This window comes from Maricaulis sp. (assembly GCF_015665295.1).
In the GTDB taxonomy this organism is placed as follows: domain Bacteria; phylum Pseudomonadota; class Alphaproteobacteria; order Caulobacterales; family Maricaulaceae; genus Maricaulis.
The window spans coordinates 1-42220 of sequence record NZ_JADFAJ010000030.1 but is presented as its reverse complement, the minus strand read 5'-3'; the positions used below and the strand labels follow the sequence as shown (position 1 = coordinate 42220).

41 protein-coding genes and 1 tRNA gene are annotated in these 42220 nt (G+C 64.2%); 23 read left to right on the top strand and 19 right to left on the bottom strand.

Annotation, left to right across the window (positions count from 1 at the left end; genetic code table 11):
• From QZZ02_RS13105 to sfsA, 3 genes are all read right to left on the bottom strand, one after another.
• On the bottom strand, window positions 1–1068 hold a 1068-nt coding region (locus QZZ02_RS13105; protein ID WP_366511540.1), incomplete at its 3' end, for a PA domain-containing protein.
• 80 nt (window positions 1069–1148) lie between these two features.
• Window positions 1149–1625, bottom strand: a complete 477-nt coding sequence (locus QZZ02_RS13100) for an acyl-CoA thioesterase (RefSeq protein ID WP_291845062.1) — start codon at window positions 1623–1625, stop codon at window positions 1149–1151.
• Entirely contained in the window at window positions 1625–2329 is a 705-nt protein-coding gene (sfsA, locus tag QZZ02_RS13095; protein ID WP_291845061.1) for a DNA/RNA nuclease SfsA, read from the bottom strand. The genes QZZ02_RS13100 and sfsA overlap by 1 nt, the downstream gene beginning before the upstream one ends.
• Window positions 2330–2393: 64 nt before the next feature.
• Here sfsA and QZZ02_RS13090 point away from each other — a divergent pair, with 64 nt between their 5' ends.
• Together QZZ02_RS13090 and QZZ02_RS13085 are read left to right on the top strand one after the other, a co-directional pair.
• Window positions 2394–3176, top strand: coding sequence for a molybdopterin-binding protein (locus tag QZZ02_RS13090; protein WP_291845060.1), 783 nt, complete (start codon window positions 2394–2396; stop codon window positions 3174–3176).
• Between the two features lie 809 nt (window positions 3177–3985).
• The gene (locus QZZ02_RS13085) at window positions 3986–5656 is read left to right on the top strand and encodes a VWA domain-containing protein (RefSeq protein WP_291845059.1); all 1671 of its coding nucleotides are present in this window, start codon (window positions 3986–3988) and stop codon (window positions 5654–5656) included.
• A gap of 83 nt (window positions 5657–5739) precedes the next feature.
• Here the strand turns inward: QZZ02_RS13085 and QZZ02_RS13080 are convergent, their stop codons facing one another.
• Complete coding sequence (locus QZZ02_RS13080; protein ID WP_291845058.1) at window positions 5740–8235, bottom strand: TonB-dependent receptor; 2496 nt, start codon at window positions 8233–8235, stop codon at window positions 5740–5742.
• A 207-nt stretch (window positions 8236–8442) separates the two neighbouring features.
• On the opposite strand from QZZ02_RS13080, the gene QZZ02_RS13075 reads away from it, so the two are divergent.
• Window positions 8443–10053, top strand: a complete 1611-nt coding sequence (locus QZZ02_RS13075) for a tetratricopeptide repeat-containing sulfotransferase family protein (RefSeq protein WP_291845056.1) — start codon at window positions 8443–8445, stop codon at window positions 10051–10053.
• 55 nt (window positions 10054–10108) lie between these two features.
• Window positions 10109–10195, top strand: a tRNA-Leu gene (locus QZZ02_RS13070).
• Window positions 10196–10351: 156 nt separating this feature from the next.
• Here QZZ02_RS13070 and QZZ02_RS13065 read toward each other — a convergent pair.
• On the bottom strand, window positions 10352–11065 hold the full coding sequence (locus QZZ02_RS13065; protein ID WP_291845055.1) for a PepSY domain-containing protein: 714 nt from the start codon (window positions 11063–11065) through the stop codon (window positions 10352–10354).
• A 113-nt stretch (window positions 11066–11178) separates the two neighbouring features.
• Between QZZ02_RS13065 and QZZ02_RS13060 the strand changes: the two genes are divergently transcribed.
• The 4 genes from QZZ02_RS13060 to QZZ02_RS13045 all read left to right on the top strand — a co-directional run bounded on the left by QZZ02_RS13060 (window position 11179) and on the right by QZZ02_RS13045 (window position 14639).
• Window positions 11179–12645: a hypothetical protein gene (locus QZZ02_RS13060; RefSeq protein WP_291845054.1), complete on the top strand. Its 1467-nt coding sequence runs from the start codon at window positions 11179–11181 to the stop codon at window positions 12643–12645.
• Between the two features lie 37 nt (window positions 12646–12682).
• Window positions 12683–13303: a DNA-3-methyladenine glycosylase 2 family protein gene (locus QZZ02_RS13055; protein ID WP_291845053.1), complete on the top strand. Its 621-nt coding sequence runs from the start codon at window positions 12683–12685 to the stop codon at window positions 13301–13303.
• Between the two features lie 93 nt (window positions 13304–13396).
• Window positions 13397–13552: a hypothetical protein gene (locus tag QZZ02_RS13050; protein ID WP_291845052.1), complete on the top strand. Its 156-nt coding sequence runs from the start codon at window positions 13397–13399 to the stop codon at window positions 13550–13552.
• Between the two features lie 124 nt (window positions 13553–13676).
• Window positions 13677–14639 (top strand): nitronate monooxygenase family protein, encoded by a 963-nt coding sequence (locus tag QZZ02_RS13045; RefSeq protein ID WP_291845051.1) that lies wholly within the window; start codon window positions 13677–13679, stop codon window positions 14637–14639.
• Window positions 14640–14783: 144 nt separating this feature from the next.
• Here QZZ02_RS13045 and QZZ02_RS13040 read toward each other — a convergent pair whose 3' ends face one another.
• Together QZZ02_RS13040 and ald are read right to left on the bottom strand one after the other, a co-directional pair.
• Complete coding sequence (locus QZZ02_RS13040; RefSeq protein WP_291845048.1) at window positions 14784–15443, bottom strand: HAD hydrolase-like protein; 660 nt, start codon at window positions 15441–15443, stop codon at window positions 14784–14786.
• Window positions 15444–15615: 172 nt separating this feature from the next.
• Window positions 15616–16731: an alanine dehydrogenase gene (ald, locus tag QZZ02_RS13035; protein ID WP_291845047.1), complete on the bottom strand. Its 1116-nt coding sequence runs from the start codon at window positions 16729–16731 to the stop codon at window positions 15616–15618.
• A 205-nt stretch (window positions 16732–16936) separates the two neighbouring features.
• Here ald and QZZ02_RS13030 point away from each other — a divergent pair, with 205 nt between their 5' ends.
• Both QZZ02_RS13030 and queF read left to right on the top strand, forming a co-directional pair.
• Window positions 16937–17419 carry an Lrp/AsnC family transcriptional regulator gene (locus QZZ02_RS13030; RefSeq protein WP_291845046.1) on the top strand — a complete coding sequence of 161 codons (483 nt, stop codon included), beginning with the start codon at window positions 16937–16939 and terminating at the stop codon, window positions 17417–17419.
• Between the two features lie 37 nt (window positions 17420–17456).
• Window positions 17457–17918, top strand: coding sequence for a preQ(1) synthase (gene queF / locus QZZ02_RS13025; protein ID WP_291845045.1), 462 nt, complete (start codon window positions 17457–17459; stop codon window positions 17916–17918).
• Window positions 17919–17978: 60 nt separating this feature from the next.
• Here the strand turns inward: queF and QZZ02_RS13020 are convergent, their stop codons facing one another.
• Window positions 17979–18605 carry a nitroreductase gene (locus tag QZZ02_RS13020; protein WP_291845044.1) on the bottom strand — a complete coding sequence of 209 codons (627 nt, stop codon included), beginning with the start codon at window positions 18603–18605 and terminating at the stop codon, window positions 17979–17981.
• Between the two features lie 114 nt (window positions 18606–18719).
• Here QZZ02_RS13020 and QZZ02_RS13015 point away from each other — a divergent pair, with 114 nt between their 5' ends.
• The 9 genes from QZZ02_RS13015 (at window position 18720) to QZZ02_RS12975 (ending at window position 28382) form a co-directional block, all read left to right on the top strand.
• A complete protein-coding gene (locus QZZ02_RS13015; protein ID WP_291845043.1) occupies window positions 18720–19367 on the top strand; it encodes a TetR/AcrR family transcriptional regulator in 648 nt (215 codons plus the stop codon).
• Window positions 19368–19457: 90 nt separating this feature from the next.
• Window positions 19458–20597, top strand: a complete 1140-nt coding sequence (locus QZZ02_RS13010) for an efflux RND transporter periplasmic adaptor subunit (RefSeq protein ID WP_291845042.1) — start codon at window positions 19458–19460, stop codon at window positions 20595–20597.
• Window positions 20594–23737 (top strand): efflux RND transporter permease subunit, encoded by a 3144-nt coding sequence (locus QZZ02_RS13005; RefSeq protein ID WP_291845041.1) that lies wholly within the window; start codon window positions 20594–20596, stop codon window positions 23735–23737. Before QZZ02_RS13010 ends, QZZ02_RS13005 begins: the two co-directional genes overlap by 4 nt.
• A gap of 36 nt (window positions 23738–23773) precedes the next feature.
• Window positions 23774–24379, top strand: coding sequence for an NUDIX hydrolase (locus tag QZZ02_RS13000; RefSeq protein ID WP_291845039.1), 606 nt, complete (start codon window positions 23774–23776; stop codon window positions 24377–24379).
• Window positions 24379–25203 carry a serine O-acetyltransferase gene (gene cysE / locus QZZ02_RS12995; RefSeq protein ID WP_291845038.1) on the top strand — a complete coding sequence of 275 codons (825 nt, stop codon included), beginning with the start codon at window positions 24379–24381 and terminating at the stop codon, window positions 25201–25203. The genes QZZ02_RS13000 and cysE overlap by 1 nt, the downstream gene beginning before the upstream one ends.
• A 113-nt stretch (window positions 25204–25316) precedes the next feature.
• On the top strand, window positions 25317–25541 hold the full coding sequence (locus tag QZZ02_RS12990) for a DUF3126 family protein (RefSeq protein WP_291845037.1): 225 nt from the start codon (window positions 25317–25319) through the stop codon (window positions 25539–25541).
• Window positions 25538–26317: an ATP-binding cassette domain-containing protein gene (locus tag QZZ02_RS12985; protein WP_291845036.1), complete on the top strand. Its 780-nt coding sequence runs from the start codon at window positions 25538–25540 to the stop codon at window positions 26315–26317. Before QZZ02_RS12990 ends, QZZ02_RS12985 begins: the two co-directional genes overlap by 4 nt.
• Window positions 26314–27888 (top strand): glycine betaine ABC transporter substrate-binding protein, encoded by a 1575-nt coding sequence (locus QZZ02_RS12980; protein ID WP_291845035.1) that lies wholly within the window; start codon window positions 26314–26316, stop codon window positions 27886–27888. The genes QZZ02_RS12985 and QZZ02_RS12980 overlap by 4 nt, the downstream gene beginning before the upstream one ends.
• Window positions 27885–28382 carry a hypothetical protein gene (locus QZZ02_RS12975; protein ID WP_291845034.1) on the top strand — a complete coding sequence of 166 codons (498 nt, stop codon included), beginning with the start codon at window positions 27885–27887 and terminating at the stop codon, window positions 28380–28382. Before QZZ02_RS12980 ends, QZZ02_RS12975 begins: the two co-directional genes overlap by 4 nt.
• Window positions 28383–28503: 121 nt before the next feature.
• On the opposite strand, the gene QZZ02_RS12970 is transcribed toward QZZ02_RS12975, so the two are convergent.
• Window positions 28504–29265 carry a PhoH family protein gene (locus QZZ02_RS12970; protein ID WP_291845032.1) on the bottom strand — a complete coding sequence of 254 codons (762 nt, stop codon included), beginning with the start codon at window positions 29263–29265 and terminating at the stop codon, window positions 28504–28506.
• A gap of 301 nt (window positions 29266–29566) precedes the next feature.
• On the opposite strand from QZZ02_RS12970, the gene QZZ02_RS12965 reads away from it, so the two are divergent.
• On the top strand, window positions 29567–30097 hold the full coding sequence (locus QZZ02_RS12965) for a gamma carbonic anhydrase family protein (protein WP_291845030.1): 531 nt from the start codon (window positions 29567–29569) through the stop codon (window positions 30095–30097).
• Between the two features lie 23 nt (window positions 30098–30120).
• Here QZZ02_RS12965 and QZZ02_RS12960 read toward each other — a convergent pair whose 3' ends face one another.
• The 3 genes from QZZ02_RS12960 to QZZ02_RS12950 form a co-directional block, all read right to left on the bottom strand.
• Window positions 30121–30621: a DUF4339 domain-containing protein gene (locus QZZ02_RS12960; protein ID WP_291845027.1), complete on the bottom strand. Its 501-nt coding sequence runs from the start codon at window positions 30619–30621 to the stop codon at window positions 30121–30123.
• Window positions 30622–30760: 139 nt separating this feature from the next.
• On the bottom strand, window positions 30761–31384 hold the full coding sequence (locus QZZ02_RS12955; RefSeq protein WP_291845024.1) for a PilZ domain-containing protein: 624 nt from the start codon (window positions 31382–31384) through the stop codon (window positions 30761–30763).
• 59 nt (window positions 31385–31443) lie between these two features.
• Window positions 31444–32004, bottom strand: a complete 561-nt coding sequence (locus QZZ02_RS12950) for a PAS domain-containing protein (protein WP_291845023.1) — start codon at window positions 32002–32004, stop codon at window positions 31444–31446.
• 206 nt (window positions 32005–32210) lie between these two features.
• Between QZZ02_RS12950 and QZZ02_RS12945 the strand changes: the two genes are divergently transcribed.
• Window positions 32211–33101 carry a hypothetical protein gene (locus QZZ02_RS12945; protein ID WP_291845022.1) on the top strand — a complete coding sequence of 297 codons (891 nt, stop codon included), beginning with the start codon at window positions 32211–32213 and terminating at the stop codon, window positions 33099–33101.
• Between the two features lie 880 nt (window positions 33102–33981).
• On the opposite strand, the gene QZZ02_RS12940 is transcribed toward QZZ02_RS12945, so the two are convergent.
• From QZZ02_RS12940 to hfaA, 5 genes are all read right to left on the bottom strand, one after another.
• Complete coding sequence (locus tag QZZ02_RS12940) at window positions 33982–35076, bottom strand: alginate export family protein (RefSeq protein ID WP_291845021.1); 1095 nt, start codon at window positions 35074–35076, stop codon at window positions 33982–33984.
• A 205-nt stretch (window positions 35077–35281) separates the two neighbouring features.
• Window positions 35282–35548, bottom strand: coding sequence for a hypothetical protein (locus QZZ02_RS12935; RefSeq protein ID WP_291845019.1), 267 nt, complete (start codon window positions 35546–35548; stop codon window positions 35282–35284).
• A gap of 178 nt (window positions 35549–35726) precedes the next feature.
• On the bottom strand, window positions 35727–36965 hold the full coding sequence (hfaD, locus tag QZZ02_RS12930; protein ID WP_291845015.1) for a holdfast anchor protein HfaD: 1239 nt from the start codon (window positions 36963–36965) through the stop codon (window positions 35727–35729).
• Window positions 36880–37881 (bottom strand): holdfast anchoring protein HfaB, encoded by a 1002-nt coding sequence (hfaB, locus tag QZZ02_RS12925; RefSeq protein WP_291845013.1) that lies wholly within the window; start codon window positions 37879–37881, stop codon window positions 36880–36882. The genes hfaD and hfaB overlap by 86 nt, the downstream gene beginning before the upstream one ends.
• A complete protein-coding gene (gene hfaA / locus QZZ02_RS12920; protein WP_291845011.1) occupies window positions 37868–38299 on the bottom strand; it encodes a holdfast anchoring protein HfaA in 432 nt (143 codons plus the stop codon). Before hfaA ends, hfaB begins: the two co-directional genes overlap by 14 nt.
• A 156-nt stretch (window positions 38300–38455) precedes the next feature.
• On the opposite strand from hfaA, the gene QZZ02_RS12915 reads away from it, so the two are divergent.
• Window positions 38456–39133, top strand: a complete 678-nt coding sequence (locus tag QZZ02_RS12915; RefSeq protein ID WP_291845010.1) for a rhomboid family intramembrane serine protease — start codon at window positions 38456–38458, stop codon at window positions 39131–39133.
• A gap of 18 nt (window positions 39134–39151) precedes the next feature.
• Here QZZ02_RS12915 and QZZ02_RS12910 read toward each other — a convergent pair whose 3' ends face one another.
• Complete coding sequence (locus QZZ02_RS12910; RefSeq protein WP_291845008.1) at window positions 39152–39718, bottom strand: GDYXXLXY domain-containing protein; 567 nt, start codon at window positions 39716–39718, stop codon at window positions 39152–39154.
• A complete protein-coding gene (locus tag QZZ02_RS12905; protein ID WP_291845007.1) occupies window positions 39715–41025 on the bottom strand; it encodes a DUF2157 domain-containing protein in 1311 nt (436 codons plus the stop codon). The genes QZZ02_RS12910 and QZZ02_RS12905 overlap by 4 nt, the downstream gene beginning before the upstream one ends.
• Window positions 41026–41219: 194 nt before the next feature.
• Here QZZ02_RS12905 and QZZ02_RS12900 point away from each other — a divergent pair, with 194 nt between their 5' ends.
• Window positions 41220–41648, top strand: a complete 429-nt coding sequence (locus QZZ02_RS12900; RefSeq protein WP_291845006.1) for a CBS domain-containing protein — start codon at window positions 41220–41222, stop codon at window positions 41646–41648.
• Window positions 41649–42220: the final 572 nt, after the last annotated feature.

Here is a 42220-nt window from a genome sequence, read left to right as displayed (position 1 = left end):
ATTGTCGACCGCGCCATTGCAGATCTGGTCGCTGTCATCGGACGAGCGGCAGGAGCCTCCGGCGCGCATGTGATCGGTAATCGTGCCAAGGTGGTCGAGATGGGCCGTGAGTATCAGGAACTCATCGGCAAGGGCGGGGTCAGAACCGCGGATCATGCCGACCACATTCGGAGCGTCGAAGGGCTCGGACAGGGTGCGCTGACGCAGCGTCACGGTGTGCGGCAGGTCAAAGCGCGGATAGCTCGGCTCTTCGGCCGACATGGCGGCCTGGACGTCTTCCAGGCTCATCTCCGCACCTTCGAACAGGCGGGCCCCCAGCTCGGTCGTGACATTGGCCGAGGCGGCCACGCTGTCATAGCCCGACGGGCCGGTCGCAGTGGTGAGCCGGACCGCAGGGCGGGATCCGAAGCCTTCGGTGAAACCGGTCAATTGCTCCGGTGTCCAGCTGGTCAGCGAGATCATGCCGATCGCGCCGTGCTCGGCGGCGACATTCCGCTTGGTGGTGCCGGAATTGTGGTGAGCGCGTTCTTCGGACAGACCCTCGAAGACGTCTTCCGGGACGCCGCCCATGACGACGACGATCTTCCCTTCGACATCAAGGTCGGCATAGTCGTCATGGCCGCGGTTGGCCGCCGAGACGCCATAGCCGACAAAGACCAGCTCGCCGGTCACGTCCGCTTCCAGAACGCTGGGATTGGCGGAGATGTAGGCGCCGGTGCCATGTTCGAAGACTTCACCATCGAGCGTCATCTGGTTGTAGTCGGCATCGGGACGAACTTCGTGCAGCGGCACTTCGGCGAAATAACCACCATTGTCACCTGCGGCTTCAAGCCCGAGCAGACGCATCTGGGCCGCCACATAATTGGCGGCGATTTCATAGCCATCCGTGCCCGGATCGCGTCCGGCCAGATAGTCCGAGGCGAGAAAGCGGATATGCGCTTCGATATTCACCGCGCTCACATCCGGCGTGAAGGCCGCTTCAGCGGTTTCGCTGCCGGTGTCGGTATTGGTTGCGGCCGTACAGGCGGCAAGGGCCAGACCGGCAAGCGCCGGAATGAGATACTTCATGTAAAAGCCTCCCCCAAAGAGGTGTTGGTGTCTGGCTGGACTATAGGGGGGGCGGGGTGACGTACAACGTCGGTGGTTTGTTAATTTTCAGTCACAAGTGCCGCGGCGACAGAGGGCAGTACGGAATAGTGGTCTGAAAAGATTGGCGTCATGCGCGCCGGGCGGCCGGTCGAGAGCTGGAAGCAGACGACCTTGGTCAGGGCACGAAACACAGTTGCCCCGTCACTGACGCGGCGGAACTGATAGCGCCGCTCGGCCCGCAGCCGGCGATCGGACTGGCTGATCCAGACGGCGCAGTCGATCTCGTCGCCGACCCGGACATGGCCGAGATAGTCGGCCTCGGTGCGGATGATGGCGATGCCGCGATCATCCTTGGCGCAGGCCTCCATCGTGTAGGCCTCGCCCTTGGAAAACCAGTGCGTCCAGGCGGCCTCGTCGGCCCATTCCAGATAGCGGGCATTATTGGCGTGGCCGAAACTGTCGATATCCTTCGCCCCGACCGTGATGCGATGGATATAGGCGTCCGGCAGGTCCCAGCCATTCCAGTCGTCGGTCATCATCCCAGCTCCACGCGCATCGGTCGGGTGATTGTCACCGCCGCCGGTGAGACGTCGCAGGCATAGGCGAGGACTTCAACCCCGGCTGCCGCACTCTCGCGCAGGGTCCGGGCATAGACCGGGTCAATGTCGGCGGCGGGCCGCAACACATCGCAATCGCTTCGCTGGACAATGAAAAGCTGGACCGCCCGCTCGCCGGCCGCGACCTGGCCCGCCAGCTCCACAAGATGCTTGGCGCCGCGTGCGGTCACCCCGTCGGGAAATTCGGCGATGCCGGGACCGCGCTGCCAGTGGACATTCTTCACCTCGACCCAGCAGGGCGGCTTGCCGACCCCTTCCAGCAGCAGGTCGATGCGGGAATTCGTCCCATATTTTACCTCGCGTCGCAGGCTGTCATAGCCGGTCAGCTCGGCGAGCATGCCGGCCTCGACGGCCTCCTCGGCCAGCGCATTGGCGAGATTGGGCAGGGCGCCGATCAGCGTGCCTTCCGCCTCGACCAGCTCCCAGGTGAATTTCAGCTTGCGCTTGGGATTGTCGGATCGAGAAAGCCAGACCGGAAGGCCCGGTTCCTTGATGCCCGTCATGGCGCCGGTATTGGCACAATGCGCGGTGACCATCTCGCCACCCTCCAGCTCGACATCCGCAAAGAAGCGCTTGTAGCGTTTCACCAGCGTGCCGGAGATGAGCGGGTTTGCGAATTTCATGGCTTGGACTTCCCTGCGGCAGGCTCATATATCCTCATCCAGGCGACATTTAAGGACGATTCTCATGACGGCGAGCAAACGGGTGACGGCGGCGGTGCTCCTGATTGGCGATGAGGTCCTGTCCGGTCGCACCCAGGACAGAAATCTCAACCAGATCGCCCGCTTTCTCGCCCCGATCGGCATCAATGTCGTGGAATGCCGCATCGTGCCGGACGAGACCGACACCATCGTCGCCGCGCTCAACGCGCTGCGCCGCGCCTGTGACTATGTCTTCACCACCGGCGGCATCGGCCCGACCCATGACGACATCACCGCCGATGCGGTCGCCAGGGCATTTGGCGTCGGCATTGATGTCCGCGACGATGCGCTGGCCATCATCGAGGACTGGTATGCCAGGACCCAGACCCCGGTCACCGAGAGCCGCAAGCGCATGGCGCGCATCCCCGACGGGGCCAGCCTGATCGCCAACCCGGTGACCGGCGCGCCGGGCTTCCAGACCGGCAATGTCTTCACCCTGGCGGGCGTGCCCTCCATCGTCGCCGGCATGCTCAATGATATCGATCATCGGCTGGAAGGCGGGGCGGTGACCCAGTCGCGCTCGGTCAAGGGCGACAACCTCCGCGAAGGCGATGTCGCCGAGGCGCTCGGCGCATTGGCGACCGAATTCCCCGATGTCTCGATCGGTTCCTATCCCTATTTCCTTGAAGTGAAGGCGGGCGAGATCAAGCGCGGCACCCACCTCGTCGCCCGCGCCACCGATGCCGACCAGCTCGACCAGGTGATCGCGCGGATCGCGGCGATGGTCGAAGCGTTGGGGATCACCGCGCGGATTGATCCGGTGGATTGAGGATTTTCCTCCCCATTCCATGGGGAGGTGTCGCGCCCGAAGGGCGGGACGGAGGGGCCGCCGCAGGCGGTGGGGCTTTTCCGCGCTTGCGGCCACCTCGCTTCGCCTTCCTCGCTACGCTCGGTCCCATCGACCCTCCTTCGCCAAGGCTACGGAGGGCCACTTCCCCACATCGTGGGGAAGAAAAGTGCGCGCTTATCCGACACTGTGCACGCCTTCCTTCTCCCTTGGGAGAAGGTGGCCCGGAGGGCCGGATGAGGGGGATTTGTTCCGCGTTCACCGGGATTTACCCCTCACCCTGACCCTCTCCCGGGGGCGAGGGAGAGTGTGAGCCGACAACAAAAATCACAAAACTTATCCCTGCCCGTCCCGAGCGCCCCATAATCCCCCCGTCCCGCGTCACTCGAGGCCCGGATTGGTGATCCGGGGGCGTTGGGAGGACGGAGCTCGTCCGGTTGCCTGGAAACACCGCCAGACCAACCCGGCGTGGCCATCGGCAGGACGGCGGCACAAAGCTCGACCGTTTGTCCCTGTCGGTTTCGAGACGGGGCCGGTAACGGCCCTGACCAAATCTCCGTGTGCGGGGTGCCCGAGGTGCCCATCCACACAAGACAATAGCCAAACCGGCATCGGCCGGGACCCCGCACCCCTCATCCCGCCAGGTGGCAACACCGTGGCGAGATTGGTGCTGTCCCCATCTGGCGCTGAATGTGCCGCCTGCCTTTCAATTGCCCCGGTTTCGACTTGTCGCGGTCGCGGAACGCTTTCAGGCTGCCATTTGAGGGATTTCGGGACCGGAAGGGGATTCCATGAAACGCGTTCTTTTGATCAGTGCCGCAGGCCTGGCCTTGCTGGCGGCCTGCACAACCACGGTCGCGCCGCCGCCGCCATTATCGCCGCCTCCGCCCGCGCCGCCTCCGCCCCCTCCGCCGCCGGCCATGGCCGAGATGGTGACCGTGACCGGGTCTCGCGTCCGAAGTGCGGCATATGGCAGTGACGCGATTGCCGGTGTCTCGAATCTCACCATGCCCGATCAGCCCGTCATCGATCGCGAGCGCTATGAGGATGTCGATCCCAACCCGGTCGTCTCCACCGCCGATGAACCCGTTTCCACCTTCTCCATCGATGTCGATACGGCGAGCTATTCCCTGGTCCGCAATTCACTCGAAAACGGCCAACTGCCGCCGACCGATGCGGTACGGATCGAGGAGATGGTCAATTATTTCGACTATGACTATGCCCTGCCGCCGGGGCCGGAAGCGCCGTTTGCGACCCATGTGACCGTGACGCCGACGCCGTGGAATGCCGGAACCCAGCTCCTGCACATCGGCATCCAGGGTTATGAGATCATTGCCGAGGAAAGGCCGCGCGCCAATCTGGTCTTCCTGGTCGATGTCTCCGGCTCGATGAATGATCCGGACAAGCTGCCGCTGGCGATCCAGGCCATGCACATGCTGGTCGATGAGCTTCACCCCGAGGACACCGTTGCCCTGGTCGTCTATGCCGGGGCCGCCGGTGCGGTCTTGCCGCCGACCGAGGCGCGGGACGCCCGCACCATCCACCGGGCGCTGGATCGTCTGAGCGCCGGCGGGTCGACGGCGGGAGGTGCCGGCCTGGCGCTGGCCTATGATCTCGCCGAGCAGAATTTCGACGCCGATGCGGTCAATCGCGTCATGCTGCTCACCGATGGCGATTTCAATGTCGGCGTCACGCAGGATGAGCGGCTCGAGGATTTCGTTGCCCGCAAGCGTGACAGCGGCATCTACCTGTCGGTGATGGGCTTTGGTCGCGGCAATTACAACGACCAGATGATGCAGACGATCGCCCAGGCCGGCAACGGCACGGCGGCCTATATCGACAGCCGCCAGGAAGCGCGGCGCATGCTGGTCGAGGAGAGCTTTTCCGCGCTCTTCCCGATCGCCGAAGACGTCAAGATCCAGATCGAGTTCAATCCGGCGCGGGTCGCCGAGTATCGCCTGATCGGATACGAGACGCGGCTTCTGGACCGCGCTGACTTCAACAATGACGCGGTGGATGCCGGCGAGGTTGGCTCGGGTCATTCGGTGACCGCCATCTACGAGATCGCGGCACCCGGTTCGGAAGGCGTGCTGATGGAACCGCTGCGCTATGGTGGCGGCGCGGCGGTCGAGCCGGACCTCGATGGCGAGTTCGGCTTCCTGCGCCTGCGCTACAAGCGTCCGGGCGAGGATGACAGCCGGCTGATCGAGCGGCCTGTGACCGATGCCGACAGGGTCATGGATTTCGAGGATGCGCCGCAGGAGGCGCGCTTCTCGATCGCGGTTGCCGGTTTTGCCCAGCGTCTGCGCGGCGATGCCTATCTCGGCGATGAGTATGACTGGGCCGCGATCCGCGAGACCGCGGCAGGCGCAATGGGCGCGGATGCGTTCGGATACCGGGCGGAGTTTCTCGACCTGGTCAGCCAGGCCGAGGCGGCCGACGCGGCGCGTTTCAAGCCCTGATCAACAATTGTTGGAGCCGACATGAAAAGAGCCGCGCCCTGGGGCGCGGCTCTTCGTGTTTCAGGCTTGCCACCTGTCCGGGATCAATCGCCGAACTGGTAGTGGAAGCGCACGCCGATCGTCCGCGGCGGGGCGACATTGGCGTAGTGGGTGCGCACCGTCTGACCGTTGATGGTCTGGTTTGACAGCGACGTTCCACGAATACCGGTCTCGATATACTCATTGCCGATATTGTTGATGAAGAGCGTCGCGCCCCAGTTGCCGGCATCATAATTGATCGAGCCATTGGCCACGAAATAGCTGTCCAGCGTCGCGCTGCTGCCCCGGCCACCGGTGCGGGTGAGAATGTCACCCGTATAGGAAATGCCGAGATTGTAGTTGAGCTGGGCACCGCTCGCGAGGTCGGTGGTGTAGCGACCGAAGACCGAGGCCTGGGTCTCCGGCGAGCCCGGCAGGCGGTCACCGGCTTCACCATCCTCAAACGCCGAGGCGAAGCCCGGCGGGGTGATGGTGCGGATCAGGAAGGGCACATCGGCGGTCAGTTCCGACTGGGTGAAGGAATAGGTGCCGCGCAGTTCGAAATTGTGCGCGACCTGCCAGCTGCCCTGCAGTTCGAAACCCTTCGACTCGGCACCGGCCGCGTTGACCGTGATCGGGATATTGGCATTGACCGTGGCCGATGAGACCTGCGGGTCGGTCCATTCAACGAGGAAGATGGCGCCATTCAGCGTCACCGCTCCGCCGGCCCAGTTCGTCTTGGCGCCGAGCTCGTAATTGGTCGTCTGGTCCGGGCCGTACTGGCGTTCGTCGAACTCGGCGATGTCACCCGGATTGGGACCGTATTGCTGGCCCGGTGCGAGGGCGCAGGCGCCCTGGTTCGCGTTCGGGTCAAATGCCGGGCACGGGCCAAGGCCGTTCGAGGCGCCGATGCGATAGCCTTCCGACACCGTGAAATAGGCCAGGATGTCGTCGGTCAGGTCATAGGCGATGTTGAACTTGTAGAGGAAGCCGTCATCGGACTGGGCGAGCGCCGGATCAAAGGCGAGGTCGCGGATTTCATCGAGGGTGAGCGGCGTATAGGTCGGCGCTTCGAACAGCGGGAAGTCGACCGTCGAGACCGATTCCAGCTCGTACTCGTAATAGCGTCCGCCAACCGTGATCGAGAGCCGGTCGGTGATGTCCCAGCCGAGCTCGCCGAAGATGGCGCTTTCGGTGAGCTGGGTGTTGGAGGTGGAGAAATACTCCAGATCGGTCGGGTTCTCGGTCAGGCCGAAGCCGAAATTGTCGTTCACATAGGCGGAATAGTTCGGCGTGAACTCCGAAGAAGAGCTCACGAACTCGGCCTTGTTGTAGTAGTAACCCAGGATCCAGTTGAACTGGCTCTCATAGGTCGAGACCAGGCGGAGTTCCTGGTTGAAGAACTCGTCCTCGCCCAGCTCATGGGTGAAGGCGGTGAAGTTCGGGAAGCTCTCATAGGAATATTCCAGGGAGATCAGCAGGTCCGTCTGGTCGCGCTGCCCGTCCTCGTCATAACGACCGAAACCGGTCGCCGAGGTGAGTTCGGCAAATCCGAGATCGGCGGTGACTTCCAGGGCGAAGAGCTCGTTATTGCGCTCGATCGGCTCGAGAACGCGCAGGCCGGACTCGTATCCGCCAGCCGGGATTGGCGAACGGCGCGAGGAAATCTGGCGCCCTTCAATGTCCTGGCGCTGGAAGTAATAGGTCGCGGTTGCGTCGAGCCAGTCGACCGGCACCCAGCGCGCGGCGATGCGGCCGGAGAGGGTATCTTCGCCGTCAGCATCCTGGACCGGAGCGAGATTGGCAGCGACGTCGGCCGGATCATTGAAATCCGGGTTCGGGTTGGACACGCCCGGCTGGCGCACGCGATAGGAGTAATCGGTGAAGCCGGAATCCTGCAGCACGTCGAGCGAGCCGCGGATGGCGAAAGTGTCGGACACCGAACGGTTGAAGGTGAAACCGATGTCGGCGGACGGGCTCTCAGCTTCGGAGTACTGATAGAAGGAAGAGCGGATCTGCAGCATGTTGCTGTCGAAATCCGGCCGGTTGGGCAGGTAGCGGATCGCGCCGCCCAGCGTGCCGGCACCATAGAGCGTGCCCTGCGGCCCGAGCAGCACTTCGACGCGCTCGAGGTCATTCATCTTGAGGTCGATGAAGAGCGGGATCTCGCCAAGATAGGTGGCCACAGTGCCGCCACCGTCATTATTGCCGTCGCCGGAGTTGATCGGGTCGGCATTGAGCCCGCGCACGATGATCGGATTGCCCTGGCGGCCGCCGCGATCAACGATGTTGATGCCCGGGACATAGGCGAGGGCATCAGCGAGGTCCTCGAAGCCCTGCTCCTCGATCTGGCTGCCGCCGATCGCTGCAATGTTGAGCGGGATGTCCTGCACGCCTTCGGCCCGGCGTGTCGCGGTCACGACAATCACGTCCTGCGAGGATGAGGCATTGTCCTGCGCGTGAGCCGAGCCGATCGCTGACATGCCGGCAAGTGGCAGGGCAAGTACACTGATCGAACAGGCCAGGCGCGAGCGAAGCGATGCTTTGGATTTTGCGGGCATGACTGAAATCTCCGAATGAATTTGTGTTCTGATCATGATCTTCTGAGTGAAACGAAAGCAATTGCCGGGCGCCGGATTCATGTCACAATTCTGTTTTCCTCCCGAACCTGTTGCCTGCATGACACGCTGCGACTGCGAACAGGCTTCGCGTCTGCAGCATTCGGTGGCCTCATGCCCCTTCGTCCTTCCCGCCCTGGCGATGCCGGCATGACCGCGACGGCCACGGCAGAATCGCGTCTGGCTCGCGCCGCCACCGCCCTCGCGGCAAAGCGCTATCAGGAAGCACATGCCCATTGCGTGGCGGTCTTGCAGCAGCACGGGCCGAATGCCGAAGCCTTCTTCCTGCTGGGCCTGCTCACCGCGGCCCATGACAATCACGCCAAGGCGGTCGAGATTTTCGACCGGGCAATTGCGGTCAACGGGCTCGATGCCCGTTTTCAGGCCCATCGCGCCAAGTCGCTGCTGGCGCTCAATCATCGCAAGCTGGCAGGTGAGGCCGCCCGCCGGGCGGCGCAGCTCGGACCGCCCGATGCCCTGACCTTCGACACGATCGGCGTGGTGTTCACCCGACTTGGCGATCATGCCGGCGCGATCGGTCTGTTCGAGGCGGCGGTGAAGCAGGACCCGGCCCGCCCTGACTACCACTACAACCTGGCCGCCTCACGCCAGTTCGCCGGTGATTTTGCCGCTGCCGAAACCGCCTATGCGCGAACCCTGGATCTGGCACCGGGCCATGTGCGGGCCCTGTCAGCCATCGTCGGGCTCAAGCGCCAGTCCGAGGCCGACAACCGTCTGGATGCTCTGGTCGCGGCCTTTGCGGCGCGCGCCGGCGATGATGAGGACGCGCAACTTCATCTCGGTCACGCCATCGCCAAGACGCTGGAGGATCTCGGTCGCGACGGCGAGGCGCTGGACTGGCTGGGCCGCGCCAAGGCTGGGGTGCGCGAGCGTCGGGGTTATGACAGCGCGGTTGATGCGGCGCTCTTTGACGCCGCAATTCGGGGCGGGGCCGGTGGCGACCCGGCGCCCGGATGGCCAAGCGAGCGTGCGGTCTTCATTACCGGTCTGCCCCGGACCGGGACGACACTGGTCGACCGCATTCTCGGTGCCCACAGCGCCATCCGCCCGGTCGGGGAATTGTCCAGTTTCGCGCTGATCGGCAAGCGCCTGGCGGGAACGCCCGGACCCTATGTCATGGATGCGGCCACCTTGTCGGCGGCCAGCGGTGTCGCAGCGACCCGCTGGGGAGAGGCCTATGAGGACAGTGTTGCTGATCTGGCCGGCGATGCCCCCCGCTTCACCGACAAGATGCCGCTCAACATCATCTGGGCAGGCCAGATCCATCGCGCGATGCCGAACGCCCGCATCATCTGCCTGCGGCGCCATCCGATCGATGCCTGCCTCAGCAATTACCGCCAGCTCTTCGCGACCAGTTTCTCCTATTACAACTATGCCTACGATCTGGAGGATTGCGCCCGTTACTATCTCGGCTTTGACCGGCTGCGGGCCCATTGGGCCGCCACACTGCCGCCCGATCGCTATACCGAGATCGCCTACGAGGACGTCGTCGCCGATCTGGACGGCGAGGCGCGTCGCCTGATTGCCCATTGCGGCCTCGACTGGGAACCGGCCTGCCTTGATTTTCACAACCAGGCCGGCAGCGTTGCCACAGCCAGCTCGGTCCAGGTCCGCCAGCCGCTCTATTCAAGCTCGATCGGGCGCTGGAAGCGCCATGCCGAGGCGCTCCGTCCGATGCGGGCGATTCTGGAAGAGGGCGGTGTCATCGACGCCAACGGTCATTGGCTGCGCGAGGCCTGACCGACCGGCTGGCCAGTCTGCCGAAGCGGTGTAGGATCATGGTCGTGTCCCTCCCGCGGGCGTGGCGGAATCGGTAGACGCAGCAGACTTAAAATCTGTCGACCGCAAGGTCGTGCCGGTTCAAGTCCGGCCGCCCGCACCACCCTTCACCCTTCACCCTTCGCCCTGCGGGCTTCGGGTGGCAAGCCATCGGCAGGGCGTGCACGCCGGGGCGAAGCGGTGCTGCCCGCAGGCAGTGCGACGGGGGCAAACAACGGGGGCATAACAACCGGGGCAGGCCGCAGCAGGTCATCGCGCCTCAAGCCCGCCGATTGTGTCCCATCATCCACAGGCGCCAGACCGTCAGATAGGCGCCGGCCATGCCGAAGAGCAGGGCGATCATGGTGGTCACCTTGATCCACCAGGAATTGAAATTCTCCCGGCTCGACCAGTCCATGATGTGGACGCCCCAGAAGAAGTCGTAGACACGCCAGGCCGTGGTGCGCACGGCGCGCAGCTCGCCGGTCTGGCTGTTGATGTAGAAAGTGGCGGGCGGCGTGGTGTCGCCGGCGGCGAAGTCGATCCGCCAGGCCGGTACGGCGAGTCCGGCTTCGCGAGGCGGGTCGGTCAGCCAGTCAATGTCCGCAATCTCGCCCAGCCCGTTCTGGCGGGTGGCGGCGATGTTGACAGCGAGCGCCTCGCTGATCGGCGACAGCGTCACGCCGGTGCGGGCGTTGATCATGACCGGTCCCGCTGCCGTTTCCAGTCGCCAAACCGGCTGTCCGGCCAGCCAGCCGGTCCGCGCGGCTGTCACTTCGGTCTCGCGGGCGGCCAGAATGCTGGCCAGTGGCAAAGCCTCGTCAGCCCAGTCGAGCGGGTGGTCAGCCTCGTCATGGCGCAGGTGTTCGCCGCGGATTTCCTCGATGGGAATGATCACCATGACGAGGCCCGAAACCAGCCACAGCATGACCTGCACGCCGAAGGCTGCACCCAGCCAGAGATGAATCTGGCTCATCAATCGATGGAGTTTCACGGTGCCTCCCGGGGCAATGTTTTGCGATGTCAGGTGTACACCGGATCCGGGCATCGCATCCAAAACTGTGTGCAGGCGCATCCTGGGCGAAACGCAATCTTCGGAGTTTCCATATGGGATACGTCAAACCTGTGGCCGTGTTGGCCGTGACGCTTTCGGTCGGCCTGGGCGCGGCCGGGGCCGAGTGTCCCGCCGATCCGGTCCGCGTACGGATTGCGCACGTGGAGGAGAACCGGTTCGATATCGCGGTTTCCGCGCCGGGTTCACAAGGCGCCATCGACATCTCGTGGCGAGAGGCTCCAGGAACGCAGGACGGGCAGGCTGACTTCCTGTCGGATATGGTCTTTGAGCGGTCTGACGGTGTGGTCGTCGCGGCTGATTATGCCGGCTATGGCACCTGGCAATTGCCTGGCGACAGCGAGGCGCGCTGGGACGGATACCGCTACACGCTGACTGCCGACCATGATCGCGCCGAATGGAATATCGGCAAGGAGGAAATCGCCTATCGGTTTGACGACGGCTTTTACTTTGTTCTCCAGTCTGTTCTGGCGGTCAGCTATGGTTGGGGAGACTGCCAGTTTGATGTCCGCATGATCATGCCGGAAGGCTGGCAGGCCGTGACGCCCTGGGCAGAGGTTGACGCGAATGCGTTCGCGGTGTCCGGGCTGAACAGCCTGATCCGCAATCTTGTTGTCCTTGGCCCGGACCTCGAGCCGCAAACGGTCACCCTCGACGGCCTTGACGTGGTGATCATCAGTGAATCCGTCTTCGATGAAGCGCGGCCGGCCTTTGCGGAGGTGCTGCGCCGCAGCCTTGCCGCCTACACCGGGATTTTCGGTGGCGTTCCGATGGAGCGCTATCTCGTGGCGTTCGGCGAGGATGACATGAATGATGGCGGTGCCTTCGCCGAAAGTTTCGGGCAACGCCTGCCTGCGCCCTTCCGTGAGCATGAGCGCCTGATGTGGGCTCGCTCGCTCGCACATGAGTCGCTGCACGCCTGGATCGGCATTGCCATCTCACGACAGCCGGATGCCGAGCTGCAATGGTTCACCGAAGGCGGGACCGACTATCTCACCATGAAAACCCTCTACCGCACGGAGCTGGTCGAGGCCGACGATGTCATTTTCATGATCGAAGGACAGATTCGCCGCTTCCTGCTTGGGCGTATCCAAAGCGGGCCTGTCAGCTTGGCCGAGGCCGGCGAGAACAAGCAGGAGAACCGGACCCTGGTCTATGGCGGCGGCGCGCTGTTTCACCTTCTGCTCGATGCGCGCATGACCGAATTGCATGGCGCCGGGTCTTACGAGGCAGCGCTGCGCTCGCTCTACGAGGCGGACGACCGACGCTACTCCCAGGCCCGCATGCTGGCCGCCCTGGATGCCCGGTCCGACGGCGCCGCCAGTGAAATCCTGGCCATGCTCAATGGCCCGTTCGATCCGTTCGGCTTGCTGGCAGAGATTGACACCGCCGGGCTCGCGACGGCCGCTTTTGGACCGGACGAGATCCTGGTCCGGTTTGCGGCGCAAGGCTGTGCGGGCTCGCGGGATGCGGCCTGCATGCCTGATTTCCTGAGCCGCTGATATCGACGTCGGTGCGGCAGGGCGCTAGCCTGCGCCCATGCCGCACCGCGCCGTCCATGACCATCTTCTCGCCGCCGCCGAGCCGCTGTTTCCGGACCTGTATGCCGCGATCCGGCATCAGGGTGCGTTGAAACTGCCGCGACGCGATGATCTGGCCTTCCCCGATTATCTGTGCCGGGCCATTGCCGGGCAGCAGATATCGGTGAAGGCTGCTGCGGCGATCTGGGGCCGGGTTGAAGCCAGTGCCGGCGATGCCGACCTGCTCGACCATTTCTGTCCCGGCAATACCGAAAGCTTGAGAGCCTGCGGCCTCTCGGGCGCCAAGACCCGCACCATCATCACCATCGCCGAAACCCACCGAACGGTCGGGCTCGACACGGATGTGCTGCGCGCCCTGCCGATCGGCCAGCGCAGCGCCCGCCTGACCGAGATATGGGGCGTGGGCCAGTGGACGGCGGACATGATGAACATATTCTATTTCGGCGAGGGCGATGTCTGGCCCGACGGCGATGTTGCCGCCCGCAAGACACTCGAGCGCCTGACCTCAAGGCGCCGCAAGACGGTGCGGACCGCCGCCATGTTCAAGCCCTACCGGTCCTGGCTGGCCTATTACATGTGGGCGCATGTCGATGCACCGCCGGACGGCGCGACGGCCTGATCCGGGCATACGGGACCAGGCCGGCCACGGTCCCGCTGAGCTTGCCTACAAAACGCCTTATCTTGGCCGAGTTCGGCTGGTCGAATGGCGGTCATGACACGACGTATTCTCATCGATGCCGGCCTGTTTGTCGGCGGTTGGGCCCTGGGCTGGATGCTGACCGACAATGCGCTGATCGGCCTGTTGTTCGCGCTTATCTTTTCCGGCGCAGGCGAGGGCGTGCAGGCGGCTGCCAGTCATGATGACTGAGCGGCTTCACCGCGCGCTCGACATCCCATACCGCTCTCTCTAACCTTCGCCATGAACCCTGTTCAATCGCGGGTCGCCAAAAGAAGCGATCGCGAGCCTGGTCGACATCAAGAGGGGAGTTCCCATGGCCGAACCCGACATTCTCAAGGGGAAGCTGCGCCTGCCTGTCATTGGCGCACCGCTTTTCATCATCTCGAACCCGGACCTGGTCCTGGCCCAGTGCAAGGCCGGCATTGTCGGGTCCTTTCCCTCGCTCAATGCCCGCCCGGTCAGCCAGCTCGATGAGTGGCTGGACCAGATCACCTCCGAGCTCGAGAGCTACAACCGCGCCAATCCGGACAAGCCGGCCGCGCCGTTTGCGGTCAACCAGATCGTCCACCGCTCCAATAATCGCCTGCAGGAAGACCTGGAGCTGTGCGAAAAATACAAGGTGCCGGTGGTGATCACCTCGCTCGGAGCCCAGGCCGAAGTGAACCAGGCGGTGCAGGCCTGGGGCGGCATCACCCTGCATGACGTCATCAATCAGCGCTTTGCCCACAAGGCGATCGAGAAGGGCGCGACCGGCCTGATCTGCGTGTCCTCCGGTGCCGGTGGCCATGCCGGCGCCCTGTCACCCTTCGGCTTCATTGCCGAGACGCGGTCCTGGTTTGACGGTCCCATCCTGTGTTCCGGCGCCATTTCGACCGGCGGCGGCGTGCTCGCGGCCCAGGCGATGGGTGCGGATTATGCCTATATCGGCTCGGCCTTCATCGCGACCGCCGAGGCCCGCGCCGAAGCGGCATACAAGCAGGGTATTGTCGAGGGGTCCGCGGAAGACATTGTCTATACGAACCTCTTTACCGGCGTGCACGGCAACTACCTCAAAAAGTCCATCATTGATGCCGGCCTTGATCCGGACGCCTTGCCGGAAAGCGATCCGTCGGCGATGAATTTCGGGTCCGGTGGCGGCTCCAAGGCGAAGGCCTGGAAGGATATCTGGGGCTCCGGCCAGGGTATCGGATCGGTCAAGGCCGTCCGCCCGGCGGCCGAGTATATCGATCAACTCAAGGCCGAGTATGATGCCGCCAGGGCGCGACTCTGCGCCTGATCAAAGGTCTGGAAGCGGCGCCTTCCACAGCTCCGTCCCGCCTGTGTCGGGCGGGGCAGGGGGGGGGCGCCTCGACCTGGCAGCGCTGTCATCAGCAAGTGTCGCAAGGGCGGAGCAGGCCAGGCCGGGTCGAGACAGGCAGGCTCAGCCGCCTGAGCGGCGGCGCGCCTCAATGCTCAGGCTGTCGGTGATCTCTGACGGTCTTCGAAACAGGTAGTGCGGATCCTGGGCTGCAAGGATGTCCGGCGTGGCGAAGCCCCATTCGACGGCACCTGCGTGGCAGCCGGCTTCGCGGGCTGCATCGATGTCACGGACTTCATCGCCGATACACAAGGTTCGATCAGGCGTCGTGTTGGCGCGCCTGATCACCTTGCGGAAGATTGATGCCTTGCCGAACAGGGCCGCGCCACAGGCGAACTGGCCGAAACGACTGGCGAGCGGTTCGCCCAGCACGGCGCGAACCGCGGTTTCGCCATTCGATGACACCACGGCGAGTTCAACACCCCTGTCCGAGAGCGCCTCCACCAGGTCGCGAATGCCGTCAAACAGGTGGATCTTGTCGATATTCTCGGCAGCACGCGCGCGGACGTCAGCGGCGATGAAGGGGATTTTCCAGGCCGGGATGTCCAGCTCGTCCATGATCGCCTTGGGGGTCAGGCCGCGCAGCGATTCTGCCTTCTCCTCGCCGATCGGCGCCAGCCCGTGCTTATCGACCACATCGGCGAGCGCGCCGCGAAACCAGGTCAGGCTGTCGGCGAGCGTGCCGTCGAAGTCGAAGATGACCAGATCATAGCGGTTCGCCACGCTTTCACTCCCCCGTCGCTGCAGCCATGCAGCCGCCCCAAAGTCGAACCCTCGACGATTCTTGTGACAGTTTCACGCTGTAATGGCGCAAGCCGCAAAAGCAAAGGGCAGCCCCTGTCCGGTGGCTGCCCTGGCCTGTCTTTGTCAGACGGTTCTGATCAAGCCGGCATGGTCAGGCGGTCAGCCAGGCCGGCCTGACGCAGGGCAGGCCGAGATCATCGGCGACCAGCTGGTGGCAGATTTCGCCATCCGCCGTGGTCAGGCCCTCGCGCAAATGCGGGTTCTCGTTGATCGCCCGCTTGGTGCCCTTGTTGGCGATTTCCAGGCCGAGCGGCAGGGTCGCATTGTTGAGCGCCAGCGTTGAGGTGCGGGCATAGGCGCCCGGCATGTTGGCGACGCAGTAGTGGACGACACCGTCGATAATGTAGGTCGGGTCGTCGTGCGTGGTGGCCTTGGAGGTCTCGAAACACCCGCCCTGGTCGATGGCGATATCGACGAGGACGGCGCCGTCCTTCATCTCTTTCAGCATGGCACGTGTCACCAGCTTCGGGGCCGCAGCGCCCGGAATAAGGACCGCGCCGATCACCACATCGGCTTCGCGCACGGCATCTTCGAGCGCGGCCTGGGTCGAGTAGGCGGTTTTGACGGCGCCGGAAAACTGTTCGTCGAGTTCCGCGAGACGACGGTTGGAACGGTCAAACACCGTCACGTCGGCACGGGCCCCGATCGCCATTTCCGCGGCATGGGTGCCGGCGACGCCGCCGCCGATGATGACCACCTTGGCCGGCAGCACGCCGGGCACGCCGCCCAGCATGGTGCCGCGGCCGCCCTGGGCCTTCATCAGGCAATGTGCGGCCACCGAGACGGACATCCGTCCGGCAACCTGGCTCATCGGTGTCAGCAGGGGCAGGCGCCCATCGCGATCGGTGACCGTTTCATAGGCGATCGACAGGCAACCCGCCTTGCGCAAGCCCTCGGCCTGGACCGGGTCGGCCGCCAGGTGGAGATAGGTGTAGAGGGTGTGATGCGGCTTCAGCATCGCTGTTTCGGACGGCTGCGGCTCCTTCACCTTGACGATCATCTCGGCCCTGTCGAACACCGACGCGGCGTCCGGCTGGATGGAGGCGCCGGCGGCGACATAGTCGTCATTGGTAAAGCCAATGCCTTCGCCGGCGGCGGTTTCGACGAAAACCTCGTGGCCATGGCGCACGAATTCGGCGACGCTGTTTGGCGTCAGACCGACCCGGTACTCGCGAACTTTGATTTCCTTGGGTACCCCGATACGCATGATCATCCCTCAAGGGCTGGGCAGTGCGGCGCTTCCTTCGATATTCGATTACGAGAAGCGGCCTGCGTGATTAAATTTGACAACTTGGACCGTTTGCTGTGAATTATCGTGCAACATACGGCAATGATGGCGACATATATACCAAGCCATCTCGATAATCCAGAATGATCTGCGGATTTAGTCCCCATGCCCGGGAGAGTGTACCTTGCGTCTTGATAGCGTTGATATCTCCATTCTCAACCAGTTGCAGGATCATGGCCGGCTGACCAATGCCGAGCTGGCCGAGCGTGTCGGCCTGTCGGCCTCGGCCTGCCACCGCCGCGTCAAGGCGCTGGAGGGGGCCGGGATAATCGACCGCTATGTCGCCATCCTGTCGGAAAAGGCGCTGGGCCGCGGCATCACGGTTTATGTCCAGGTCACACTGGACAACCAGAAGCGCGACACGCTGGTTGCCTTCGAGAAGTCCGTCGAGCAGGTGTCCGAAGTGATGGAATGTTATCTCATGAGCGGTGAGGCAGACTATCTGATCCGGGTTCTGGTCCGTGACGCGAATGATTATGAGCGCGTGCACCGCGAGGTGTTGTCCGGCCTGCCCGGCGTCGCCCGCCTGCACTCCTCCTTCACCATCCGGCGCGTCTTTTCGCGCACCGCCATGCCGGTGCCGGACGAAGTCCAGATCACAGCTTAGACTTGCCTGTTGGCAAGGCCGGGACTAAGTCCGCGCCATGACAGATGATCGCTACGACAATCTGGGCCAGCTCGGCTCCGCAACCGCGCTGCCCGCCAATCCGGAAACCGCGCAGCTCGAGCGCGTCGCCAATCCCTGTGACGCGCCTTACATGACGCGTTTCGTGTGCCCGGAGTTCACCTCGCTCTGCCCGGTGACCGGTGCGCCGGACTTCGCTCACCTGGTGATTGATTATGTGCCGCGCGACTGGATCGTCGAGAGCAAGTCGCTGAAGCTTTATCTGGGTAGTTTCCGCAATCATGGCGCCTTCCACGAGGCCTGCACGACCGGTATCGGCCAGCGCCTGGTCAAGGAGCTCGACCCGGTCTGGCTGCGTATCGGCGGGTATTGGTATCCGCGTGGCGGGATTCCGATCGACGTGTTCTTCGCGACCGGTGAGCCACCCAAGGGTGTTTGGATCCCGGACCAGGATGTGCCGGGCTATCGCGGCCGGGGCTGACCGGTCCGGTTTGCAGAACCGAGACGGGCGTTGCCGCCCGGCAGCGCCCGTCTCGCTTGCCTATTCCATCCAGTGATCGATCCGGGCTGGCGGCCGCGGGCGTTCCACCGGTTGGTCATTGACGGTCCCGACATAGATGAAGCCGGCGATCCGCTCGCCCGAGCGCAGGCCCAGCGCGTCCTTCACCTGAGGGTCGAAGGCATACCATTCGGTGAGCCATTGCGCGCCATAACCCATGGCCGAGGCTGCAATCAAAAGGTTTTGGCAAACTGCACCGGCGGACAGGATCTGCTCCCATTCCGGTACCTTGTGTCTTTCCAGCACGGTGGAGATGACGGCGATGACGAGCGGTGCGCGGGTGAAGCGTTCAGCCTCGAAGCAGCGCTGCGCATCGGTGGCATCCGGCGTGGATGCGCTGAAGACCTTGCCGAGAATCTGTCCGAATCTGGCGCGGGCTTCGCCCTGGAAGACCATGAACCGCCAGGGTGCCAGCTTGCCGTGATCGGGCACGCGTGCTGCAATTCCCAGGAGGCGGTCGAGCTCGTCAGCAGACGGGCCGGGTTCCGCCATCGTGATTGCGGTCGCCGATCTGCGCCGGGTCAGCAGGGCAAGCGTATCCGGGCTGGGGTGACAGGGGGCGAGGCGTTCGCCGGGCGCCGGAAACGGCTTGAATTCAGGATCATTCATTATGATGGCCACCTTGCCAGCTGCGAGACTATCTTTGACCAAATCGGTCCGTGGTCGGTATACCTGTGCCCGGGGACTGCTTGCATATCGAGTTTGTGGGGATACGTATCAAGAATGAACGCTGAAATCGCCATCGAAGATGACACGCCGGCTGACCGCCGCCGCCGCAAGGTGCGCGAAGCCATCATCGACGCCGCCGAGACCATCTTCACCTCCGAAGGGGAAGAGGGGATTTCCATGCGCCGTCTCGCCGAGGCGATCGATTATTCGCCAGCCGCGATTTACAAGTATTTTGCCTCCAAGGACGAGTTGTTTGCGTCGATCCGGGAAATGTTCTTTGAACGCCTCCTGTCGCGCATCCATGCCGCGATGGAAGAGGGCGGCGGCATTGCGCCGCTGTGTTCGCGCTGCATGCGGGCCTATATCGAGACCGGTCTTGAAGAGCCCAATCACTACATGATGGCGTTCTCGGCCTCGGTGACCTCAAGGCCGCATCTCCATGATGAAAAGGAAGTTGCCTTCGAGGCCGAGGAAAAGCTCGTCGACATGATCAAGGCCGGTCAGCTGGAAGGCTCTTTCCGCGAGGTTGATCCCCGCGTTGCGTCCAAGAGTGTCTGGGCCAGCCTGCATGGTCTGACCATGCTGATCGTGAGCATCAGCGACTTCCCCAATGGCATGCCGGGCTCGGAACATGTCACCCGCGATGCCGTCATCGACCTGCATACAGACATGATCATGCGGGGCCTTCTCAAATCCGAATAGTCATTATTACAAAAAACGTGAACACTGTTCACTTCTCAAACGCTATTCGATGCCCTATATCCTCGACCGTGACAGGACGAGGATGTTCACATGTCTCTTTACAAGCGGCGCCTGGGTGCCGGATCTGCAGTCGGTCTGGCCGCCATCATTGTGGCTGTGCTGGTGTTCGGCGTGACCGCGTTGCGGGCCGAAGCCAATTTCATCGCCAGTGCGCCGCCCCCCCTGAGCGTCTCGACCATCACCGCCGATTATGATGACGATGCAAACATCGCCGAATTCTTCCCCGGCCTGATCACCGCGCGTCGGGAAAGCGCACTCGGCTTTGAGCGGTCGGGCCGGATCGAGAATGTCCTGGTCGATGTCGGTGACCGTGTCGTCGAGGGCGAGATTCTCGCCCGCCTCGATGTCCGTGCCTTGCAGGCGCAAATCGCCGCAGCCGATGCCCAGACCGCCGAGGCCGCTGCCCAGACGGCGCTGGCGACGGACACCGAGACCCGCCAGGCCCAGCTTCTTGAGCGCGGTCATATCTCCCAGCAGCGTTTCGACGAGGTGCGAACATCCACCCGGGCCGCACTGGCGCGCCAGAACGCCGCCGCTGCCGCGGCCGACGCCCTGCGCATCCAGCTCGACCTCTCCGTCATGACCGCGCCGTTTGATGGCGTGGTGACAGCCCGTCGCTCGGATGAGGGCGCCATCGCCTCGCCGGGGCAGCCCCTGCTCGAACTGGTCGAGCTCGACTCGCTGGAAGTCCGGGTCGGGCTGCCGCAAAGCGTGGCCGCCCGGTACCGGTCCGGCGATATCGCCAGCTTCGCCGTCGATAGCCAGGCTGCGCCGGTGCGCGCCCGTTTCCGCGCTTCATCCAGCGTCGTGGACCGGCAGACCCGCACCGTGACGGCCATTTTCGATCTCGAAGCGCAACAGTCCGTGGCCGCCGGACAGATCGTCCGGCTCGCGGTCGCCACGCCGATTGGCACGGAGGGTTTCTGGGTCCCGACGGCCGCGCTCGCCGAGGGGCGCCGCGGGCTGTGGTCGGTCTATGTCCTGACGCCCGACGCCAATGGTGACTACCGGCTCCAGCCGCGCGTCGTCGAGACGGTGCGCATCGAGGCTGAACGGGTCTATGTGCGCGGCGCCGTCGAAAATGGCGAGATATTGCTGGCATCGGGTCTCCAGCGGATCACGCCCGGCCAGCATGTCGTACCCGCCACCGTTGAGGCGCGGGCCCGATGAGCACGATTTTTTATCGCTATTCCCGCCTGACCGTCCTCGCCGTCATCCTGCTGGTTGCGGCCGGTATCGGAGCCCTGCTGTCGCTTGGCCGCCAGGAAGACCCGTCGCTGACCGAGCGCTTTGGACTGGTTGTGACGGCCTTTCCCGGTGCCTCTGCGGAACGCGTCGAGGCCCTCGTCACCGAGCCGCTTGAAAATGCGATCCACGAGCTCGCCGAGATCAATTCAACATCGTCCAATTCGCGTTCCGGTGTCTCCGTCATACAGCTGCAGATCCGCGAAGACCTGAATGCCACCGAGGTAAATCAGGCCTGGACGCAGATCCGAGAGCAGGTGGAAAGTGTTCGCCCGTCCCTGCCGCAGGGTGTGATCGCCCCGGATGTGCGGCGTCAGTATCTCGGGGCGGCAACCATGATCGTCTCGCTAAGCTGGGGCGAGAGTGGCGAGGAAAATCTCGCCATCCTGTCGCGCCTCGCATCAGACCTTGAATCGCGCCTGCGCAATATGAGTGGCACCGAGGAGACCGCCATTTTCGGCGAGGTCGAGGAAGAGATCCGCATTGTTGCCGATCCTGACACGCTGGCTGCTCTCGGTCTCACCATGGCGGACCTGGCGCGCCTGACCGCCAGCGCTGACGCGAAATCGCCGGCCGGTGAGCTGCGCGCCGGCGGGGTTGATCTCAATGTCGAGATTGCCGGCGAGTTTGACGGGCTGGATCGTATACGCGCCATCGCCCTGGGCGAGGGTCCCGATGGCGGTTTCATCCGCGTTGGTGACGTTGCCGAGGTGGAGAAGGGCGCGCGCACGCCGGTCGACGCCATGGCGACCACGCATGGCCGCCGCGCGGTCTTCGTCGCGGCCTATCTCCAGCCCGAATTGCGCGTCGACACATGGTCGGCAGCTGCCGACACAGTCGTCGCCGAGTTCGCGGCCGCGGTGCCGGGGGTCCAGGTCGAGACGATTTTCCGCCAGGCCGATTATGTCGACATCCGGCTCTCCGGCCTGGCCCGGGATCTGGGCTATTCGGCGCTGATCGTATTTGCCGTGCTGTTCGTGATGATGGGCTGGCGCGCAGCGTTGATCGTCGGGTCGGCCTTGCCGCTGACCGTTCTGGCTGTCCTGCTGCTGACCCGGATCTATGACGAGCCCCTGCACCAGATGTCGGTGACCGGCCTGGTCGTCGCGCTTGGACTGTTGATCGATAATGCGATTGTTGTCGTTGACGAATACCGGCTGATGCGCGCGCGTGGCGCAAGCCCGGTCGATGCGCTGGACAAGGCGCTTCGCCACCTGTTCGCGCCGCTCCTGGCCTCGACGCTGACAACGGTCTTCGCCTTCGCGCCGATTGCCCTGATGCCCGGTGCCGCCGGCGAGTTTATCTCGATGATCGGCATCTCCGTGATCTTTGCGGTGGTTTCCTCCTTCGTGCTTGCGATGACCGTTGTCGGCGCATTCGCGGCCTGGTTCGATGATCCGGCAATGGCCGGTGCTCCCCGTCGCTTCTGGCGACACGGGATCGGTGCGGGTCCGCTGGCCGGTCTGTACAGGGGCGTGCTTGACGCGGTGACACAGCGTCCCTGGACGGGCCTGGTCGGCGGACTCCTGCTGCCGATCGCAGGCTTCGTCGCCGCTTCCACCCTGCCGATGCAGTTTTTTCCGCCGACCGAACGGGACATGTTCCAGCTGTCGATGGAATTGCCGTCTTCCACCTCGATAGCGGAAACCCGGCGCCAGACCGAACGGGCTTCGGCGCTGATCGAGTCCTATGACGGCGTTGAACGCGTCTCCTGGGTGATCGGCGAGAGTGGCCCGCGGACTTACTACAATGTCGTCGGCAACCAGTCCGGCGTGTCCAGCTATGCGGCCGGTTTCGTGCACACGGTCTCTCCCGAGGCGACGGCGCGCATCCTCCCGGACCTGCAGCGCCGTGTGATGTCCGAATTTCCGGACGCGCGCCTGCTGACGCTGCCCTTTGAACAGGGGCCGCCCATCCCGGCGCCGATCGAGCTTGTGCTGGTGGGCCCGGAACTGTCCGAACTCAACCGCCTAGGCAATGAGATCCGTGCCGTGCTCGCACAGACGCCGACCATTACCCATACGCTCGGCCTGCTGGAAATGGGTGAGCCTGTCGCCCGGATCATGGCCGATGAGGCGTCTGCCGAACTTGCCGGAATTCGTCTTGATGACCTCGCCAACCGGTTGCGGGGCGAATTGGACGGCGTTGTGGGCGGAAGCGTGTTGGAAGGTGTGGAGGAATTGCCGGTCCGGGTCATTGCCCGTGACTCGCGGCGCTCCAGCCTGTCAGCCGTTTCCGCCTCTCCTCTTGCTGCACAAGGCAGCGACATCCTGTCATCGCCGATGGCCGCGCTGGGGGATGTCGTGCTGGCACCGCAAGTCGCCCGCATTCCGCATGAGGACGGTCGCCGGGTGAACACGATCTACGGCTATCTTGATCCCTACACGCTGCCGGCACCCGCGCTGGAGCATTTCTTCGCCGCGCTGGACGAGGCTGGCATCATCCTGCCGCCAGGCTATGAGCTGCAGGTCGCCGGGGAGGCCGCTGAACGCGGCAATGCCATGGCCGGCCTGTTCGGAACGGCCCTGCCGCTGCTGGTCCTGATGATCGGGTCGGTGGTGCTGGCTTTCAACTCCTTCCGTTATGCCGGCGTGATCTTCATCGTCGCCTTCCTGTCGGTCGGCCTGGCCATGTTTGGCGTCTGGGCTTTCGGCACGCCGCTCGGCTTCAACGCCATCGTCGGCTCGATGGGGCTGATGGGGCTGTCGATCAATGGCGCCATTGTCGTGCTGTCAGCATTGCGGGCCAATCCGGCGGCGGTCGCCCTGGAGGCGGGTGCGGTGCAGGCCACGGTGATGGATGCGACGCGTCACATCGTTTCGACCACGCTGACGACGATTGGCGGTTTCATCCCGCTGATCCTGTCGGGCGACAGTTTCTGGCTTCCCTTCGCCGCCGCCATGGTCGGCGGTGTTGCCGGGTCGGCGCTGCTGGCCCTCGTCTTTGCGCCCGCTGCCTTCACGCTGCTGACGCGCTTGGCGGAGAAGAAACGCCGTCTGGCCGAAGCCCTGCGCCGTCATCGCGAACGGGCTGAAGACTTGCCGGCCACGCCCGAACACGCCTAGCCCTGACCCGGTCCAAGGCAGTGATGAAGGTGCATCATGAGCAAGAGGCGCGGCCCCTGGCAGGTCGAATCCAGTCGTGAGATCTATCGCAACCCCTGGGTCAGCCTGACCGAGCATGCGGTGATCCGCCCCGATGGCGCGCCCGGGATTTACGGCGTGGTTGGCTTTGCCAATCTGGCGCTGGCGGTCCTGCCAGTCTTTCCGGATGGCCGTATCCTGCTGGTCGGGCAGCACCGGTTTCCGCAGGACCGCTATAGCTGGGAGATCCCGGAAGGCGGCGGTCCGCTGGGAGCCGATCCCCAGGCAGGTGCGGTTCGCGAGCTGCGCGAGGAAACGGGCTATGCGGCGGAAAACTGGCAGGAAATTCTGCGTATGGAGCTGTCGAACTCGGTCACGGATGAAGCCGCGATCGGCTATCTGGCGACAGGGCTGACCGCAGGAGAGCCCGATCCGGACGGTACCGAGGAGCTCGCTCTGCGCCTTGTGCATTTTCGTGAAGCCCTTGAAGACGTGAGTTCGGGCAAGATATCCGACGCCTTGACGGTAGCGATGCTGCTGCGGGCATACTACATGGCGCGGGAGGGTGAGCTGGCCGTTGAGCTGGCCACCGCGATGCTGGATCAAGGCGCGAGGAGAGCGTGATGTCACTCAGCCAAGTGGACACAACCGTCGAGGCACGCACTGGCGTCGACAGCATCTGGGCGCGTCTGCGCGTCGAGGCCGCGTCGGCCGCCGCCGAGGAGCCCATCCTCGCCAGCTTCCTGAACGCTGCCATCCTGCGTCATGCCAGATTCTCCGACGCGCTGGCCTATCGCATTGCCGCCAAACTTGCCGATGCCCAGCTCGATGCCATGCTGGCCCGCGATGTCGCCGAGGAGGCGATCGCGGGTGATCCGGATATCGTTCAGAACGCTGCTGCCGACATGATCGCCATCGATGAGCGCGATCCCGCCTGTTTGAGCCTTCTTCAACCCTTCCTCTACTTCAAGGGATACAATGCCCTGCAGGCGCATCGTGTGGCGCACTGGTTGTGGAATCAGGGTCGCCAGACCCTGGCCTTCCACCTGCAGAGCCGGGTCGGCGAGCGGTTCGGCCTCGACATCCATCCCGCCGCCCGGATCGGTCGCGGCGTCATGCTCGACCACGCGACCTCGGTCGTGATCGGCGAGACCGCGGTCGTCGGCGACAATTGTTCAATCCTGCACGAGGTGACACTCGGCGGTACCGGTGCCGCCCATGAGGACCGTCATCCCAAGATCGGCAAGGGTGTGCTGATCGGTGCCGGTGCCCGCGTGCTCGGCAATATCACGGTCGGTGATGGTGCGCGCATCGCAGCCGGTTCTGTTGTGCTCGAGCCGGTGCCCGCCGGCTGCACGGTTGCCGGCGTGCCGGCCAAGGTCGTGGGTGGCTGCGGCAAGGATCCGGCCAGAAGCATGGACCAGAGCCTGCCGCAAGGTTCCGGCTGACGCCTTGGTCCCGAGCCGCGCGCAGGGAGACGGACAGTGCCACACTGGACGGGCACCCCTGTCATGGGCTTAGTTGGCCCCGACTTCGAATCCCCCGACCGGAGAAATATCCCGTGAACAAGAACATGACCCAGCTGGAAGCGGCCAAGCTCCAGATGTTCCTGCAGGCCAAGCTCAACCCGGAAATGGTTGTGCAGTGCCGCAACCGCCCTGACGAGTGCGCCGAAATCCATATTGGCGATGAGTGCCTGGGCGTGGTGTCCAAGATCATCGATGAGGGCGAATTGTCCTATTCGTTCGAAATCACCATCCTGGATATCGACCTGGAAGATCTTTGATCGAACACGCGCCAGCCGTCCTTGATGTCCGTGACGTTCGCAAGACGTATGCAGGCGATGTCGAGGCGGTGCGGGGCGTCTCCCTGTCGGTCGCCCGCGGGCGGTTGCTGGTTCTGGCCGGGGCCTCCGGGTGCGGCAAGACCAGCCTGCTGAAAATGATCAACCGTCTGGAGGAGACTTCAGGCGGTTCGATTTTGTTCGGCGGCGAGGATATTGACGGCATGGATCCGGTCGCTCTGCGCCGCCGCATCGGCTGGGTGATGCAGGGTGATGGCCTGTTTCCGCACATGAGCGTGCGGCGCAATGTCGGACTGATCCCGCAATTGGCCGGACAGGATCCGGCCCGGGTCGAGCTTCGGGTTCGCGAAATGCTCGAGCTGGTGCGTCTCGATCCGGATGAATTCGGTGAACGCCTGCCGGCAGAACTGTCCGGCGGCCAGCGCCAGCGGGTCGGCTTCGCCCGCGCCCTGGCGGGCGAGCCGGAGCTGGTTTTGATGGATGAACCGTTCAGTGCCCTCGATCCGATCACGCGGGACGGGCTGCAGCAGGACTTTCGGGCCCTGCAGGCCGAGCTCGGCTTTGCCGCCGTCATGGTCACCCATGACATGGCGGAAGCCCTCATCATGGCCCATGAGGTTGCGGTGATGCGTGAGGGACAGCTCGTCCAGCGCGGCACGCCGCGAGAGCTGATGGCCTCTCCCGTGGATGATTATGTCACCGGTCTGCTGGAAACGCCCCGCCGCCAGGTGCAGGCGATAGCGGAGCTGGGTCGATGAACGCCAATCTCGCCGAGCGTTGGGCCGAACTGCCGGACCTCCTGGCCGGCCATGTCCTGCTCTCCCTGTCCGCCATCCTGGTCGGGCTGACGCTGAGTCTGCCGCTCGGCATCTACGCGGCATCGCGGCCACGCCTGGCCGGCCTCGTTCTCAACCTGGCCAGCATCGTCCAGACCATACCGGGCCTTGCCCTGCTGGCCCTGATGGTGCCGCTGCTGGGCGGTACGATCGGCTATGCACCGGCCTTTCTGGCGCTCATGCTCTATTCCATCCTGCCCATCCTTCGAAACACGATTGTCGGCCTGCAGGGCGTCGATCCGGTCGTGCGCGATGCAGCGCGCGGGATCGGCATGACGGCGCGTGAGCAGTTGTGGCGGGTCGAGTTGCCGCTGGCCCTGCCGGTCATCGTTGCCGGTTTGCGGACAGCCGTGGTCTGGGTGGTCGGTGCGGCGACCCTTGCAACCCCGGTCGGCGCGTCCAGCCTCGGCAATTACATTTTCGCCGGCCTGCAGACCCGCAACTGGTTATCAGTGCTCTTTGGCTGTCTGTTTGCGGCCGGCCTGGCCATCATCCTGGACCAGATGATCCGCCTGCTGGAGGTCGCAGCCCGCGAGCGCCGCAGTCGGCTGGCCGGTCTTGTCGGGCTCGCCCTTGCCGTCCTGCTGACCGTCACGATCGCGCCGCGCTTCGTCGATTTCGGACCTGCCGGTCGCAACGCGCGAGAGGCCGGCGAAGTGGCCCGGATGGCCCGGCTCTCGGACACGACGATCCGGGTCGGCGCGAAAGCCTTTACCGAGCAATACATTCTTGGCGCTCTTCTGGAAGACCGGTTGGCCGGAGCGGGCGGGCGCGTCGAGCGGCGCGACAATCTGGGATCGAGCATTGCCTTTGATGCGCTGCGGTCCGGCGAGATTGATGTCTATGTCGACTATAGCGGCACGATCTGGGCGACGGTCATGAACCGCCCCGAACCCGTCAACCGGCACGCCATGCTGGCCGAAATGACCGGTTGGCTGTGGGCAGAGCACGGCATCCTCGCTCTCGGCAGCCTCGGTTTCGAGAACGCCTACGGCTTTGCGATGGCCCGGGAGTCGGCCGAAGCGCTGGGGGTGGCCAGTCTGGCGGACCTGGCGCCGCTGGCGGCTGAACTCACCGTCGGCGGCGATGCCGAAGTCTTCTCGCGGCCGGAATGGGTGATGACGCGGGACAGTTACGGGCTTTCGGCCATGCAGACACGGGCCATGGACGCCACTTTCATGTACGGCGCGGTTCGCGACGGGCAGGTCGACCTGATCTCGGCCTATACAACGGATGGACGGATTGCAGCCTTTGACCTGGTCGTGCTTGACGATCCGCTTGCCGTCCTGCCGCCCTATGATGCGGTTGTCCTCCTCTCGCCCGGGGCGGCGGCCAATCCGGCGCTGGTCGACGTGTTGGCTTCACTGATCGGGACGATTGACGATGATGCCATGCGCGAGGCCAATCGCCGGGTCGATCTGGATCGCCAGACCCCGGCCCAGGCGGCCGCGTGGCTGGCCGGTCGGATTGGTCCGGAAGGGGCAGCACAATGAGCGGATATGCCGGAGCCGGACGGCTCCAGGACGGCGAATGGCTGATGCGCGCCTGTCTTTATCTCAATCGCGAACTGCCGCCCGGTGCCGAACCCTATACCGAAATGACGCATCTCAACCGGGTCTGGGCGACGCAGTCGGCCGAGTTTGACCGCCTGCTCGAGATTATCGACCCGGAAGCCGATATCGATCGAAGGATTTTCCCGGTCCTGGCCTTTTTCGATCCGTCGGAGAACTGGCCGCTCGACATCATCCTGGCCGGCTTCGCGGCGTTGCTCGTCTGGCTTTTCCTGCCGGACTGGTATGGTGTGGCGGAGTATGTCGCCTATCTCGCGATCGCCGGCTTTGTCGCTATCCAGTATCTCCGGGCCCGTCGGCTGCGCGAGCGGGCGAGGGCGGAAATGATCCGCCTCGGTCTCGATCCCGACAAGCGGCACCCGCTGACCTTGCGGATCCTGGCGCGCTATCGCAAACGCCCGGTTACCTTGCACTGAGACCGTCACCTTGCACTGAGACCGTCACCTTGTACCGAGCAGACAAAAGGCGCGGAGCCAGCCAGCCCCGCGCCTTGATGTCAGCGTGGATTGTTATTTGTTGTAATCGTTTCGCCTCGGTTCAGAGGACCGTCAGCATGGTGGCAACCAGCGGGTGGCGCACAATGTCTTCCGCCGCCAGGCGACAGACCGCGATATCGTCGAGAGGCTCCATCTTGTCGGCGATCTGGGCGAGGCCTGACATCTCCGGCAAGAGGTCGGTCTGGGCCGGGTCACCGGTGACAACCATGGTGGAGTTCCAGCCCAGCCGTGTCAGCAGCATCTTGAGCTGGCCATAGGTGCAGTTCTGCGCCTCGTCGACGACCACGAAGGCGTTGTTGAGCGTGCGTCCCCGCATATAGCCGATCGGGGCGATCTCGATCAGGCCCTCGGCCATCATGGCCTTGAGCTTTTTCGGGCTGAGCCGGTCGGCGAGGGCGTCATAGAGCGGCCGCAGGTAGGGTGCGAGTTTTTCCTCCATGGCGCCGGGCAGGAAGCCGATGGATTCGCCGGCCTCGACCGCGGGTCGTGACAGGACGATGCGACTGACCGAACCGGCCTCGAGAGCCTCGACACCCTTGGCCACAGCGAGAAAGGTCTTGCCGGTCCCGGCCGGTCCGAGAGCGAGGACGAGATTGTGATCGTCGATCGACTTCATCAGATTGGCCTGGCCATCTGATCGCGGTTTGACATTCTTGATGAAACGCTGATCGCGCATTGGGTCCTTCGTATCCGGTGACCAGTTGGTCCCGGGGAAGAGAGCGCGGACCTTGGTCTCCTCGGTTTGATAATGCGACGTGTTGAACTCGGCACGTTGGCGACGCTTGACGATACGCTTACCCATGGCTGGAACCTCCACACATGAAAAACCCCTCGGCCGGAAGGCGAGGGGCGAAGACACTTTGCAACGAATACGATTCGAAGGACGCGAAGGGCAGGGATCCGGATGATCCGGACGATCCTGGCGGACTGGGTCTCAGACTGGTCATACCGTCTACCCGGAGCCTCCCTTGGAGTTGCCGATACGATACAGGACCGAAATGGGCTGGTCTCGAATCGCGGTTACAGTGTCAGTGTAACCCCGTGAAGAAGTCCTGAACGAGCCTGTCGCGAATATTTCACGCAAAAGAAACTGGGAGACGGAAATGGCGATCTATGCATTGGGTGATTCGAGCCCGACCTTGCCGGATGCGGGCCAGTACTGGGTCGCCGAGAGCGCTGAGGTGATGGGGCGGGTCGTCCTCATGCCGGGCGCGAGTGTCTGGTACGGCGCGATCATTCGCGGCGACAATGACCCGATCACGATCGGCGAGAACTCCAATGTCCAGGACGGCGCTGTCCTGCATACGGACGAGGGCATCCCGCTGACCATCGGCAAGGGTGTCACCATCGGCCATCAGGCCATGTTGCATGGCTGCACGGTCGGCGATGGCTGTCTGATCGGGATCGGCTCAACCATTCTCAACGGCGCGAGGATCGGGAAGAATTGCGTGATCGGTGCTCACGCCCTGATCACTGAAGGCAAGGAGATCCCTGACAATTCCCTCGTCGTCGGTTCGCCGGGACGGGTGATGAAAACACTGGGACCGGAGATGGCCGAACTGCTCCAGGCCTCGGCCGATCACTACGTCGCCAACTGGAAGAAACACAAGGCGGGGCTGCGCCGCATCGATTGATTCCGGGCGCGAGGGGCAGCGGGCTAGTGGGCGCGGCTCCACAGCTCGCGGATATTTTGATCGGCATCGCGACCCAGATTGAACCAGGCGGCGCGATCATGCGAAGCGTCGATGACCAGAAGCTTGTCCTCGCGTCCCAGAATGTGACTGAGCTCATTGCGCAGCACTGCCGAGGTCGTCGGGCCGCGCAGCAGCCAGACACTGTCGGTGATCGATTCGAGATCGCCATAGGCCTTCAGGGCATTGCGGAACTCGGCGCCATTCTCCGACTGGATCTCGGCGATCACCACGAAGTTGGCCGGGCGGGCTCCCGGCGTGACACGCTTTTCCGGCTCCGGCGATGACTTTGATTCGCCAAGCCATTCGCGGAAATCCTCGATATCGGACGCCTGTTGCCACAGGCCATCACGTTCGGGGCAGACCTGGGAATGTGCCGCAATCCGCCCTTCACCAACGAAGGCGCGCATTTGCTGGGGGGTATAGGGGCCGTAGACACGACCCTCGACTTTTACAAACCAGGACATTGCGATTCCGTCATCGCGAGGCATTTCGGATCTCTTTTGCACTTTGTTACGCACCGATTACCACCCGGATACGGCAAGAATCGGGCCGCATTGGCGGAAATCACCAGAAGGGCGAAGAAAAATTCGATCTGCGACTCGTTTAAGCTGCTTCGTGGCCCGATGCCGAGGCCTCGGGCGGATCGAACACGACCGCGAACCCATTGTCCAGAATGCGGGCCACACGTCCTGACATCTCACCGACACGCAGGCTCTCGCCGACACGCGGGCGTTCAAGGCATTCGAATGCGGCGCCGGTCACGGAAACGTCGACAACATTGGCCTGGATGACGACGCCATCGGCCAGAAGAATGCGGGCGCGGCCGCGACCGGGCTTGCGCGGTGCGGTGCGATCCTCGTCAAGGCCGAGCCGGTCCTTGTTGAAGCGCCAGGTGATGGCATCCGCCAGCTTGTCGCGCTTGCGCAGCGGCGCATTGAAGCGAACGGACATCTCGTCGCCATCCTGGCGAACGATCTGGCCTTCGATCCGACCGATCGAGGTGATCATGAGGACGATACGCGTGCCTTCCCGCATGCTCAGCCGGGCGAGGATGCGGGCGCCGCCAGGGGAAATATCGATCAGCCGGCAGGCGTGCTCGCCATTCGCTTCCGACCAGAAACGGCCGTGCAGCTGCAGCGGGACACGGGCATGACGGCGGCGCTCCTGGGCGCCGCGTGCGGCAATCTTGATTTTGCGTCGGTCGAGCCGGCCGGGTTCGTCATGCATCGCAATGACCTCCTGCGAGCCGACACCCTAGGCGCAAAGGCGTTAAAAAGGTTTTGCGATCACTGATCGTTTGCGACCAATTGCACACGTGATCCGTTATCGACGACGAGGCCGGGGAAGATATGCCCCGGCACGGCCGGAGGATGGATTTCCTGCAGGCTGGTGCGGACGACCGGCCGGCCCTTGAAGGCCTCGGTCGAATCGAGCGGCTGGAACAGGCCCAGCGTGCGGTCAATCGCTCCGGACGGACCGCGCAGCGGCAGGAAGGCGATCTCTACCGGCAGCTGATGCATGTCGAGGCTGGACGCGCGGGCGATCAGCGAGGCCGGGGCGCAGCCGGTGATCGAAGCCTCGAGCACGGCCTGGACATGGGTCCGGTCATGGCCGCGCCACAGAGACAGGAAATTCTGCTCGCGGAATTCCCGCTGGTACAGATCGCACAGATGCGTGCCGGCGAGGCGGAAGATGTGGTGTTGCGGATCGGCACGCCACAGGATGAAGACATAGCCGAGCAGACGCGCAATGTCCTGCGGTTCGATATCGGCACGATGCGGCGCCGCGCCGCCCTGGCGTCGGGTCTGCCAGTAGGCATGCAGGGCTTTCGATTGCGCATGGCGCATGGACGTCTCCACTCGTTTCGTTTCGGCTGATCGCGGCATGGCGCGCGCCGCTCATGCCTGTCCCGGTTCAAGAACGGGGCCATACGCCTGTGGCGGGAATGGCGGCGAGCGCCACTCATCGGCGGCGCGAAACCGGCGTTCCGGGGTGGGGCCGCGAACTGGCCCTGCCTTTGCAGGGTCGGGGGCAATACGTAAGGAGCACGACCATGCGCGTTTCAGCCCGGCACGCTTTTCTGATTCCAGCGACCGCTGCGTTCGCCCTGTTTGCTGCCCCGGCTTCGGCCGGTGGAGGCGGCGGCAGTGGCGGTGGATGCTGCACGCCGCCGCCCCCTCCGCCGTCCTGCTGTACGCATGGTGGTGGCCACACGGTCAATGTCCCGAACATCAACATCCATGGCGGCAATATCAATGTCGGCGTGAATGTCTCGACGCGGGTCAATGTGAACACCAATGTCAATGTCAATGCGTCGGCGAACGCCAATGCCGGGGCCGGTGCCCGGGCCGGCGCCGGCGCGGTGACCTTCATCGGCGGTGGCTCCTACACGCCGATGACGACAGCGCCCGCCGCAACCGCGATCACCGGTCTCAACGTGGTCGGTGTCGAGACCGAGTCCGAATACGAATACTACGAGGAAGAGCGAACCCGCTGGGTCGAGGAATGGCGCGTCGTGCGCGCTGTCTGTGTCGACGATAACGGCACGCCGCATCCGGCTTCCCGCGTCGATGCCGAAGATCGCGTCGGAGCCACCTTCGACGGCGAGATCTTCCGCTGCATGGCCGGCACGGCGATGCAGACCACGATCGGCTGGGTCATTGACGGTGTCCATGACTGGGACGACGCCCCGACCATCATGTGCCGCAAGGGCGAGGCCCTGCGTCATTCGGCTGGCGGCAATCTGCGTTGCGAAACCCAGATCCCGCGGCGAAACTGCAATGAACGCTCGCTTCTGCGCATGCACGGACCGGGTGTGAAAATGGTCTTCATGCGCCGCGAGGAGCGATACACCGAGCGGGTCCGCCGCGAAGTCGAGCGCGAACGCAGCCAGACCGTCTCCATGACCCTCATGCTGGACGGCGGCGTCGGCGGTTATCGCTGATCAAGACGCTTTCAAATCATCATCCACCGACTGCCCCGGCCTGACCCAGGCCGGGGCTTTTTTTGTGGCGTCAGCGCCAAGCGGGGGACAGGTATGATTAACGCGCGATGCGGCGTTAATCATACCTGTCCCCCGCACAGCACCAATCTCGCCACGGTGTTTCCACCTGGCGGGATGAGGGGTGCGGGGTCCCGGCCGATGCCGGTTTGGCTATTGTCTTGTGTGGATGGGCACCTCGGGCACCCCGCACACGGAGATTTGGTCAGGGCCGTTACCGGCCCCGTCTCGAAACCGACAGGGACAAACGGTCGAGCTTTGTGCCGCCGTCCTGCCGATGGCCACGCCGGGTTGGTCTGGTGGTGATGCCAGGCAACCGGACGAGCTCCGTCCTCCCAACGCCCCCGGATCACCAATCCGGGCCTCGAGTGACGCGGGACAGGGGGATTATCCGCCAGGTTTGACGGGCAGGGATAAGTTTTGTGATTTTTGTTGTCGGCTCACACTTTCCCTCGCCCCCGGGAGAGGGTCAGGGTGAGGGGTAAATCCCGGTGAACGCGGAACAAATCCCCCTCATCCGGCCCTCCGGGCCACCTTCTCCCAAGGGAGAAGGAAGGCGTGCACAAACGGGATAAGCGCGCACTTTTCTTCCCCACGATGTGGGGAAGTGGCCCTCCGTAGCCTTGGCGAAGGAGGGTCGATGGGGTCCGAGCGGAGCGAGGATGGTACGTGGCGTGACCCATGCCGCCCGCGGCGGCACCCCTCCGTCCCGCGCTTCGGGCGCGCCACCTCCCCACGATGTGGGGAGGAAAGGATTCCATTTTTCCCGACCGCAGCCGCGCAAATGCGGGGCGGAGAGCCGGAAACGGCTGTTGCGCCCGCCTCAGAATGTGAAGGTCGCCTGGGCATAACCAAACACTGTGCGGTCGGGAGCCGGGCTGCCGGGGGCATTGTCGGCAAACTTGCCGGGCAGGAGGAGCGAGGCGCCGACCTCGATTTCGAGGCCTTCGATCCAGCCGCGATGACGCACACGGCCGTCCAGCGTGTGACCGATGAATCGTCCCGACTGGCCGCTTTCATCACGCAGGCCCGCGATCACCCAGCTGTCACGGGCGCTGTCGAGCGAGGCGGCTGACCAGGCCAGCCGGCCGTCCCAATTCGGGCCGGGCGCCACTTCAAGCCGCGCGCCGGGCGCCTGGAGATTGGCCGGCGTGAGCGGCCCGTGCAGGCTGGTATTGTTCAGATCCGTGCGACGTGATCCGAAAAGGCGCTCATACTGGTCGAAACGGCGGTCATCGGGGTCGTCATCTCCGCTGGCCCAATAATATTCCAGCGCCAGCCTGGGCTTCCAGTCATGCTGGAAAGTGTAGCCGACCGCCGCGAAAGCCATGCCGGCGCTGACATCCAGGTTCGTGGTGTCCCCGATGGCGCTGCTGGCCCGCCGGCGCCCGAGACGCCAGGCTGTTTCAAGGTCGAGATCGAGCTGCCCTGCCGTCGGCGCGCGATACAGCCGCAAGCCCGGCGTCACATAATGGCGGTCGGGCGTGGGCGATGATCGGGTATCGCGTTCGTCAAGGCCGTAGACAAAGAGGTCGCCGGACAGGCCGGGCCAGTGGGCGGGGACAAGATCGGCACGCTGATAGTGGACCGCCCAGAGAATACGGTTCCATTGCTCCTGATCGCCCGACAGGCGATTGTCGCCGATCGATGCGCGATCCCCGGGGCGTCGCTCGACAGGAACCAGTATGAAAGCATGGAAGCGATGGCCCTGCGCGTGGTGCGCCGCGTAATAGGCGCCGGTATAGCTCTTGATCACATTGGCGTAGCTGATCCGCTCGATCTGGCGTTTCGAGCCGATGCTGACGGTTTGTCTTCCAAGAACCAGGCTGGCCTCTTCGTCCTCGCCAAAGACGGACGGCGCATCGAGCGTGACATGGAGTTGCAGCACGTCGAGCGGGTTGACGATGCCTGTGCTCAAGGGCGTTCCGGAATCGTCTTGAGTCAATCGGGCTTCAAAGCCGGATGCGGGATCCCGGCCGACACGTGATCTGTGGATCGATCCGCGCCGGGTGGCGCGGATATCAACACGGCATCGGCGAAGGTGGGGATGGCGGGCGGCGCCTGTACAAGGCCGGTGCCTGGCCCAATAGGCGGCGCTGTCACCCGTTTCGCCCCCGCAACCCTCAGAGCGGGAAATCACGCTCCGGATCAATCCCGGCCGCTTCGAGAAATTTGCGCATCGCGCGGATCTCGTCCTTGGGCAGGCTGTGGTGGGCGTGGTGAAAGTTTGCGGTATGTCCGTTCAGCGTGACCGCGAACTTGGCACCCTTGCGTTCGTGCAGCTCGGCACCAAGGTCTTTCAGCAGGCCTTCCAGATCGGCGGCGGCCAGATTGGCGGGTTCGGGATGAGCGAACAGGGCGTGCAGCGTCTTGCGGTGTTTGTGGTTCATGTTGGTCTCCTCCAGGCTCCCCTCATGCTATCGCGGCGCGCGCCGCGCGGTTATGTGACGAAAGCGCCTGCGGCGGTGTGCCTCAGGCCGCTTGTCGTGCGCGACACCGGCACAGAAAAAAGCCCCGGTCGCACAACACGCGACCGGGGCCAGGTTTTCCCAAGGCTATGGGATCTCTTCAGTTGCCCGAGTACGGGTTCACTGTCTGGTAGGTGGCGGAATTGCCGATCGCGGTAGCCGCGCCGGAGAGGACTCCGCCGGTATTCATGCGGCCTGTGACGATCGAGCTGACCGCGGCATTATTGGTCTGGTTGGTATTGCCCCAGGCCGTGACCGGGCATTCGGAGCAGACATAGGTCGTCGCGGCATTGCCGAAGGCGGTTGCCGAGACCAGGGCCGATCCGCCGGCATCGCCGTCCAGATTGGCGCGCGCGATGACGGCGCCATTATTGGTCTGGTCGAGACCCATGAAGGCGTCCGCCCCGATATTGGAGATGATGGCCGAATTGCCGACACCCTCGGCCGACACGCTCAGCACGTCGGCGTCGAAATTGCCGACGAGGATTTCCGACTCGGCCGTGACCGCGCCGTCATTGTCCTGCTCGCCCTGGATATGGGCATAGCCATTTTCGTTCTGCATCCATACCGAATTGCCATTCGCGGAAGCGACAACCGTCTGGCTGATCGCGGTGCCGCCGGCGTCGGTGCGCGAGCGGGCGGTGATGTCGCCGCGATTGTCCTGGTCGACATCGACGACCTGTGACGGGCTGTCATGATAGCCTTCCAGCTGCGCCGAATTGCCGTTGGCTGCGCCGAGAAGGGTGGCCGCGTAACCCAGCCCGCCATCGCTTGCGAGGACATAGCTGTCGGCCGTGACATCGGCGCCTGAGTCCTGGCGCAGGGCCAGATTGGTGTCGCTGCCATAGGTCGTGCCCTGGAAGGCATTGGCCGACGCCGTTGCCGAGGTGACCGAGGAGATCGCATAGCTGCCGACTTCCAGACGCGCCGTTGCATTGACGGTCGAGCCGTCGAGCGCGGTCTGGCTGATCGCGGCATCCATGCCATTGTCATTGATCACGCTCGCCGAATTGCCCATCGCCGAAGCGGTGGTGATGGCGGCGCCGTCGATAATGGTGGCACGCGTTTCCGCGCGGGCGTCGACCGAGCCGGAGAAGGTCTGGTCGGACAGGATGTCATGCCGTTCCACCACGTCCACGGTCAGCGCATTGGCCGCGCCGATTGCAGACATGGAAGCGGAACTGGCCTGGTCGGTCTCACCTTCCGTCACGACCTGGATCGCGGCGTCCAGATTGACCTGGCCGTTCAAAATCTCAGTCGTATCGTCCGCGAAGATAGGTGCGCACGTGATCGTCGCGGCGCTCATGCCCGCGATCAACATTGCTGCGCGCTTGGACATTGGAGGTCTCCCGTTGACCGTAGGTGGTGGCTGCGTTGACGCCGCCGGTAATATTGGTGTGGCCGGTGCTGCCGCCGATCGGATCGGCGTAGTGGCAGGCGGCTGCCGGATCGACGCCATACATCTGCGCCGAGACTTCAAGCACGGCGCGCTCGATCACCGAGCGCACGGCCAGCTGGACCGGCTCGAGCGAGCGGCCACCGCCGGAGATGTCGATCACCGCATCATCCCAGAAGGCAAAGACGCCGGCCGAGATCTCGCGGCCAATGATCTGCTTCTGGTAGGAGATGACGTCGACAGTCTCCATCGTGCGCGTGTCATTGAGGCGCAGGTCGAGACCGATATTCATCACCCACATGCGGCGGTTGAAGACGCCGGTCGGATCGCTGTCGATGCGATCGCCGCCCAGCACGTCGATCCCCGATGAGCGGATATTGTAGTTGAGCTCGGTGATGCCTCCGACCAGGTGATAGTCGGAGCCCGGCAGCGAGGCCGCCCGGATCTGGCGCTGGGTGCCATTGTCACCGATCAGCGAATTATTGGCATAGCGCAGTTCGAGCTCGGACACCGAGGTGTCGAAACGCTCGACCAGGCGCACACCCGCCTTGGCAAAGGCCGAGATCGCCATCAGCGAGGCGCCCTGGGTGACGGCAGCGCCACCTTCCAGCGAAGCGCGACCGGTATAATCGGCCAGGCGTCCCACGGCGATGCGGGGGGATTGCAGATTATGCTCGCGGGCATAATTGGCGAGGCAGACCAGCGCTTCCGAATAGGGAGTCGGATTGGCGGTCACCGGTGCTCCGCCGATCGGGGTGGCATAATTCCCGTCCGCCCCCCCTGTGCGCGCCGAGGTCGCACACCCGGTCAGCGCCAGGGCGCCGGCGAGGGTCGCCATCAAAAGCTTAGTCTTGGTCATTGTCCGTACTCACATTGCCTTGGGCCTGTGCGCTGGCGTTGATGTCGCCATTATTGATTTGGGTGGAATTCACGATGACCGTGTTCCATTGGCCGCTCACATTGACATTGAGCTGGTTGCCGATAGCGGAGGCGTTTGCGCCAACCCCGCCGCTGCCAAACAGGCCGGTGCGGGTGGAAACCCCGACGCCGGTCTGGATGATTCCGTCGATGATCACGCGATTGCCGGCGCTCGAGCGCGCGGCGGCGCCAGCGCTGGCTGTGGCGCCCGACCAGGGCTGGCTGGCCTGGGCCGATGTGCCGCCATAGGGCTGCTCCCAGCCGGCCGTCGTCTGGACCTGCTGCGCCTCGGTCGCACCACAAAGGGCTGCGAGGGCGAAAGCGGTGCCGGTGACGGTGGCGAAGCTGCGCGTTTTCATTGTGTCATGTCCTCTAAGACGTGAATTCTGTGGTCCGGGTTGCAACGGGCATGCCAAAGGGGGTGTTGTCCTAAGTGCGTTCCCCTGCAGGGGGAATCGTGTCGCCCTTGAGGCGTGAATGCCTGAATGGGCCAGTCGGACGCGGGAGTTGGAACGATGAGTGTGCCGCAGCGGGACGAGTCTGAAGGGCCGTGGAACCGGCCGCCGCCGCCGCGCGCACCGGTCTTCAACACCATGCCGCCGGCCGTCCTGCTGCTGGCATTTGCGATCGTTGGTGCCGCGCTGGCGGGTCAGGTCCTGCCGGACTTCCAGGGCTGGCTGTTCAATGCTGCGGTCTTTGTCTCGGCCGAGCGCGGGGCGTCATTGCCCAAACAGCCGCTTGGACCGATTGCGCCGCTGGTGTTGCACGTCTTCATCCATTTCAGCCTGGGCCATATCGCCATGAACCTGGCCGTACTGGTCGCAGCCGGCCGCGCGGTCGGTGAACGCCTCGGCCATGGCTGGCTCGGTTCGGTCGGCTTTTTCTTCCTGTTCTTCGCCTGCGCCGTCACCGGCGCCGCCATGGAAACCCTTTTCCATCAGGGACCACCGGTTCCGATGGGCGGGGCGTCAACCGCAGTGTCGGGCCTGATTGCCGGCGCCGGATGGGTGCGCGGTGGCTGGCGCGGCATGGCGCAATTGGCGCTGCCCTGGATCGCGATCAATCTCCTGATCGGTGTGGCCGGCGACCTGATGCCGATCTCGATCGGATGGCTGGCCCATATCGGCGGCACGCTGGGCGGCATGATCCTGACCCCGCTTGTCATCGCCGTCTTTGCCGAGGACGAGGCCTGATCAACCGGCCCGTCGCGGTTACCAGATCCGGTCGATCCGGCGCTCGCCGTCAATCTCGAACCCCCTGATCATCAGCTGACCCGATCCGGTCAGCGACAGGATGATCCGGATCCGGCCCCCATCAGGCACGCCGCCGCGCAGCAGGTCCTGCAGGGCGAGGGCATCGTCGCGGTCGGCATAATAGCGTTCGATATTGAAGCGCGCATGCAGCTCATCCCCGACGAAATCGACCCGCCCCGCGGCAACCAGACCCTCGCCGGGATGGGTATCATGGAGAGCGACCGGCCGGGCCAGCCCGTCCGCGCCGACCTCCAGCGTCACGAAGACCGGCTGGTGGCGCTCGAAACTGTCGTCGCCGGCGAGCATATCCGGTGCCAAAAGGTTCAGCGGCGTGCGGATCCGGGCATAATGCCCCAGGAAGATGTCGCGGGGATCATAGCCCTCCACCGCCATGACCAGTTCCGTGCCCTGGCTGCGGGCCATGGCATGGCTGGCCAGCATGAAAACCAGAAAGCCGGACATCAGGGCCGCCACCAGGCCGAGGCGGCGGAGCGGGTGATGCAAGGTCGGGTGGTGCGCTGTCATGGCAAAGCCTCCTTGTCAGGCAGCGGTTCGCGGCTGTTTTTGCGGATTTGCCAGATCACGAAACTCGCCCCGAACAGGATCAGCCCGCCCAGCAAGAAGAAGAGCGCGGTGTCGAGCAGGCCCTCGAAGGTTTCGGCATAGACATAGAGGGTCTGCAGCACGAAGCCGGAGACGCCGAAGACCCGCAACAGGCCGCGCCCGTGCCGGTCGCCGATCAGGATGAGCGCGGTGAAGGCGGCATAGAGCAGGGCGCCGATCGCCATGCGCAACGGGACGGGCGCCGGAAGGGCGGCCGGCAGCAACAGGGGAAGGGCCGCGATCGCCAGGCCCGTCGCCATCAGGATCCCGGCTTCCCAGCCGGTCAGCCGCCCGCGCCAGCTTCGCCAGGCGGTGAGGGCGATGATCGCCGCCAGGGCGGGCAGGGCGAGGATGAGATAGGCGTGATTGGCCGGCGATTCGTCGCCGATTTGGCCATTGTCCAGCGGGAACTGGATGAGGAAGGCGGCGATCAGGGTGATTGCCGTCATCCAGCCGGCAAAGACGCCGCTGCCCGGCACGCCGCGATCACGCAGCAGCGCGGCCGCCAGCGCGGCCGCGCCGAAGATCAGGATGGCTGCGGCCTGCAGGGCGAGATGGCTGACCGGGTGGGCCTGCTCGAACAGGTAGAGCGCATGCGCCGTCCACAGCGCTGCAGCGAGCGCGGTCAGGTGCATGGAAACGCTCGAGCGCAACCGTACCGCCAGGATGGCGCCGGCCGCAGCGACCGGCCAATACCCCCAGATTGAACCGCTGACATAGGGATTGGCCGCCTCCAGCCCGGCCCAAAGCGCGCCCAGCCCGGTGGCCAGGATCAGCACCGGCCGCGATCCGGCCAGCCAGGCGGTGAGACCGCCGGCGACGGCCCAGACCAGGACCGCCGTATTGCGGAAGGACGTCATGTTGAAAGTCTGCGCGGTCAGCATGATCGCTGCGCCGAACAGGACCACGCCCAAAAGGCCCAGGGCATGGCCGAGCCCCCCATGGCCTTTGCGGAAAGCCTCGGCCGCACCGAGCAGGCTTGCCCACAGGCAGGCCAGCAAAAGGGCAAAACGGGCAAGCCGCGGTATCACGTCCCAATTGGCGCCGACAAAGGTCAGGGCGGACAGGCCGAGCAGGACTGCGCCGAGAATCGTCAGGGCGCCCAGGGCAGAGGGGCGTGACGGTCCCGATGCGATATCGGCGAGAATGCGGGCGCGCTGGCCGGCTTCAATCCAGCCGGCCTCGATCCAGCGGTCGATATCACGGGTCAGGCGTTCGCGGTACGACATCGGCGCTCCTCCGCCAGTCTCAGCCGACAGGCCGGTCAGATCTGCCGGAAAGAGTGGCGGAGGCGTGCGGGCCTGTCCACGAAAGCTTGATTCACATCGGCAAGCCGTGTCGCGGCTGCCCGGTCTCGCGCAACAGCGCGCTCAAACCGCTTTTTTGTGGTATCGTGCAACTGCTACGGATTGGGAGGCTGGCGATGATTGTCGAGGCAATACTGAAAACGAAGGGCCGTGACGTGATCACGATCCGTGATGGGGCGACCCTGGAGGAAGCCGCACGCCTGCTTGATGCGCACGGGATCGGCGCGCTCCTGGTCGAGGACGGGCAGGGGCGGCCCGTCGCCGTCCTGTCGGAACGCGATATTGTCCGAGAGATGGCGCTGAACGGTGCGGCCTGCCTGCATCGGCCGGTCGCCCAGGCCCTGACCCGGGCCTTCGTGACCGCCGGACGCACGGCCGGCCTGAATGATCTCATGGTCTTGATGACCGAGCGACGGGTCCGCCATGTCCCGATCCTCGATGGCGATGCCCTGCTCGGAATCATCTCCATCGGCGATGTGGTCAAGGCCAAGATCGCCGACATGGAAGCCGAGACTGCGGCGCTGCAGGCCTATATCCGCTCGTAAACCCTGCCGTCGCTTCGTGGAATCAGCGGCCGTCCCGGGGCCCGGACGATGCCGCCACGCCTGTCCGGACCGCGTCGGTGCCTGCCGCAACCGCGCCAAAAGACATTCTGCACACGGCGAAAAGCCTTGCCTGATTGGGCGATGCCGTTTGCCGATGCAACGGACTGCAGGAAATCCCGCAGCAGGGGGTTGCGTCCTGCGCGGCGTGCTGTAGAAACCCGCTCACACCGGCGCTGCCGCAGCGGATTTCCTCTTGCGGTCCAGCGTCGTTTGCTTATTATACGAGGTCTTGTCGTTTTTCTAAGTCAGGTCGGCGCGTCAAATTCAACGCTCCGGGCAGCCAGGTTTTCGCCGGTTTCAAAGCCACTGAAAAGCAACTGCACGACCCTGAGAAACGCGATTGACTTCGCAGATTGGGCGGCTTAAACACCGCCCTCCTTGGCCGGGGGCGGCATTGATGTTTTGCCCTTTGGCTATCGGATTTGGCGGCCTTGTGCTGTTTGGGTCCGGCTCTTTGACATTGTTGTTATGGAAAGAGAAACGCAGGCGACGGTGCTCTGCGGTGGGTCAGA

Excerpts from the sequence above, each read along its gene's own strand:
- QZZ02_RS13100 (WP_291845062.1), bottom strand. The coding sequence starts at position 1,625 with ATGACCGACGACTGGAATGGCTGGGACCTGCCGGACGCCTATATCCAT.
- sfsA (WP_291845061.1), bottom strand. The coding sequence starts at position 2,329 with ATGAAATTCGCAAACCCGCTCATCTCCGGCACGCTGGTGAAACGCTAC.
- QZZ02_RS13090 (WP_291845060.1), top strand. The coding sequence starts at position 2,394 with ATGACGGCGAGCAAACGGGTGACGGCGGCGGTGCTCCTGATTGGCGAT.
- QZZ02_RS13085 (WP_291845059.1), top strand. The coding sequence starts at position 3,986 with ATGAAACGCGTTCTTTTGATCAGTGCCGCAGGCCTGGCCTTGCTGGCG.
- QZZ02_RS13080 (WP_291845058.1), bottom strand. The coding sequence starts at position 8,235 with ATGCCCGCAAAATCCAAAGCATCGCTTCGCTCGCGCCTGGCCTGTTCG.
- QZZ02_RS13075 (WP_291845056.1), top strand. The coding sequence starts at position 8,443 with ATGACCGCGACGGCCACGGCAGAATCGCGTCTGGCTCGCGCCGCCACC.
- QZZ02_RS13060 (WP_291845054.1), top strand. The coding sequence starts at position 11,179 with ATGGGATACGTCAAACCTGTGGCCGTGTTGGCCGTGACGCTTTCGGTC.
- QZZ02_RS13055 (WP_291845053.1), top strand. The coding sequence starts at position 12,683 with ATGCCGCACCGCGCCGTCCATGACCATCTTCTCGCCGCCGCCGAGCCG.
- QZZ02_RS13050 (WP_291845052.1), top strand. The coding sequence starts at position 13,397 with ATGACACGACGTATTCTCATCGATGCCGGCCTGTTTGTCGGCGGTTGG.
- QZZ02_RS13045 (WP_291845051.1), top strand. The coding sequence starts at position 13,677 with ATGGCCGAACCCGACATTCTCAAGGGGAAGCTGCGCCTGCCTGTCATT.
- ald (WP_291845047.1), bottom strand. The coding sequence starts at position 16,731 with ATGCGTATCGGGGTACCCAAGGAAATCAAAGTTCGCGAGTACCGGGTC.
- queF (WP_291845045.1), top strand. The coding sequence starts at position 17,457 with ATGACAGATGATCGCTACGACAATCTGGGCCAGCTCGGCTCCGCAACC.
- QZZ02_RS13020 (WP_291845044.1), bottom strand. The coding sequence starts at position 18,605 with ATGAATGATCCTGAATTCAAGCCGTTTCCGGCGCCCGGCGAACGCCTC.
- QZZ02_RS13015 (WP_291845043.1), top strand. The coding sequence starts at position 18,720 with ATGAACGCTGAAATCGCCATCGAAGATGACACGCCGGCTGACCGCCGC.
- QZZ02_RS13010 (WP_291845042.1), top strand. The coding sequence starts at position 19,458 with ATGTCTCTTTACAAGCGGCGCCTGGGTGCCGGATCTGCAGTCGGTCTG.
- QZZ02_RS13005 (WP_291845041.1), top strand. The coding sequence starts at position 20,594 with ATGAGCACGATTTTTTATCGCTATTCCCGCCTGACCGTCCTCGCCGTC.
- QZZ02_RS13000 (WP_291845039.1), top strand. The coding sequence starts at position 23,774 with ATGAGCAAGAGGCGCGGCCCCTGGCAGGTCGAATCCAGTCGTGAGATC.
- cysE (WP_291845038.1), top strand. The coding sequence starts at position 24,379 with ATGTCACTCAGCCAAGTGGACACAACCGTCGAGGCACGCACTGGCGTC.
- QZZ02_RS12980 (WP_291845035.1), top strand. The coding sequence starts at position 26,314 with ATGAACGCCAATCTCGCCGAGCGTTGGGCCGAACTGCCGGACCTCCTG.
- QZZ02_RS12975 (WP_291845034.1), top strand. The coding sequence starts at position 27,885 with ATGAGCGGATATGCCGGAGCCGGACGGCTCCAGGACGGCGAATGGCTG.
- QZZ02_RS12970 (WP_291845032.1), bottom strand. The coding sequence starts at position 29,265 with ATGGGTAAGCGTATCGTCAAGCGTCGCCAACGTGCCGAGTTCAACACG.
- QZZ02_RS12965 (WP_291845030.1), top strand. The coding sequence starts at position 29,567 with ATGGCGATCTATGCATTGGGTGATTCGAGCCCGACCTTGCCGGATGCG.
- QZZ02_RS12960 (WP_291845027.1), bottom strand. The coding sequence starts at position 30,621 with ATGTCCTGGTTTGTAAAAGTCGAGGGTCGTGTCTACGGCCCCTATACC.
- QZZ02_RS12955 (WP_291845024.1), bottom strand. The coding sequence starts at position 31,384 with ATGCATGACGAACCCGGCCGGCTCGACCGACGCAAAATCAAGATTGCC.
- QZZ02_RS12950 (WP_291845023.1), bottom strand. The coding sequence starts at position 32,004 with ATGCGCCATGCGCAATCGAAAGCCCTGCATGCCTACTGGCAGACCCGA.
- QZZ02_RS12945 (WP_291845022.1), top strand. The coding sequence starts at position 32,211 with ATGCGCGTTTCAGCCCGGCACGCTTTTCTGATTCCAGCGACCGCTGCG.
- QZZ02_RS12935 (WP_291845019.1), bottom strand. The coding sequence starts at position 35,548 with ATGAACCACAAACACCGCAAGACGCTGCACGCCCTGTTCGCTCATCCC.
- hfaD (WP_291845015.1), bottom strand. The coding sequence starts at position 36,965 with ATGTCCAAGCGCGCAGCAATGTTGATCGCGGGCATGAGCGCCGCGACG.
- hfaB (WP_291845013.1), bottom strand. The coding sequence starts at position 37,881 with ATGACCAAGACTAAGCTTTTGATGGCGACCCTCGCCGGCGCCCTGGCG.
- hfaA (WP_291845011.1), bottom strand. The coding sequence starts at position 38,299 with ATGAAAACGCGCAGCTTCGCCACCGTCACCGGCACCGCTTTCGCCCTC.
- QZZ02_RS12915 (WP_291845010.1), top strand. The coding sequence starts at position 38,456 with ATGAGTGTGCCGCAGCGGGACGAGTCTGAAGGGCCGTGGAACCGGCCG.
- QZZ02_RS12910 (WP_291845008.1), bottom strand. The coding sequence starts at position 39,718 with ATGACAGCGCACCACCCGACCTTGCATCACCCGCTCCGCCGCCTCGGC.
- QZZ02_RS12905 (WP_291845007.1), bottom strand. The coding sequence starts at position 41,025 with ATGTCGTACCGCGAACGCCTGACCCGTGATATCGACCGCTGGATCGAG.
- QZZ02_RS12900 (WP_291845006.1), top strand. The coding sequence starts at position 41,220 with ATGATTGTCGAGGCAATACTGAAAACGAAGGGCCGTGACGTGATCACG.